The sequence below is a fragment of the Azospirillum largimobile genome (assembly GCF_977007025.2).
Window position 1 is genome coordinate 1,137,033 of sequence record NZ_CDRMUA020000001.1, and the last position, 54,816, is coordinate 1,191,848.

The following is a 54,816-nucleotide window of genomic DNA, read 5'->3' on the forward strand; positions in this document are numbered from 1 at the left end:
CGCCGAGAACGACAAGTTCTCCAGCCCCGACAAGCGCGATGCCCTGCTGGCCGGGGTGAAGGATAACAAGTGGGTGACCGCCAAGGTCTATCCCGGCATGGACCACGCCTTCGCCCGGCCGGGCGGCGAGCATTACGACCCGGACGCGGCCGACGAGGCGAACCGGCTGACGGTGGAGTTCTTCCGGACGCATCTGGGGTGAGGCTTCCTCCCCTCTCCCCCTGGGGAGAGGGTCAGGGTGAGGGGGATGCGTGGCGAGGATTCCCGTGAAGGCACGCGGTGCATCCCCCTCACCCTCCCCACGCCTTCGGCGCGGGTCCCCTCCCTCTCCCCGGGGGAGAGAGGGCGATCACTGCGATTGACCATCCCCCCATTTAATGGGATGCAAAGGCCCACGGGCGCCCTCTCGTCCGTTTTCGTTTTGGAGCACTCCGATGACCACGCCGCGCGCCGTCCAGGTCGGCGACCTGACCATTGCCAACGACCGCCCCTTCGTCCTGATCGCCGGCCCCTGCCAGATGGAAAGCCGCGACCATGCGCTGGAGACCGCGTCCGCGCTGGTGGAGATGACCAAGGCGTTGGGCATGGGGCTGATCTACAAGTCCAGCTTCGACAAGGCCAACCGAACCTCCATCACCACCGCGCGCGGCCTGGGCATGGACAAGGCGCTGCCGATCTTCGCGGAAATCCGCGAGCGCTTCGGCTGCCCGGTCATCACCGACGTGCACGAATCCACCCAGTGCGCCCCCGTCGCCGAGGCGGTGGACGTGCTGCAGATCCCGGCCTTCCTCTGCCGGCAGACCGACCTGCTGATCGCCGCCGCGGAGACCGGCCGGGCGGTGAACGTCAAGAAGGGCCAGTTCCTGGCGCCGTGGGACATGAAGAACGTCGCCGCCAAGCTGGTCGCCTCGGGCAACGAGCGCGTGCTGCTGTGCGAGCGCGGCGCCAGCTTCGGCTACAACACGCTGGTGTCGGACATGCGGTCCCTGCCGATCATGGCGGAGACCGGCTTCCCGGTGGTGTTCGACGCCACCCACTCCGTCCAGCAGCCTGGCGGGCAGGGCACCACCTCCGGCGGGCAGCGGGAATTCGTGCCGGTGTTGGCGCGTGCGGCCATCGCGGTCGGCGTCGCCGCCGTCTTCATGGAGACGCATGAGAACCCGGACTGCGCCCCCAGCGACGGCCCCAACATGGTCCCGCTGAAGGACATGCCGGCCCTGCTGGCGAAGCTGCAGGCCTTCGACCGTCTGGCGAAGTCCTAAAAACGCTTAATTTGGCAGGGAGGGGGCGCCGTGGTTGACTGGCGCCTCTTCCGCTTCAGCCGTTCGGGGGCGAGCATGATGTTCGGTCGGGGGGTTCGGGGTGCCGTCATGGCGCTTCTGCTGCTGGTGGTCGCCTTTCCGGCGGTGGCGCTGGAGAGCTTCCAGAAGTCCAAGCTGACCGTGGAAACGGCGGGCGGCGGCAAGTTCCGCTTCAACGTCGAATTGGCCCTGACCCCGGGCCAGCAGGCGCAGGGCCTGATGTACCGCCAGTCGATGCCGGCCGACGCCGGAATGCTGTTCGTCTACGACCGGGTGCAGCCGGCCAGCTTCTGGATGAAGAACACGCTGATCCCGCTGGACATGCTGTTCATCGCCGCCGACGGCCGCATCGTGAACATCCACGAGCGCGCGGTGCCGGAATCGCTGGACTCCGTCAGTTCCGACGGGCCGGTCAAGGCGATCCTGGAGTTGAACGGCGGCATGGCGGCGCGGCTGGGCATCCGCCCCGGCGACCGCGTGGTGTCGCCCGACATCACGAAGCCGTAAGCGGAAAGACGATCCCCCGCCCATGACTTTCGCTTAAACTCCCCCAGATTGATCGCGCGGGGTACGGCGCGGAGGGCAGGCATGGCGAGGGGAGCAGGCAGGCGGGCGGCGATCATGATCGGGGTGGCGCTCAGCGCCGCGGCCGGACTGTCCGCCTATGTCGTGCTGGCACGCGCCGAGCCGGGACCGTCCTACCGGCTGGCGAGGATCGAGCAGGGGGCCCTGGTCAGCGCGATCACCGCCACCGGAACCATGAGCGCCCTGGTGACGGTCGAGGTCAGCTCCCAACTCTCCGGCCAGATCGCAGAGCTCTATGCCGATTTCAACAGCCGCGTCACCAGCGGCCAGATCCTCGCCCGCCTGAACGGCGACCAGTTGGCCGCAAGGCTGGCCCAGGCCGGCGCCGACGTCGATTCCGCCAAGGCGGCACTGATCCAGCAGCAGGCCTTGCACGACAAGGCGCGCGCCGATCTCGCCAGCGCCAAGGCCAACGTCGCCAATGCCGACGCCCAGATCCTGCGTGCCGACCTTGCCCAGCGCGATGCGGAGCGGGACCTGCGACGCCGACGCGACCTGCAGGGCCGCGGGGTGGTGGCCGCCGCAGACCTGGAGAAGGCGGAGACGGCGGCCCACAGCGCCCAGGCGCAGCTGGTCGCCGCCCGCGCCCAGAAACGGCAGGCGGAAGCGGCTGAGGCGTCGGCCCAGGCCTCGCTCGCCGTCGCCGCCGCGCAGGTGGAGGTCGCCCGCGCCCAGGTGGCGCAGCGCGAGGCCGCCCTGCAGTTGGTCCGCGTCGACCTGAACCGCTCCGTCATCCGCTCCCCCATCGACGGGGTGGTGGTGAACCGCGCGGTCAGCACCGGCCAGACGGTGGCGGCCAGCCTGTCCGCTCCCACCCTGTTCACCATCGCCCAGGATCTGCGGCAGATGGAGGTGCTGGCCAACATCGACGAGGCAGACATCGGCCGGGTGCGCGAAGGCATGCCGGTGCGTTTCACCGTGAATGCCTTCCCCGGCGACAGCTTCACCGGCCGGGTGGCCCAAGTGCGGCTGGCGCCGAAGGAGGACCTGACCGTCGTCACCTACATCGTCGTCATCACGGTCGAGAATCCCGACCTCCGCCTGCTGCCGGGCATGACCGCCAACCTGCGCATCACGGTGGACGAGCGTCCGTCGGCGGTGAAGCTGCCAAACGCCGCCCTGCGGTTCCGCCCACCGGGGGTCGAGTTGGCGGGCGATGCGCCGGCCCCCACCACCGGCGGTCCGAACGGAGGCCGCGGCGCTGCGGCGCTGGAGGCCGCAGCCAAGCGGGTGATGGACGGGCTGAAGCTGGACGAGGGCAAGCGCCGCGACATCGCCGCCCTGGTCGACGAGGCGCGCGAACGCTTCACCGCGCTGGACGCCGAAGGCGGTGATCCGGAGCGCCGCCGGATCGAGGCCAACACCATCCGCACAGCGACCCTGGAAAGGATGGCCGCTCTGTTGGAGCCTGCGCAGCGCGACCGCTTCGAGGCGCTGGTGGAGCCCGGCCGGGCGGCTGAGGCCGCGCGCACCGTCTGGGTTCCCGGACCCGCCAACGGCAGCCCCGTCGGCGTGCCGGTCCGGCTCGGCATCGGCGACGGCAGCTTTACCGAAGTGGTGTCCGGCGATCTGCGCGCCGGGCAGGAGGTCATCACCGGCATCCTGTCCCCCGACCGCGACACCCGCCGGGGTCCGCGCCTTGGCTTCTGATCTTCCCCCGCCGCTGATCGCCGTCGACCGCCTGACCCGCCACTACCGGATGGGACCGCAGACCGTCCATGCGCTGGACGACGTCACCGTCGCCATCGACCGGGGAGAATTCGTGGCGGTCATGGGGCCGTCCGGATCCGGCAAATCCACCTTCATGAACCTGCTGGGCTGTCTGGACCGTCCCGATGCCGGCCATTACCGCCTGGACGGCCGGGAGGTCGCCGGGCTCTCCTCCGACGCGCTGGCGGCGGTGCGGAACCGCAGCATCGGCTTCGTCTTCCAGTCCTTCAACCTGCTGCCGCGGCAGACAGCGCTCGCCAACGTGATGCTGCCGATGGTCTATGCCGGAATCGGCCACGCCGAGCGGGTGGAACGGGCGCTGGCCGCACTCGACGCAGTGGGCTTGCGGGAGCGGGCAGGGCACCGGCCGACCCAGCTCTCCGGCGGTCAGCAGCAGCGGGTCGCCATCGCCCGCGCTTTGGTCAACGACCCGCTCCTGCTTCTGGCCGACGAGCCGACGGGGGCACTCGACACCGCCACCAGCCTGGAGATCATCGCCCTGTTCCAGCGGCTGAACCGCCGCGGCATCACCGTAGTGCTGGTCACCCACGAGCCGGAGGTGGCACGCTTCGCCGCCCGCGTCCTGCAGTTCCGCGACGGCCGGCTGATCGACGACTTGCGCCAGGATGCGGAGGTGGCGGCATGACGGCGTGGGATGCCCTGCGCGCGGCACTCGATTCGCTTCGGGCCAATCCGCTGCGCAGCGCGCTGACCATGCTCGGCATCGTCATCGGCGTCGCCGCGGTGATCGCCATGGTCGCGGTCGGGGCAGGTGCGCGGGATCAGGTGCTGCGCCAGATTGCCAGCCTCGGCACCAACCTGATCATGGTGGGGCAGGGCAGCATCGTCCGCAGCGGGGTGAAGCTGGGCGCCGGCACGGCATCGACCCTGACGGAGGACGACGCGCTGGCGGTGCTTGCCGAGATCCCCGGCGTGGTGGTGACGGCGCCCTCGGTGCGCTGGGGGCTGCAGATCGTCGCCGGAAACCAGAATTGGGGCACGGTGCTGTTCGGCATCACCCCCGACTACATGGACGCCCGCGACTGGACCGTGGCGACCGGCCGGGGATTGTCGGACGAGGATGTGGCCCAGGCCAACAAGGTGGTCGTGCTGGGCCAGACGGTCGTGCGCAACCTGTTCGGCGGCGGCGATCCCATCGGCGAGCCGGTACGCGTCTTTTCCACGCCCCTGACCGTCGTCGGCGTGCTGGCGGAGAAGGGCCAGAACACCCAGGGACAGGACCAGGACGACGTCATCTTCGTTCCGCTGTCGACCGCCAAGCGCAACATTCCAGGCATGGCGAAGAGCAACCCGCGCTTCATCCACACCATGGTGGTGAAGATGCGGGACGGCGCCGACATGGCGGAGGCGCAGGCCCAGATCCGCGATCTGCTGCGCCAGCGCCACCGGCTGATCCCCGGCCAGGACGACGATTTCTGGATGCGCGACCTGTCGGAGGTGTCGGCGACCCGCGATGCCTCGTCGCGCGCGCTGTCCTTCCTGCTGGCGGCGGTGGCGGCCGTGTCGCTGCTGGTCGGTGGCATCGGGATCATGAACATCATGCTGGTGTCGGTAACCGAGCGCACGCGGGAGATCGGGCTGCGGCTTGCCATCGGAGCACGGCGGCGCGACATCCTGGTGCAGTTCCTGATCGAATCGACCACCCTGTCCTTGATCGGCACCGCGGTGGGGGTGGCTCTCGGCATCGCGACCGCCATGGGGGTGGCCACCCTTGCCGGCTGGCCGACGCTGATCCGGATCGATTCGGTGGTGCTGGCCGTGGTGGTCAGCGGGCTGATCGGCGTCTTCTTCGGCCTCTACCCGGCGCGGCGAGCGGCGCTGCTCAACCCCATCGAGGCGCTGCGGCACGAATAGCCGCGATGTCGGCCTCAGCATCGCCGGCCAGGGCCACCATCCGCGCATCGCTGCGCGCCAGCCACAGCGCCGCGCGGGCTATCCAGGCCGCCTCCTTTGGCGCGGCGAGCAGCCCGTGCTGCCGTTCCGCCACCACCCGTGCCAGCGCCAGGACCGAGGTCGCGGCATGCCGCTTGGCAAGGTCGATCTGGCCGATGGCGGGATCGAGGGCCGCGCGCAAGGGACCGCCGCCCATCGGCGCCACGACATCCACCGCCGCGCCGATGCACAGCAGGCGGTTGGCGAGGTCGACCGCCGCGCGCCGGTCCGGCCTGTCGCCCAGATCGGGCAGGAAGAGGGCGACGACGAGCGGGACAAGGGTGAGCGACGGCAACGAACGGACCCAATAATCTGTTGAAGGGATGGAGTTTAGCGACCGAACGCCGCACCGGATGCCCTGTGTGGCAGGCGGAATGGAGAAAGACCGTGAAAGCGATGCGCCGTCCGCTTGCCGTGGGCGTGGCGTTCGTGTATCTCACATCGCGGCGACGGGGCGTAGCGCAGTCTGGTCAGCGCGCCAGTTTTGGGTACTGGAGGCCCCCGGTTCGAATCCGGGCGCCCCGACCATCGCCGAAGGACAAAACCGCGTCCAAGCCATGTGCGCCAGGACGCTACTGCAGCATTTGGGGAGACGAGCAAGCCATGAACGTCCGGATCTATCAGCCGAGCAAGACGGCCATGCAGTCCGGCCGGGCCAAGACTCACCGTTGGATGCTGGATTACGAGATCGAGACTCCGCGCCGTCCGGAGCCGCTGATGGGCTGGACCAGCTCCGGCGACACGCTGAACCAGGTGCGCCTGTCCTTCGAGACGAAGGAAGAGGCGATTGCGTTCGCGGAGCGCGAGGGCTGGAACTACACCGTTCAGGAAGCGCCGGTCCGCCGCGTCCGTCCGCGCAACTACGCCGACAATTTCCGCACCGACCGCCCGCGCTTCTGATCGCGGCAGAGACTCGTATCCGGGACAAGGCCCCATAGCTCAGTTGGATAGAGCAGCCGCCTTCTAAGCGGCAGGTCGCTGGTTCGAATCCAGCTGGGGTCGCCATCTCGGAAAGCAAAACCAGAACAGGAAAAAGCCCCGCTCCGGCGGGGCTTTTTCTTTGCATGCATCGGCAAGGGATGGGGGCGTCGCCACCCCCGGTCCTGTCAGGCAGCCTTGATGTCGCTCAGGAAGGTTTCGACGTCTTCGCGCATCAGTTCGGCTTGACGCGACAGCTCTCCGGCAGCGGTCAGAACCTGGCCGGCGGCGTTGCCGGCTTCGCCTGCGGCCTGGGTGACCTGGAAGATGCTGCCCGTGACTTCCTGCGTGCCGGCGGCGGCCTGCAGGACATTGCGGGAGATCTCGTTGGTCGCGGCACTCTGCTCTTCGATCGCGGCGGCGATGGCCGTCGTGATGTCGTTGATGCTGCCGATGGTGCCGCCGATGCCGGCGATTGCCATCACCACGCCCTGCGTCGTCTGCTGAATGGCACCGATCTGGCTGGCAATCTCCTCCGTCGCCTTGGCGGTCTGGCCGGCTAGGCTCTTCACCTCGCTGGCGACGACTGCGAAGCCCTTGCCGGCCTCCCCGGCGCGTGCCGCCTCGATGGTGGCGTTCAGAGCCAGCAGGTTGGTCTGGCTGGCGATGTCGGTGATCAGGCCGACCACCTCGCCGATCTTCTGCGCGGCATCGGCAAGGCTGCGGACCGCTTCGCTGGTCTGGGTCGCCTCATTCACCGCCTTGCCGGCGATGTCGGCGGAGCGGGAAATCTGCGACCCGATCTCGCGGATGGAGCTGGCCATCTCCTCGGTCGCCGTGGCGACGGTCTGGACGTTGGCGCTGGTCTGCTCGGCGGCCGACGCGACCACGGTCGCCTGGGTGCTGGTCTGCTGGGCCATCGCCGACATGCTGTGGGCGGTGGCATCCAACTCCGACGCGGCGGCGGCCACGGTGCGCAAGGCGGCGCTGGAGGACCCTTCGAAAGCCGTCAGCAGACGTTCGATGGCGGCGGTGCGGCGGGCCTTGGCCTGCTGCTCGGCGGCTTCGACGGCGGCAAGGCGTTCGGCCTCGATCAGCCCATCCTTGAAGACCTGCACCGCACGCGCCATGGCGCCCAACTCGTCCTTGCGCTCCGTGCCGTCCACCGCGACGGTCAGTTCCCGATTGGCGAGCCGCCCCATGATCCCGGTCAGACCGTGGACCGGCTGAACCACGGCCCCCAGGATCAGCAGTGCGGCGCCGGCACCGACCATCATCGCCACCAGGATGCAGGCGATGATCCAGTTTCGGGATACGATGTAGATCTCGGCGCCACGGTTGGCAGCCGTCACGCCCTCGGACCGGTTGTACTGTACCAGTTCTTCCAGGAGAGCTTTGGCAGTCTGGAATTCCTGGCGCGAATCGCCGACAAACAGGTCGGAGAGGGCCACCGTTTCGTTCTTGCGAGCCAGAGGACGCAGTTTGTCGCGGCTGAGGGCGATATAGCGGCTGTAGGAGTCGACGAACTTCCTATAGGTCTCCGTTTCCCATCCCGGCATCAGCATGGGCTCGTAGGTTGCACGCCGTTCGTCGATCGTGCGGATGGTACGGTCGAGGCTCTCCTCTTCCTTGCGGATCCGCGCCTCGTCCTGTACGGCGATCAGCGCCCCTTCATAGGTCCGGTAGGAGTAGAAGGCGGCATAGAGTTCCGAGGCGGCAACGACGGAAGGCAGCCAATTGTCGCGGATTTCCGCGGCCTCGTCATTGACCGACGAAATGCGATTGATCGCAAACAGGCCCAGCACCGTGGTGCCGACCATAAGCACGGCAAACGCCGCGATCACCTTCGTTCGAACAGACGCGTTCCTCAACCAATCCATAGCCATCCCCCAGTCTCAACTGGTTCAGACTCTTAATAGGATCGGCACGACATAAAATTGGGGGTGACCCCTATCGGCTGAGGCTTAGCGACCATTGTGATCGATATGCCGCGACGAACTCTAAAAGGGGATGTTTGAAAAGATGGTGATCCGGGTGGGATTCGAACCCACGGCCACATGATTAAAAGTCACGTGCTCTACCGACTGAGCTACCGGATCATCCAGCGCGGCGGTGGGAAACTGGCCCCCGCCGGAAGTGGGCGCACCATAGAAAGACGCGCCCGAAAGGTCAACCATGGGCTTGATGGCGAATGCAGGATTTTGCCATCAAGCCCGCCCATTAAGCCCATGGTTTCGGGATCAGGTCTGGTTGGCCGTCGGGGTGGTGCCGTTGCCGGCCTCCAGCGCGAAGCGTTCGGCCAGCCGTTCGGCGACGCGCGGCGAGACGAAGTGGCGGATGTCGCCGCCCAGGCGCCCGATCTCCTTCACGAAGCGGGAGGAGATGAACTGGTGCTTCTCCGACGACATCAGGAAGATCGTCTCGACCTTCGGGTTCAGCCGCGCGTTCATGCCCGCCATCTGGAACTCGTATTCGAAGTCCGAGACGGCGCGCAGACCGCGGATGATGACCCTGGCGTTCATCTCGATGGCGAAATGCATCAGCAGATTGTCGAACGCCCGCACCTCGATGCTGGCCCCGCCGGCATTCAGCGCGGCCACGTCCTCGCGAACCATGGCGACCCGCTCGTCCGTGGAGTAGAGCGGCCCCTTGCCGGCATTCCGGGCGACGCCGATGATCAGGTGGTCGACCTGACGAGCGGCGCGCTGGATGATGTCCATGTGACCGTTGGTGATCGGATCGAAGGTGCCGGGATAGACACCGATTCGACGACCCTGGCTGGTCTCGGTCTGGCTGGTCGCCATGGAAGTTCCCCTTTACGCCCTTCCGTTATTCGTTCGGTGCGGCGGTGTCGCCGGCATCGCCGACCGACCCGACCGAACCGTTGGCGTCACCGCCAGTCTCAACGCCCGTGTCGACGCCAGTCTCCCCGGCGCCGTTCTCGCCCACACCATTCTCGCCGTCTTCCTCGGCGATGGTGGCGACGGAGACCACGCGCTCTTCCGCCCCCACGCGGAACAGCGTGACACCCAGCGTCTTCCGGCCGGCCACCCGCACGTCGTGCAGGGGCATGCGGATCACCTGGCCGCCGTTGGTCACCATCATCACCTGATGGTTCGATTCGACCGGGAAGGCGGCGACGATGGACCCGTTGCGCTCGCCCATCTCCATGTTCCAGATGCCCTGGCCCCCGCGGCCGGCGATGCGATACTCGTAGGACGAGCTGCGCTTCCCGTAACCGCGGTCGGAGACGGTCAGAATATACTGTTCCTTCTGTTTCAGTTCTTCGTACCGCTCCTGCGTCAGGGTGACGCTGTCCGCCGGCACGTCGTCGGCTTCCGGCGCGGCCTCACCCTCCATCTCCAGCCCTTCGTCGCGCTTCATCTTGAAGAAGGCGGCGCGTTCCTCGGGCGTGGCGTCGACATGGGTCAGGATCGACAGCGACACCACCTCGTCCCCGTCGGCCAGCTTGATGCCGCGAACGCCGGTGGAGGTGCGGCCGGCGAAGACGCGCACGTCGTCCACGGGGAAGCGGATGCACTTGCCGCCGCGGGTCGCCAGCAGGACGTCGTCCAGGGCCTCCGTGCAGGTATGGACGCCGATCAGCCGCTCGCCTTCCTCCTCTAGCTTCATGGCGATCAGGCCGTTGGAGCGGATGTTGGCGAAGTCGGACATGCGGTTGCGGCGCACGTTGCCCTTCGACGTGGCGAAGACGACGTGCAGATCGGCCCAGGCGGCCTCGTCCTCCGGCAGCGGCAGGACGGTGGTGATGGTCTCCCCGTCGATCAGCGGCAGCAGGTTGACGAAGGCCTTGCCGCGCGCCTGCGGGTTGCCCAGCGGCAGGCGGTAGACCTTCAGCTTGTAGACCATGCCGCGGTTCGAGAAGAGCAGCAGCGGCGTGTGGGTGTTGGCGACGAACAGGTCGCTGACCGCGTCCTCCGCCTTCATCGACATGCCGGCGCGGCCCTTGCCGCCGCGCTTCTGCGCCCGGTAGGTGGACAGCGGCACCCGCTTCACATAGCCGGACTGGCTGACGGTGACGACCATGTCCTCGCGCTGGATCAGGTCCTCGATGTCGGCCTCGAACTCCAGATCCTGGATTTCGGTGCGGCGCGGGTTGCCGAACCGCTCCTTCATCTCCACCAGCTCGTCGCGCAGGATCCCCATCAGCTTCGGCCGATTGGCGAGCGTGGCGAGGAAGTCGGCGATCTGGTCGGTGACGTCGGTCAGCTCGGCGCCGATCTTGTCGCGCTCCAGCCCGGTCAGGCGATGCAGACGCAGGTCGAGGATGGCGCGGGCCTGGACTTCCGACAGGCGATAGGTGTTCTGCGGGCTGACGCCGCGGCCCGGTTCGTCGATCAGCTCGATCAGCGGGCCGACGTCATGGACCGGCCACTCCCGGTTCATGATCTCCTCGCGCGCCCAGACGGGATCCGGAGCGCTGCGGATCAGCTCGATCATCGCATCCAGGTTGGCGACGGCGACCGCCAGACCGACCAAGGTGTGCGCCCGCTCGCGGGCCTTGCCCAGCAGGAACTCGGTCCGGCGGGTGATGACCTGCTCGCGGAAGCGGATGAAGGCGGCGATGATCTGCTGGAGATGCATCAGCTCCGGACGGCCGCCGTTCAGCGCCAGCATGTTGACGCCGAAGGAGGTCTGGAGCTGCGTGTGGCGGAACAGCTGGGCCAGCACGACGTCGGGAACCGCGTCGCGCTTCAGCTCGATCACCACGCGCACGCCGTCGCGGTCCGATTCGTCGCGCAGGTCGGAGATGCCCTCGATGATCTTGTCGTTCACGACCTCGCCGATGCGTTCCATCAGCTTGGCCTTGTTGACCTGATAGGGGATCTCGGTCGCGACGATGGCGGTGCGGTCCTTGCGCACCTCCTCGAAGTGGGTCTTGGCGCGCAGGATGATCGAGCCGCGCCCGGTCTGCAGCGCCGCCCGGCTGCCCGACCGGCCGAGGATCAGGCCGCCCGTCGGGAAATCGGGGCCGGGCACATGCTCCATCAGCTCTTCGAGCGTGATGTCGGGGTTGTCGATGTAGGCGCAGCAGGCGTCGATCACCTCGCCCAGATTGTGGGTCGGGATGTTGGTCGCCATGCCGACGGCGATGCCGCCGGCGCCGTTCACCAGCAGGTTGGGGAAGCGCGCCGGAACGACGGTGGGCTCGCGGCCCGAATCGTCGTAGCTGGCCTGGAAATCGATCGTGTCCTTGTCGATGTCGTCCAGCAGCGCTTCCGCCGCCTTGGCCAGACGCGCCTCGGTGTAGCGCATGGCCGCGGGCGGATCGCCGTCCATCGAACCGAAATTGCCCTGGCCGTCGATCAGCGGCAGGCGCATGGAGAAGTCCTGCGCCATGCGGACCATGGCGTCGTAGATCGCGCTGTCGCCGTGCGGGTGGTATTTACCCATCACGTCGCCGACGATGCGCGCCGACTTCTTATAGGGCTTGGTCGAGTCGTACCCGCCCTCCTTCATCGCGTAGAGGATGCGCCGGTGCACCGGCTTCAGCCCGTCGCGGACGTCGGGCAGGGCACGGCTCACGATCACGCTCATCGCGTAGTCGAGATACGATTTCCGCATCTCGTCTTCGATGTTGATCGGCGCGATGTCGGAGGCGGGAGGAAGGGGCGTATTGCTCAAGCAGGACACTCATTCTTCGAATGCGCCGCCGCTTTAGGAATCCGCGGCAGTCACTGGCCTTGCGGGCCGAAGGTTTTGCCCAGGAAATATAGCAACTCTCGCAATTGCACACAACGATTCGGGGCCGAAAAGCCCCGTCAATGTCGGTTCAGCGCCGGCTCAAACGTGCGAATCGCAGCGACAGGATCGTCACCGATACCAGGCTGGCGATCAGGATTCCCTCGAAGAGCCCATGGGCGCCGTGGCCGAGACCGAAAACGAGGAAGGCCGACACCGGAATCATCACGACTGCGTAGGAGAAGAAATGCAGCGCGGTCGGGACCCAGGCGTCGTGACGGCCGCGCAGCGCGTTCGCCATCACCGTCTGCCCGCCGTCGGCGATCAGGATCCAGGCGGCGAAGGCGATCAGCGGCACCACCGCCTCCAGCAGTTCGGGGTCGTTGGTGTAGATGGCGCCCAGCGCCTCGGGCAGGCTGCGGTAGAGAATGCCGACACAGGCCAGGATGGCGCTGGTGACGCCGAGCCCGGTCCAGCCCGCCAGCACCATGTCCCTGCGGTCGCCGCGGCCATAGGCCACGCCCACCCGCACCGCCGTCGCCGACGCCAGCCCGACAGCCGCCATGAAGGGCAGGGCGGTCAGGTTCAGACCCACCGTGTAGGCGGCCAGCGCGAGCGGGGAGATCATGCCGGCGAACAGGCCGAGTGCGGCGAAGGCGCCGCTCTCCACCCCGATGCTGAGCCCGGCGGCATAGCCGAGATGGCGCTGGCGCGCCGCGCCGCTCCACCAGTCGGACACCGGCAGCCGGACCTGCCAGCGGTCATGGTCGCGCATCCACCAGACATAGGCTACCAGCCCCAGCCCCATGCCCCAGCGCACGATGGTGGTCGCCCAGGCGGAACCGACGGCGCCCAAAGGCTCCAACCCGACATGCCCCCAGACCAGCGCCCAGGCGAGGGCGGCGTTGACGATGTTGCCGATCACCATGGCGACCATGCCAGGCAGCGGCCGCTTGACGCCCTCCAGGAAAAAGCCGGTGGTGATGTACAGCATCATGCCGGGCGCACCGAGCCCCAGAACCGCCAGCACATGGGCACCGCCCGCCGCCATGTCCGGAGTCTGGCCACCCGCCTGGAAGAGCGGATCGCCCAGCAGGGAGACCAGCGCGAACAGCACGCCCAGCAGCAGCGCGTAGGGAACGGACCGGCGCCATGCCCGCCCGCACTCCGCATCGTTGCCGGCGCCGAAGGCGTGGGCAGTGATCATCACCGTGCCCATCAGCAGGCCGACGCCGGTGCCGACCATGATGTTGCCCGGCAGATGGGCCAGCCCGTAATAGGCCAGCTCCTGCGCCGAATAGCGGCCGACGATGGCCGTGTCGACCGCCATCATCACCATCAGCCCGGCACGGGAGACGATGACCGGCGCCGCCAGCCGCAGCAGCTCGCCGATGTGGGCGGCGAGGCGCGCGCGCAACGGCTCGGGCGTGGGCAGGGTGGCGGTGCTCATGACGGGACCTGTGTCGGCATCGGGGAAGCGGCCTTGGCCGCGCCGCCGGACCGTACTGGCTGGCCGGAAAGCGGGCAGGCTGCGCAAAAGCCAGTCATCTTGCCCGGTGGGCGTACCGCGTCAAGGCTTTCGGGCGCCTCGAAAGGACCGTTGCATTCCCTGCATGGCCGGAAGGGCTCCCGCGGAACCAAGCCGCCGCCGCCCCGTTGTCAGAAACAGAGACGAACGACGCCCGGACAGCCACCCATCCCCCCTTCACACCGGAGAGACGCCATGCACCACGCCAAGAACCGCCGGCAGCGCGCCACCGCCCGCGCCATCCCGTTCCCCGCGCGTGAATTGGTGATCCTGACCTTCCTGATGGTGTTGGCAGCCATGCTGACCGGCTGCAACACGGTGGAAGGCGCCGGACAGGACGTGCAGGCCGGCGGCCGGGCGATTGAACGGACCGTCGATTGAGGCGTTATCCCAGGGACATCCCCCTGGGACATCTCCCAAGGGCCATCCCCGACCCAGGAGTTTTCCGAATGAGCGACCAGCAGAAGCCGTCGACACCCGGCGAGATTCCGCCCCCCTCCAACCCGAATCCGCCGCAGCCCGACCGGCCGACCACGCCCGATCCCTATCCGGTGCCCGACAACCCCGACGTGCTGCCGGAAATCCCGCCGCCCGCCGACGAGCCGATGCCGGGCATGCCGAACCCGACGACGGCGTGAAGGACGTGAGGGGGCGCACTCGCCCCCTCAGCCCACCTCCGCCGTCACCGTCGCCGAGACCCATTGCTCGACACGCTCGGCGACCGATTGCCAGTCCTGTTCCAGCATCATCGCGTGCCCCATTCCCGGCATGAAGACCGGCTGAGTGCATAGCGTCATGGCGGTGGCGATCACCTCCGCGCGCGGGAACAGCAGATCCTCCTCCGCGCCCATCACCATCACCGGCGTGTCGCGCGGCGGCAGCACGGGGAAGGGGATCCAGCCGCCGATGTCCAGCAGGACCCGGCGCGACTCCTCCTGCAGATAGGCCTCGTACTTGGCGGCCTCGGCGCGCGGCATCTTGTCGGAGAACATGGCCCGGCGGATTGCGTCCGGGTCGATGGCCTTCTCGCCGAAGGTGGTCAGCATCGCCATCTGCTGGAACACATAAGGCGACCGCCAGGCCAGCCCCATGGTGGAGGACCACAGGCCGTAGGGCGGGGCCGATGCCATCAGCACGCCGCCGGCGAAACGGCGCTTGGCCAGCGCGCGCTGGACCACCATGCCGCCCATGGAATGGCCGATCAGCACCGGCGGCGCCGACAGCCCGTCCGCGGCCTGCAGAACGTCCTCCACATAATCGGCGATGCCGAATTCATGCAGATGGTCGCGCCCCTCGCTGTTGCCATGGCCGCGCAGGGAGACTGCATGCGCCTCCCACCCGCGGGCGGCGAACCAGGGCAGGAACTTGGCATCCCAGATCCAGGCGCCGCTGAAGGCACCGTGGACGAACAGAAGCGGCGGCGCCTTCGGCGTGCCGGCGGGGCAGCGGCTGATGATTTCCAGATTGGGCATCGGATCGCAAGTTGTGATTTCGCGTTGCGGTAAGCATGGTGGTCGTGGAGGCGGCTGTCCAGCCGTGGCCCCTTCAACCCTGGCCCGCAACCCTGTTCCGCAACCCTGTTCCGGAAGGGGACTTGCGCCGTTTGACGCAGCCCACCCGGTTTGCGACAGTCCGGTCCCGCAAAGCCAAACCGGAGACCGCCCGTGCCGAAACCGCCGGTCATCGATCCAGCCGCCCTGTCCGCCGAAACCGGCGCCACCGACTATCCGCAGCCCTTCCGGGCGCAGGTGGCCGGACGGCATCGGGTTGCGCTCGGCGATCCGCTGGGGCTCACCAATTTCGGCGTCAACCTGACCCGGCTGGCCCCAGGCGCGTCATCGTCTCTGCGCCATTGGCACAGCCGGCAGGACGAGTTCGTCTATGTGGTGGAGGGCGAGCTGACCCTGGTCACCGACGCGGGCGAGACGCTGCTGACCGCCGGTATGTGCGCCGGCTTCCCGCACGGTGTCGCCGATGGTCACCGCCTGATCAACCGCAGCAGCCGGCCGGCCAGCTACCTGGAGGTCGGCGACCGCAGTGGCGGCGACGAGATCGATTATTCCGACGAGGACATGGTCTGGCGCGACGGCGCCTATCACCACCGCGACGGGACGCCCTGGAAATGAAGGCTGGGGACATGACGGCTGACCTGACGCTGGTGCTGGGCGGCGCCCGCTCCGGCAAGAGCCGCTATGCCGAGGGGCTGGTGACGGCGCTGGGCGGGCCGCGCGTCTACATCGCCACCTCGCAAATCTGGGACGCGGAGATGGCGGAGCGGGTGGCCAAGCATCGCGACGACCGCGGCCCCGATTGGACGACGGTGGAGGAGCCACGGGACCTGACAGGCGCGTTGCGCCGCCATGCCGCCGCCGGCACCGGCGTGCTGGTCGATTGCCTGACCCTGTGGCTGACCAATCTGATGATGGCGGAGGCCGACATCGCGGCAGAGACCGGCGCGCTGGTGGAACTGCTGCCGACGCTGCCGGGCCGGGTGGTCCTGGTTTCCAACGAGGTCGGGCTCGGCATCGTGCCCGACAATGCGCTGGCGCGCCGCTTCCGCGACCATGCCGGCCGCCTGCACCAATCCATCGCGGCCCTGGCGCCGCGCGTCGTGCTGACCGTCGCCGGTCTGCCGATGTTCGTGAAGGGAATTCCCGCATGACCGACAGCACGGCTGATGCCGAGGAACTCAACCGCCGCCATGCGGAGAAGATGAAGCGGCGCAAGGCGCTGCAGGAGCGGGCGCTCGCGTCCAAGACGGTGGAGAAGGGCCTGCTGATGGTCCACACCGGCAAGGGCAAGGGCAAGTCTACCGCCGCCTTCGGCCTGATGATGCGGGCCGTCGGCCATGGCATGCGCGTGGGCATGGTGCAGTTCGTCAAGGGCGCCTGGTCCACCGGCGAGACGGTGGCGCTGGAGCGTTTCGAGGATCTGGTCGATTTCCACACGATGGGCGAGGGCTTCACCTGGGACACCCAGGACCGCGCCCGCGATATCGCCGCCGCCGAGGCCGCCTGGGCCAAGGCGAAGGAACTGATGGCCGACTCGCGCTATCGCCTGATCGTTCTGGACGAGTTGAACATCGTGCTGCGCATGGACTACTTGGCCCTGGACGAGGTGCTGGCGACGCTGGCCGCCCGCCGGCCGGACCTGCATGTCTGCATCACCGGCCGCAACGCCAAGCCGGAACTGATCGCCGCCGCCGACCTCGTCACCGAGATGACGCTGGTGAAGCACCCGTTCGAGGCCGGGGTGAAGGCCCAGGCCGGCATCGAGTTCTGAACCATGCCGTCACGCGCGATCATGCTGCAGGGCACCGGCTCCGACGTCGGCAAGTCGCTGCTGGTGGCAGGGCTGTGCCGGGCGCTGGTGCGGCGCGGGCTGACCGTCCGGCCGTTCAAGCCGCAGAACATGTCCAACAACGCCGCGGTGACGGCGGACGGCGGCGAGATCGGCCGCGCCCAGGCGCTGCAGGCACGGGCCTGCGGCGTGGCGCCCAGCGTTCATATGAACCCGGTTCTGCTGAAGCCGCAGTCGGACATCGGCAGTCAGGTGGTGGTGCGCGGCGTGGTGGTCGGCACCGCACGCGCCGCCGACTATCAGGCGCGCAAGCGCGAACTGCTGGGCACCGTGCTGGACAGCTTCGAGCGGCTGCGGGCCGAAGCCGACATCGTGGTGGTGGAGGGCGCCGGCAGCCCGGCCGAGGTCAATCTGCGGGCCGGCGACATCGCCAACATGGGCTTCGCCACCGCCGCCGACGTGCCGGTCCTGCTGGTCGGCGACATCGACCGCGGCGGCGTGATCGCCAGTCTGGTGGGCACCCACGCACTTCTACCAAAATCTGAACAGGATCGGATCAAGGGCTTTCTCATCAACAAGTTCCGCGGCGATGTTCGCCTGTTCGATGAAGGCCTGCGGATCATCGAGAGTCACACCGGCTGGCGCGGATTCGGCGTGGTACCCTGGCTGCCGGAGGCGGCGACCCTGCCGGCGGAGGATGCCGTGGCGCTTGACCGGCCGCGTGCGGCGGGTGGCGGGGCGCTGCGCGTGGCCGTGCCGATGCTGTCTCGCATTGCCAATTTCGACGACTTCGATCCGCTTGCGCAGGAGCCCGGCGTCGCCCTGACCATGGTGCGTCCGGGCCAGCCGCTGCCGGGCGATGCCGATCTGGTGATCCTGCCCGGCACCAAGGCGACCATCGCCGACCTCGCATTCCTGCGGGCGCAGGGCTGGGACATCGACCTGATGGCCCACTGGCGGCGCGGCGGCCGCGTGCTCGGGATCTGCGGGGGCTATCAGATGCTGGGACGGCGGATCGCCGATCCCGACGGCATAGAAGGCCCGCCGGGCGAGGCCGCGGGGCTTGGCCTGCTGGATGTCGAGACGGTGCTGAAAGGCCCGAAAGTCCTGGAGGAAGCGCAGGGGCGTGAGCGTCGCACCGGCGCGGCGGTGGCGGGTTACGAGATGCACATGGGCCGGACCGATGGACCGGACCGGGCACGGCCGATGCTGGAGCTTGCGGGCGGGATGACGGACGGCGCGGAGTCGGCGGATGGACGGGTCGCCGGCTGCTACCTGCACGGGCTGTTCGCTGCGGACGGCTTCCGGGCGGCCTATCTGCGCGGGATGGGAGGCGGGTCGGAGTTGAGCTACGGGGTGGCCGTGGAGCGGGCGCTGGATGCGGTCGCCGATCGGCTGGAGAGCGTGGTGGATGTGGACGGGCTGTTGGCGGTGGCGGAGGGGGCTTGAGGGGATAGTTACGGGCGCCCCCTCCCTAACCCTCCCCCGCCTGCGGCGGGAGAGGGAACTCCGCCGTTCTCGCGCTTAACTCCCTCTCCCGCGAAGCGGGGGAGGGATGGGGAGGGGGCAACGGCCAAAATGGTACCTCTCCCTCAAACCGTCTCCCGCTCCACCGATAACGCGCGCGGCAGTTTGAAGACGATGTTCTCGGTCGCCGTACGCAGCTCTTCCACCGTCACGTCGAATCGTGCGCGGGCGGCCTCGATGACCTCCTCCACCAGCACTTCCGGGGCCGACGCGCCGGCGGTGATGCCGAGCCGGGCGACGCCGGCCAGTGCGCTCCAATCGATCTCGGCGGCGCGCTGGACCAGCTGGGCGGCTGGGCAGCCGTGGATCTTCGCCACCTCCACCAGACGCTTGGAGTTCGACGAGTTCGGCGCACCGAGAACCAGCAGCGCGTCCACCTTCGGCGCGATGGCCTTCACCGCCGCCTGACGGTTGGTGGTGGCATAGCAGATGTCCTCCTTCTTCGGTCCGGCGATGGCGGGGAAACGGGCCTGGAGCGCGGTCAGAATCTCCGTCGTCTCGTCGACCGACAGCGTGGTCTGGGTGGCATAGGCGAGGTTCTCCGGATCCTGGACCTCCAGCGTGGCGACATCGGCCACGCTCTCCACCAGCACGACGGCTCCCTCCGGCAACTGGCCCATGGTGCCGATCACCTCCGGATGCCCGGCATGGCCGATCAGGACGATCTGACGGCCGTCCTCGAAATGGCGTTCGGCCTCGCGGTGGACCTTGCTGACCAGCGGGCAGGTGGCGTCGAGGTAGAACAGCCCGCGTGCCTCCGCCGCCTGCGGCACCGATTTCGGCACGCCATGGGCGGAGAACACCACCGGGCGGCCGTCCGGCACCTCGGTCAGTTCGTCGACGAAGATGGCGCCTTTGGCTTCCAGGCTTTCGACCACGAATCGGTTGTGGACGATCTCGTGCCGGACATAGACCGGCGCCCCGAAGCGGTCCAATGCCGTCTCGACGATCTGGATCGCCCGGTCCACGCCGGCGCAAAAGCCGCGGGGAGCCGCCAGCAGGATCGTCAAGGGCTGGATGGTCGGGGAATTGGTGGTGGTCATATGTGCTGTTCCGCCCTTGCGTAGAAGACGTGCCCTAAGGTGGTCCTGTGCCGAACCGTCGCAAGGGATAGAACCGCCGCGCGGTCTTGTGCCGGTCAAGCTGGGACACTAAAGTCGCGGTCCAACAACCCGTTAACCGATCAGGCCGAACCGATGGACCGCCGCGACCGTAAACTAGGAACCCCCGCCCGGAAAAGCCCGCTGGCGTCCCTGATGCGTAAGAGCCGCCCTGCGCTGCTCGCCGCCGGGACTATCGCGGTGCTGTCCGGCTGTTCCGGCCTGGGACCGAACGACCCGGCGGACGCGGCGCTGGCCTGCCCCAAGGTCAACATCGTCCGCGACCTGCAGGAGGTGACGGTCTTCCGCCCCGGCGGCAAGGATCTGACCGATCTGGAGTCGCGCGCCGCCCTGGTCGATTACACCGGCAACTGCGAATACACCAGTGCCGGCGTCACGGTGAACGTGAACGTCTTCCTGGTGGCCGAACGCGGCCCGGCGCTGCCGGGCAACACCGCCAAATATCAGTATTTCGTGGCGCTGGCCCAGCCGGACGACACGCTGGTGTCCAAGGCCTATTTCGATACCGACGTGACCTTCGTCACCGGCCAGCCGCGCGCCGGCACGCGGGAGGAGCTGGCTCCGCGGATCCCGCTGCCCAAGGATGCCAACGCCAAGGACTGGAAGATCTATCTCGGCTTCCAGCTGACGCCGGAGCAGCTGGAGTTCAACCGGACGCAGATGAAGAAGTAAGGCGGATCGTTAGCACGCATCGTTGGCCGTCATTCCCATGAAGGCGGGAATCCATTAGTATCAAGGACTTGGTCCGAAAGTCTGGATCCCCGCCTTCGCGGGGATGACGGTCCGCAAATGTCCGGCAATCTCGCCGGATCCGTCGATTGACAAACTTGTCTATTCGCGACAGTGTGCCGCCATCACGCCGATGATCCCTCGCGGGAGAGATCGCCCGTCGAACCGCCGGAAACGGACAGGTTTGCGGGCGGCGCCGAAGGAGCAACCGCCCCCGGAAACTCTCAGGCAAAAGGACCGCAAGGGGATAAGGCAACTCTGGAAAGCAGCCTCGGCGCTCACCCGCCGCGACTCACCGAAGGAGTAAACCGGGTGTCCGGCTCGACCGGACGGCGGTGAATCTCTCAGGTCCAAGACAGAGGGGGCAGCTTCCTGCATCGATCCCGGTGCGGGCGCTGAAACCTTGTCGGAGGACCCGCGTGACCGAGGCCGGAACCGCTCTCAAGACCACCCCGCTGCACGCGCTCCATGTCGAGCTTGGCGCCCGCATGGTGCCCTTTGCCGGCTATGACATGCCGGTGCAGTATCCGCTGGGCATCCTGAAGGAGCACCAGCACACCCGCGAGAAGGCCGGGCTGTTCGACGTGTCCCACATGGGGCAGGTCCGCCTGACCGGCGACGATCCCGCCGCCGCCCTGGAAACGCTGGTTCCCGGCGACATCAAGGGGCTGGCGCAGGGCCGCATGCGCTACACGCTGTTCCTGAACGAGCAGGGCGGCATCCTCGACGACCTGATGGTGACCAATGCCGGCGACCACCTGTTCCTAGTGGTGAATGCCGCCTGCAAGGAGCAGGACGTCGCCCACCTGCGCGAGAAGCTGGCCGGCAAGGCCGAGGTCGAGCTGCTGGACGATCTGGCGCTGATGGCGCTCCAGGGTCCGATGGCGGCCGAAGTGATGGCCCGCTTCGTGCCCGAAGCCGCCACCATGAAGTTCATGAGCTACCTGTCCGCCACCTTCAAGGGCGTGCCGGTGATCCTGACCCGCTCCGGCTACACCGGCGAGGACGGCTACGAGATCTCCTGCGACAAGGCCGATGCGGAGATGATCGCCCGCGCGCTGCTCTCCGAATCGGAGGTCGAGGCGATCGGGCTCGGCGCCCGCGATTCGCTGCGGCTGGAGGCCGGGCTCTGCCTGTACGGCCACGACATCGACACCACCACGACGCCGGTCGAAGGCGCGCTGGAATGGACGCTTCCGAAGCGCCGCCGGGCCGAGGGCGGTTTCCCCGGCTACGACATCATTCATCGGCAACTGACCGAGGGCGCCACGCGCCGCCGTGTCGGCATCCAGCCGGAAGGCCGCCAGCCGGCCCGCGAGCACACGGAAATCCAGGACGCCAACGGCACCCTTATCGGCGAGATCACCAGCGGCGGCTTCGGTCCGACCGCAGGCGCGCCGGTCGCAATGGGCTATGTCGACATCGCGAACTCCGCTGTTGGCACGCCGCTGACGCTGGTCGTGCGTGGCAAGCCGCTGCCGGCCCGCGTCGCCGCAACGCCCTTCGTGCCGCAACGCTATTACCGGGGCTGACGCCTCGGCATTCCCAACCACAAGCAACCGTATTGGACAGGGGCTCCTTCAGATGACCAAGAAATTCACCAAGGACCACGAGTGGGTTCTCGTCGAGGGCGACGTCGCCACCGTCGGCGTCTCCGACTTCGCGCAGAGCCAGCTGGGTGACGTGGTGTTCGTCGAACTGCCCGAGGCCGGCCGCGAGCTGGAGCAGGGCAAGGAAGCCGCCGTCGTCGAATCGGTGAAGGCCGCCAGCGACGTGTACGCCCCGGTGTCGGGCACCGTCATCGAGGCCAACCAAGCCCTGGTGGACGACCCGTCGATGGTCAACAGCGCCGCCGAGACCGACGGCTGGTTCTTCAAGATCCGGTTGAAGAGCTCCTCCGAACTGGACGCCCTGATGGACGAAGCGGCCTACAAGGCCTTCCTGGAGGAATCCCACTAACATGCGCTATCTGCCCCTGACCGAGGCCGACCGGCAGTCGATGCTGGAGGCCATCCGCGCAACATCGGTCGAAGACCTGTTCCGCGACGTTCCAAAGGCGGCCCGTCTGGCCGGCCCGATCGGGGGCTTGCCCAACCACATGGGCGAGCTTGAGGTCGAGCGGCTGCTGGGTTCCATGGCGGCCAAGAATGTGCCGGCCGGGTCGGTGCCCAGCTTCCTCGGCGCCGGCGCCTACCGCCACCACGTTCCCGCCACCGTCGACCATCTGGTCCAGCGCGGCGAGTTCCTGACCGCCTACACGCCGTACCAGCCGGAGGTGAGCCAGGGCACGCTGCAGGTCCTGTTCGAATTCCAGACGCAGGTCGCCCTGCTGACCGGCATGGACGTGGCCAACGCCTCGATGTATGACGGCGCCACCTCCTGCGCCGAGGCGGTGATGATGGCCAACCGCGTCACCCGGCGGAAGAAGGCGATCCTGTCCGGCGGCCTGCACCCGCATTATCGCGACGTGACCACCACCGACGCCCGCTTCATCGGGTTCGAAGCGGTGGCTCTGCCGGCCGCCCCGACCGGCGGCGAGGATCTGCTGGCGCTGGTCGACGACAAGACTGCCTGCGTCGTCGTGCAGAACCCCGACGTGTTCGGCCATGTCCGCGACTACACCGATCTGGCCGCCGCCTGCCAAGCCAAGGGCGCGCTGCTGATCGTCGTGGTGACGGAGGCTCTGTCGCTCGGCCTGCTGACCCCGCCGGGCGACATGGGCGCCGACATCGTTGCGGCGGAAGGCCAATCCTTCGGCAACGCCCTGAATTTCGGCGGCCCCTATGTCGGGCTGTTCGCGGTGAAGGACAAATATGTCCGCCAGATGCCGGGCCGCCTGTGCGGTGAGACGGTGGATGCCGATGGCCGCCGCGGCTTCGTGCTGACGCTCTCCACCCGCGAGCAGCACATCCGCCGCGAGAAGGCGACCTCGAACATCTGCACCAATTCCGGCCTGTGCGCGCTGGCCTTCTCGATCCATGTCAGCCTGCTGGGCGAGGCCGGCATCACGCAGCTGGCCCAGCTGAACCACGCCAAGGCGGTTCAGGTGGCCGACAAGCTGGCCGCGGTTCCGGGTGTCCAGGTGCTGAACGACGGCTTCTTCAACGAGTTCACCGTCAAGCTGCCGAAGCCGGCCGCCGCGGTGGTCGAGGAGCTGGCCAAGCGCCGCATCCTGGGCGGCGTGCCGCTGTCGCGCCTCTATCCGGGCGAGATGGCCCAGGGAATGGAGAATCTGCTGCTGGTCGCCGTCACCGAGACCAACACCGACGCCGACATGGACGCCTTCGTGGCTGCCTTGACCGAGGTACTGGCATGAGCATGAACAACCAGGGCCGTCCCTCGGCCATTCCCGCGAACTCCGGTGCATTCGATGGCGTGACCGGCACCGTCACCGGCAACCGCGGCCTGCAGATCGAAGAGCCGCTGATCTTCGAACAGGACAGCGCGGGCCGCACCGGCGTCGACCTGCCGGACGTGCCGAAGGTTGCCTCCCGCCTGGGTGCGGTGAAGCCGCGCGCCAAGGTGGGGCTGCCCGGCCTTGCCGAGCCGCAGGTGGTTCGCCACTACACCCGCCTGTCGCAGAAGAACTACGCCATCGACAGCGGGTTCTATCCGCTGGGCTCCTGCACGATGAAGCACAACCCGCGCCTGAACGAGAAGATGGCGCGGCTTCCGGGCTTCTCGGACGTGCATCCGATGCAGCCGGTCAGCACGGTGCAGGGTGCGCTGGAGCTGATGGACCAGCTGGCTTATTGGCTCAAGACGCTGACCGGCATGGCCGCCGTGACGCTGGCGCCCGCCGCCGGTGCCCATGGCGAGATGTGCGGCATCATGGCGATCCGCGCCGCGCATGAGGCGAACGGCGACAGCGGCCGCACCAAGATCCTGGTGCCGGAAAGCGCCCACGGCACCAACCCGGCGACCGCCGCCGCCTGCGGCTACAGCGTCGACGCCATTCCGGCGACCGCCGATGGGCGCGTCGATCTGGAGGCGCTGAAGGCCAAGCTCGGTCCCGACGTGGCCGGCCTGATGCTGACCAACCCCAACACCTGCGGCCTGTTCGAACGCGACATCATCGCCATCGCCGACGCGGTGCACGAGGCGGGCGGCTATTTCTACTGCGACGGCGCCAACTTCAACGCCATCGTCGGGCGGGTGCGTCCGGCCGACCTCGGCATCGACGTCATGCACATCAACCTGCACAAGACCTTCTCCACCCCGCATGGCGGCGGCGGTCCGGGGTCGGGGCCGGTGGTGTTCGCGGAGTCGCTGGCGCCCTACATCCCGGTGCCTTACGTGACGCACGGAGCGGATGGCTTCGCGCTGGTGGAGAATGCCGGCGACGGCCCGGCCTTCGGCCGCATGAAGGCCTTCCACGGCCAGATGGGCATGTTCGTCCGCGCCCTGTCCTACATGCTCAGCCACGGTGCCGACGGGTTGTGGCAGGCGTCGGGCGACGCGGTGCTGAACGCCAACTACGTCATGGCGCGGCTGGAGGACGTGATGACGGCCTCCTTCGACGGGCCGTGCATGCACGAGTGCCTGTTCGACGACCGCTTCCTGAAGGGGGCGGGTGTCACCACGCTCGACATGGCGAAGGCGCTGATCGACGAGGGCTTCCACCCGATGACCATGTATTTCCCGCTGGTCGTCCACGGCGCCCTGCTGATCGAGCCAACCGAGACGGAAAGCAAGGCCAGCCTGGACCAGTTCGTCGACGCGCTCCGTGCGCTGGCCGAGCGGGCGAAGTCGGGCGACGTGGCTTATTTCCAGGCTGCTCCGCGTCTGACGCCGCGCCGTCGCCTGGACGAGACCGCGGCTGCCCGCAAGCCGGTGCTGCGCTGGACCCCGCCGGTCGTGGCGGAGGCCCTGGCGGCGGAGTAAGCGGTTGCGGCGGTTGCCCCCTCCCTAACCCTCCCCCACCTGCGGTGGGAGAGGGGACTGCCGCCGCTTCGGCACTTTAGTCACGCAGGCAAAGCTCCTACCCCCTCTCCCGCGGAACGCGGGGGAGGGATGGGGAGGGGGCAAAACCTCACTTGTCGGTCTTGTCCACGTACTTGTCGGCCTGCTTCTGCTCCTCGGCGGCCTCGCGGGCCATTTCCTCGCCGATCTTGGGGTCGATGCTCTTGGCCTCCTCGATCAGGTCGCGCGCCTTGCGGGCGTCGCCGTCGGCGGCCTTGTCCAGGGCCTGCTCGGCAAGATCATGGGCCTTCTTGTGTTCGGGGCTGTCTTCGTGGCGGGTTGCCATGGGGATTTCTCCTGAACTGGGCTGTGTCTATACGGGACGTTGTCCAACAGGTGCCGTCCGGCCAAGTTCCGGTTGCCGCAGCGCACAAAATTTTTTCGAAGAGCATGGAATAGGGAAGTCGGTCAGCCCGTTTGTGCGGATGTCCGGTGGCGAACGGCCACCCTGCAACAGGGCATCGCGAACTCCCCATGAGCAACCCGAAGAACCCGATCCGGCGCGCAGCCATCGCCGCCGCTCTGCTGGCCGTGACCGCCGGCCACGCGTCCTTCTGGTCCTGGCGCAATGCGCCGACGCCGGTGGAGGCGGAGCCCGGTCGTATCGAATCCGTGTCCTACTCGCCTTCGGGCCGCAGCTACGATCCCAACGACCAGCCGGTGGTGCCGCGCAAGGAGATCGAGAAGGACATGGCCGCCATCGTCGGATTCGCCGATGGCGTCCGTACCTACTCCACGCTGGGTTCGCAGGGCGAAGTCCCGGAGATCGCGGTGTCCAAGGGCCTGGACGTGACGCTCGGCATCTGGCTGAGCAAGGACAAGTCCCGGAACGAGCGCGAGATCCTGCACGGCATCGCTCTCGCCAAGGAATTCCGTGGCATCAAGCGCATCGTCGTCGGCAACGAGACGCTGCTGCGCGCCGAACTGACCGATGCCGAACTGGCCGCCTACATCAAGCGCGTGCGCGCCGCCGTCCCCGCCAACATCAAGGTCGGCACCGCCGACGTGTGGTCGGAGATGGTCAAGGCCAACGCCACGGTGAAGGCTTCCGATTTCATGGGCGTCCACGTGCTGCCCTATTGGGAAGGCGTGCCGGTTTCCGATGCGCTGACCTGGATCCGCGACCGGCTCGACACCGTGCGCAAGTCGCACCCCGGCAAGCCGCTGTTCGTGGGTGAGGTCGGCTGGCCGTCGGGCGGCGAGAACTTCCACGATGCCTACCCGACGCCGGAGGCGCAGGCCGCCGTCGTCCGCGGCTTTGCGGCGGAAGCCAATGCGCTGGGCCTGCACTACAACGTCGTCGAGGCCTTCGACGGCATCTGGAAGTCGACCATCGAAGGCTCGCCCGGCCCGACCTGGGGCGTGCTGGATGCCGACCGTCAGCCGAAATGGTCGATGACCGGTGCGGTCGCCGCCCCCTATGGCGAGCGGGTCGGTGCGGGCGTCGCCCTGGCCGTCGGTCTCGCGCTGTCCGCCTTCGCCGTGTTCCGCCGCCGGACCAATGCCGGCTTCGCACTGGCCGCCTCGATGGGCGCCAACATCATCGGTTTCGCCATCGGCTCGGCGGTCGCCGGTGCCTTCGCCGAGTATCTGACCTTCGGTGCGGTCACCACCTGGGGCTCCGCCTTCGCGCTGGGCACCCTGATGATGAGCGTCGCCTTCGCCGATCTGGTGGACGTCGCCCGCCGGCTGCTGACCGGCCGCGCCCCGGCCCTGCTGCCGCACGCCGTGCCTGCCGTCGATCACAAGCCGATGGTGTCCATCCATGTCGCCGCCTGCCGCGAACAGCCGGACGTGCTGAACGCCACGCTGGCTTCGCTGTCGCGGCTGGATTACCCGAACTACGAGGTCGTCGTCCTGATCAACAACACCGAGGAGGAGCATCTGGTCCGCCCGGTGGAGGAGATGTGCCAGGCGCTGGGGCGCAAGTTCAAGTTCCACTGGTACAAGAAGATCTCCGGCTTCAAGGCCGGCGCCCTGAACGCCGCGCTGAGGCATACCGATCCGGCAGCCGAGATCGTCGCCGTGCTGGACGCCGACTATACCGTGTCGCCCGACTGGCTGTCGAAGCTGGCTCCGACCTTCGCCGATCCGTCGGTCGGCATCGTCCAGGCCCCGCAGGAACACCGCGACGGCCACGAGACGGCGCTGAAGGCCGCCATGACCGCCGAGTATCGTCCCTTCTTCGACGTCGGCATGCAGGAGGGCGTGTCGTCCCAAGCCTTCATCTGCCACGGCACGATGATCATGCTGCGCCGGTCGGCGATGGATCAGGTCGGCGGCTGGTCGGAAGCCGGTATCTGCGAGGACACCGAACTGGGCCTGCGCATCCTGTCGGCCGGCTACCGCGCTGCCTACACCGACGAGCGGTTGGGCGCCGGTCTGGCTCCGGACAACTTCATGCAGTTCCGCAAGCAGCGTGACCGCTGGGTGTTCGGCTCGACCCAGATCGTCCGCGCGCATTGGAAGAAGTTCCTGCCGGGTGCGGCCGAGCTGAGCGCGCGACAGAAGCTCGGCTACGTCACCAACTGGATCCGCTGGTGGTCCGACGCCGTCGGCCTGTTCGCCGCCGCCGCCGCCGTGGTCTGGACCTTCGCCTCGCTGGTTCTGCCGCTGCACCTGCCGCCGGTTGCCGCCACTGCCGCCGTGCTGGGAGCCTTGGTCCTGCGTGCCGGTTCCAGCCTGCTGGCCTCGCGCTACGCCTCCGGCAACAGCTGGAAGGAGAGCCTGGGTGCCTGCGCCGTCGGCATGGCGCTGTCCACCACCGTCGCACTGGCCGTCGTCCGTGGCTTGGTCCGCAAGCAGGACGCGTTCCGGGTGACCGCCAAGGGCGGCAAGCGCACCGCCGGCCGCTTCTGCGCCAAGCCCGAGGCCTGGCTGTCCGCCGCCCTGGTCGCGGCTTCCGCCACCGCAGTGCTGGCCAACCCGCTGGGCACCCTGTCGCTGGAACTCTGGTCGATGCTGCTCGCCGCCATGGCCGTGCCGAACCTGATGGCGGTCGCCTTCGGCATCGGCGACATGCTGCCGGTCCGCGAAACCAAGCCGGCGCCGGTCCCCGCCACTCAGCAAGCCGTTCCGGCCGGCCAGGAGCAAGGGACGAACCAGCCGATCGCGGCGTAAGCCCTCTCCACCTTATGCAACAACGGCCCCTTTCCCGCCCGCCCGGCGGGGGAGGGGCCGACTTTTTTGGGGGTGGAACCGCTTTTCTCACCAAGGTGAAACTTGTCGGCAACACCGCTTCGTGCCTACCATCGGCCGCTGAAATCGACAAGGAGGCGCGAGCCAGCGCGCCTGGCAATCCTCGGAGGGAGAACGCCATGCATGTCGTTACCGCGTCCGACCAATCCCCGTCTTCGCTTCTGTCCGATGACAACCGTGTCCGTCTGGAACGCTGGCTGGCTACGCAGGCCGGCGCATCCCGCGTCACGGTGACGGAAGATGGACGGCTCGGCGGTGGTGCGATCTCGCTGAACCTCGCGGTGACTCTGGACTTCGACGGTGGGCCGCTGGCCGGGCGCCATGCCTGCGTGCTGCGGGCCGAAGGCGGTGGGCGCATCTCCGCCAGCATCGGCAAGCTGCGGGAGTTCGTGGTGATGCGCGCCGCCTCTGCGGCTGGAGTGCTGGCGCCGGAACCGCTCTTTGCCTGCGATGACCCCGCTATAGTGGGCCACGACTTCTACATCATGCGCCGGGCCGAAGGGCTGGGCGCCGGCCATGCGGTGACGCGGTCGGAGGCGGCGCAGCCGGAACTGGCGCGCGAGCTTGGCCGGCAGCTTGGACTTCTGCACCGGATCACGCCGGAAACCGAAGGGCTGGAGAGGTTGGGCGAGGCGCCGGACTGCCCGGCGCAGGAATCGCTGGCGCAATTCCGCCGCTGGTTCGGCGACCTGGGGCGCCGCGATCCGGTGATCGCCTGGGGGCTGCGCTGGATGGAGGTCAACGCGCCGCTGCCGGGTGCGGTGGTGCTGTGCCATCGCGATTTCCGCACCGGCAACTATCTGGTCAAGGACGGCGCATTGACCGCGATTCTGGATTGGGAATTCGCCGGATTCAGCGACCCCATGGAGGACCTTGGCTGGTTCTGCGCCCGGTCCTGGCGCTTCCGTCGGCCCGACCGCGAAGCCGGAGGCATCGCCGACCGGGCGGATTTCTACGCCGGATACGAAGAGACTTCCGGTCGCCGCGTCGATCCGGCGCGCGTCGCCTATTGGGAGACGGCGGCCTACCTTCGCTGGGCTGCCATCGCGGTGGAGCAAGGGCTTCGCCACAGTTCCGGCGCCGAGCCTTCGCTGGAGTTGGCGTTGACCGGGCGGATGTTGCCGGAGATCGAGATGGACATGCTGCGCCATATCCGCTCCATCGGCGGAACAGCGTCGGGCTTTGTGGAGAGGGTGGCCTGATGCGCGCCAATCCCGACGCCCGCGGCCTGCTGCAGATCGCCGCCTCCACCTTCCGGGCCGACGTGCTTCCCCATGTCGCCCCCGAAGCGCGTTACGCAGCGCTGATGGTCGCAAATGCACTGGAGATTGCCGAGCGCGAGTTGAAGGGGCTGGATACCGCCGGCCATTCGATGCTGGGAGCACTCGCCCTGCTTTATGGAGAGGATGCCGACGACGCGTTGTCCGGCGAGGACCTGCGCAAGCGGGTGGAAGCGCTGCAGCATCGCCTGTGCATCGAGATCGCCGCCGGCGACTTCGATCATGACGGCCAGGAGGTGCTGATGGACTCGCTGGAAGCCATCGTCCAGGCGCGGCTGGGAATTTCCAACCCGAAGGCGCTGGGGTAGGGGGTAGGTTCAGCGCTCAACCACCGTCACGTGGGCAGGTCGACCGGGCGGCTTCGGGCGCACGCTGATCTCCACGTCGCGGTCTAGCGCCAACAGGCCGCGAACCAGCCGCTCTATCGAGAAGCCTGAGAGTTTGCCGCGGGTGAGTGCGGATATCTTAGGCTGATCGAGGCCCATCCTCTCGGCTGCCTGCTTCTGCGTTAGGCCAAGCTCCTGAATGGCGAGAGCGATTTGACCAGCAAGCCTTGCCTTGGCCATTTCCTGTTCTGCGTCGGGCAGACCAAGGTCGGCGAAGACATTTCCGCTGCTCTCGGTAAGTGTCAGTTCGGTGTTGTCCTGGCGGCTTTCCATCGCGCATACAACTCCTCGGCCAGCTTGAGACGTTTGCGAATCAAGTCGATTTCGTGGGCTGGGGTAGCAATCCCCCGTTTGGACTTTTTCTGAAATGCATGCAGAACAATGACGGCGTCTTCGAAGCGGACGGTATAGACGGCGCGGTAAGTGTCGCCCCGGCGGTCTTCCACAACCTCAAGAACCGATGCGCCGGCAAAGCCCGTCAAAGGCTTCGCTGCCTCATGTTTGAGACCGATCTGCGCAAGATGAAGGGCATAGCCAACGGCTTGCTTCACCGGAATGGGAAAAGAGATCAGATCATCCTTGGCGCTTGATATCCATAATATGACCCGCTCATTCTCCTTTGGCACCGGTATACTCCGTAGCTGTGGAGTTAAATTTTTTGGTTATGTGGTTTGCGGAAACAGCCGGCGCTGAACAGTATTGGATACTTTTGCAAAACATGTGCTGAGGAGTTTATATGCTATTTTTGGCATTAGATCAATCGCTTCGCGTAACTCCTCTGGAACAGATGCCATTTCGCGCCATATAATCGGTTCCCGTTCCGTACCCCCTCCCTGATCCGGATCGCCGCCCCATGGCAAGTCCCGTCCTGTCCGCCATTCCCGCCAAGCCGCTCGCGAAGCTGGAAGCCGGAAAGCAGTTCGTCATCGTGTCGGACTATACGCCTGCGGGCGACCAGCCGAACGCCATCGAGGAGCTGACCGGCGGCCTGCGGCAGGGCGAGAAGGATCAGGTGCTGCTGGGCGTCACCGGGTCGGGCAAGACCTTCACCATCGCGCATGTCATCCAGACGGTGCAGCGCCCGACGCTGATCCTGGCGCCGAACAAGACGCTGGCGGCGCAGCTGTATGGGGAGATGAAGTCCTTCTTCCCGAACAACGCGGTGGAATACTTCGTCTCTTACTACGACTATTACCAGCCGGAAGCCTACGTTCCCCGCACCGACACCTATATCGAGAAGGAATCCTCGATCAACGAGCAGATCGACCGCATGCGCCACTCGGCGACGCGGGCTTTGCTGGAACGGGACGACGTCATCATCGTCGCGTCGGTCTCCTGCATCTACGGTATCGGTTCGGTCGAAACCTATTCGGAGATGACGGTCGATCTGCGCAAGGGCGAGGTGATCGCCCAGCCCGAACTGCTGCGCAAACTGACCGAGCTTCAGTACAAGCGCAACGATGCCGCCTTCGGCCGCGGCCTGTTCCGCGTGCGCGGCGATACGGTGGAGCTGTTCCCGGCCCACATGGAAGACCGGGCGTGGCGCATCTCGCTGTTCGGCGACGAGATCGAGGGAATCCACGAGATCGACCCGCTGACCGGCGAGAAGCTGGCGGCGCTGGAAGCCGTCCGCGTCTATCCGAACAGCCACTACGTGACGCCGAAGCCGACGCTGAACCAGGCGATCAACCAGATCAAGAAGGACCTGAAGGACCGGCTGGAGGAGTTCGCCGCCGAGAGCAAGCTGCTGGAAGCGCAGCGGCTGGAGCAGCGCACCACCTTCGACATCGAGATGATGGCGGCCACCGGCTCCTGCGCCGGCATCGAGAACTATTCCCGCTACCTGACCGGCCGTGCGCCCGGCGAGCCGCCGCCGACACTGTTCGAATATCTGCCCGGCGACGCCCTGCTGATCGTCGACGAAAGCCACGTCATGGTGCCGCAGATCGGCGGCATGTACCGCGGCGACTTGGTGCGTAAATCGACGCTGTCCGATTACGGTTTCCGCCTGCCCAGCGCCAAGGACAACCGCCCGCTGAAGTTCGAGGAATGGGAGGGCATGCGGCCGCAGACCGTCTTCGTCTCGGCCACCCCCGGCCCGTGGGAACTGGAACGCACCGGCGGTGTATTCACCGAACAGCTGGTCCGCCCGACCGGCCTGATCGATCCGCCGGTGATCGTCCGCCCGACCGAGACCCAGGTCGACGACCTGATCGGCGAGTGCAAGGAGGTCGTCGCCAAGGGATACCGCGTGCTCGTCACCACCCTGACCAAGAAGATGGCGGAGGCGTTGACCGAGTACATGCACGAGGCAGGCCTGCGCGTGCGCTACATTCATTCCGACGTGGAAACGCTGGAGCGCATCGAGATCATCCGCGACCTGCGGCTGGGCGCGTATGACGTGCTTGTTGGCATCAACCTGCTGCGCGAGGGTTTGGACATCCCGGAATGCGCATTGGTGGCGATCCTGGACGCCGACAAGGAAGGCTACCTGCGCAGCAAGACCTCGCTGATCCAGACCATCGGCCGCGCGGCGCGCAACGTCGATGGGCGGGCGATCCTCTACGCCGACAAGATCACCGACAGCATGAAGTACGCCATCGACGAGACGGCACGCCGCCGCGAAAAGCAGATGGCCTACAATCTCGAACACGGCATCACGCCGGAATCCGTCAAGAAGGCGATCGGCGACATCCTGGAAAGCGTGTTCGAGCGCGGCGACCACGTGACGGTGAAGACCGGCCTGAACTCCAACGAGCTGGTCGGGCACAACCTGAAGAGCGTCATCGCCGACCTGGAAAAGCGCATGCGCGCCGCCGCGGCCGACCTGGAGTTCGAGGAGGCCGCCCGTCTGCGCGACGAACTGCGCCGGCTGGAAGCGATGGACCTTGGCCTGGAAACTCCCGGCAGCATCGGCATCAGCAGTGCCCGCCAGGGCCGCGGCATTCCCGAAGGCGCACCGAAGAAGCAGGGTCGTCGCCGTCGCGGGCCCTGATTTGACCAGTTGCGACCCGAACAAGGAGTTTTGGGCTGCCCTTGTCCCAAACAGGTTGCATCACCATACTCCCGCTTCCCGTATGATGACGCGGGTTCGCAGGAGGGTTTGGGTTTGCCGTTTCGTCGTGTCGTGATGGTCCCGCTGATGGCACTGGCGCTGTCTGGCGCCGGATTGGCATCGGTACCCATGGCCGCCGCGGCGGATGCCAAATCCTCGGGAAAGCCGGCGTCGGTCGCCGAATTGCCACCGCCGTTGCTCAAGACGAAATCCGGTGATTGCGAACTGGCTGAGCAGGGCGACGCCGATGCCGCGTTCCGGCTGGCCCGCCGCTACCTGTTCGGCAAGGGCGTGCGCAAGGACCGGCGGCTCGGCACCGCCTGGCTGCGCGCGGCAGCCTCGCGCGGGCATTCGGAAGCGCGCCGGCTGGTCAACTATGTTCCCGGCCGGATGGGGCGCATCCGCCCCTGGTGCCGCCCAGGTGCCGGCCCCGTGCGCGAAGTCGGACCGCCCCCGGCGGAGGTCGTGGCGCTGGTGAACTCCATCGCACCGAAATACGGCGTCGATCCGGCGCTGGTGCTGGCGGTCATCCAGGCCGAGAGCGCCTTCCGGACCGACGCGGTATCGCCGAAGGACGCTGCCGGGCTGATGCAGCTGATTCCGGACACCGCAGACCGGTTCGGCGTCGGCAACGTCTTCGATCCCAAGGAGAACATCACCGGCGGCGTGAAGTACCTGCGCTGGCTGCTGGCCTATTTCCAGGGTGACGTGACGCTGGCGCTGGCCGGCTACAATGCCGGCGAAGGTGCGGTGGACCGCTACAAGGGCGTCCCGCCCTATGAGGAAACGCGCAACTACGTTCGCATCATCCGGCGAAGTTACGACGCCATTCGCCACCCATTCGACGCTTCGGTGGCGTCGTCGTCGTCCGCACTCCCCGCCATCCGCGATGCAGCCGTGCGCGAGGTCGAGGTGGAGTTGCCACGCAGCGTCAAATCGCCGAAAAAGGGATAAGCCCCCTCACCGCTGAACAGGAGTGCTCGCCCGTGCCGATGTCCGAACGCAATGTCCTCGGCCTCAGCGCCGCTGGCTTCCACAAGGTCGCCTATACGCAGTGGGGGCGTGACGATGCCGCGCGGACTGCGATCTGCGTCCATGGGCTGACGCGCAATGGCCGCGATTTCGACCGGCTGGCGCTGGCATTGGCGGACAGGTGGCGGGTCGCCTGTCCGGATGTGGTCGGACGCGGGCGCAGCGACTGGCTGCCGGTGCCGGCGCTCTACGGCTATCCGCAATATTGCTCCGACATGGTGGCGCTGATCGCCCGCATGGGGGTGGAGACGGTCGACTGGGTCGGCACCTCGATGGGCGGGCTGATTGGCATGACGCTGGCGGCCCAAGCCAACAGCCCGATCCGCCGCATGGTCATCAACGATGTCGGCCCCTTCATCGCCCAAGCCGGCCTTCAGCGGATCGCCGACTATGTCGGCAAGGACCCTGTGTTCGAGGATCTGCAGGCGCTCGAATCCTACCTGCGCTTCGTCCTAATGGGGTTCGGCACCATCGGCGACGAATGCTGGCGCCATATGGCGGAGCACAGCGCTCGCCCGCTGCCCGACGGCCGCTTCCGCCTCGCCTACGATCCTGGTATCGGCGAAGCCTTCAAGACCGCGCCGGTCGGCGATGTCGATCTGTGGGCGCTGTGGGAGCGTGTGCGCTGTCCGGTGCTGGTCCTGCGCGGTGCGGACTCCGACCTGTTGAGCGCCGAGACGGCGGAACGGATGGCGGAGCGTGGTCCGGGGGCGGCAGGACTGGTGAGGGTGGTGGAAATCCCGAACACCGGCCATGCTCCGTCCCTGATGACGGACGACCAGATTGCGATCGTCCGCAATTTCCTGGCCCAGGACTGAGCGTTCAGGAGGGCAAGGGAGACGGCGTCAGTTCACCCGGCGAAGCACCGTGTCCAGCCGGCCGCGGCCGTCCTTGTCCAGCCAGGTGGCGGAGACCCGGCCGTCCGGCCGCAGGCGATAGCGCAGCATGTTGCGGCCCTTCTCGTCGAAGACCAGTTCGCCATTCTCGATCCGGCCCTTGCGGCGCACCCGCTCGAAAGGCTGGTCGGCCTCCATGCCCGCACCCAGCAGATAGTCGGCATAGACAGCGTCGCCTTCGGCCTTCTCGACCGACAGAGCGACCTCGCGGCCATTGATGTAGCTGCCGTACCACATGCCCATGAAGGGGCGCAGGGCGGCTGTGGTATCGACGTCGCTCTTGGCAGAGCCGGAGGCATTGGCGGGCAGGGCGGCCTGCAGGAGCTCGGCGCTCGGGCTGCGGCCCCAGGATTCGTCGCAGGGTGGATCGTTCGGGGCCGGCGGCGCCTCGGCGAAGCGGACGATGCAGGCGCCGAATCGGCGGACGAACAAACCGGTATTGGCGGCGCCATGGCCGGGCAGCAGCGACGGCTGGTCGACGATCAGGCTGCTCAGACCACGCTGTGCCAGGATGTTGCGCGCCGGCTCCGCGCGTCCGCCCGGATCGAAATCGTCGCCGTGGAAGAAGAACATCATCACCCGAGCCCGGCGGACCTCTCGCAGGATCGGCCAGAGTTGGGCGGCGTTCTCGCGGTAACTGTCATAGGCTTCGGTGAAGTTGCCGAAGGCAGCCGGCGCGGTGGCGATGACGGAGTCGATCGCGTTGGTCTGGCCCGCCGCGATCAGCGAGATGAAAGCGCCGAAAGACTGCCCGGTCAGCGCGACGCGGCGATAGCCCTTGGTCTTCAACATGTCCGAATAGCCGGCTAGCGCACGGGCGCTGTTGGGCAGAGTATCGCTGACGCGCATGCGGTCAAGCCGGAAGACGTCCCACCCGGCGTCGCGCAGCGTCTTCATATAGAGCGGGGTAGGGGCCTCGGAGTCCTCCGAATCCACAGACCGGCCATGGCTCCACACCACTGCACCGCGTGCCCTGGCCGGCCCGGACAGCGAGTCCTCGCCATAGGCGGGCTTCAGAACGATCTGGGCCGCCGCCGGGCGGACCTCCGTCAGGCCCCCCACGATGCCCAATCCGACCATCGCGATCAGTCCGAGAACAGCCCCCCGAATCGTCCGCATCATCCCCACCGATCCCTCTTACTGCGAGTCGGTCTAGGATTGGCCCCGGTGGTTAACGCGTCCTTTCCGGCATTCCGTACGCCCACCGGAAGCCACATTTTGTCACAGCCCGATCCTGCAACTAAGAATGACTCGCAGTTTTCTGCGTGTGGCGCTAGGATGCGCACGCAACCGAACGAAGGAGCATCGGCATGTGCGGGACTGTGGAAGAGGGGCGGCCGTCGCCCTGGACGGTGACGGACCTGACGACGGCCGAACGGGCGCTGTTGACCGGCGTGCGGCAGTGGTTCCGTGCCGGAACCGCAGGTGCGATGGCGTCGATGCGCATCGGTCTGAACGTCGCCGGCGTGCCGAACACGGCGCTGCTGCCGCTGTTCGCGCTGCTCGGCACCTTTGCCGTATCGGGCGCCCGCAAGCCCGAGATCCGTTGCCCGGCCTGCAGCCGCATCAGTGCGGACGAGGCTGCATTGCTCGACTCCCTGGCCGCGGTGCAGAACGGCGACGCAGAGGTCGCGGCGCAGTATCTCGACCGTTGGCTTCCGCTGGTCGCGCTGTGCATGGCAACCGACGCCATGCGCGAGTTGGGTGCCATCCTGGACGGCGCCCGCATCTATCTGCCGCGACGGCGGTCGGCCCGGCTGGTGCCCCTTCCGTCCGGCGTGGCGCTGGCCGCGGAGTAATGGCGGATTTCCTAATCGGTGGCCAGCCGCAGGCCGCGGCCACCCTCCGGCTTCGCGGCTTCCGCCATGCGCTTCTGCAAAAGCCATTGGTCGATGGCAACGCGGACCAACCGGCCTTCCGGCGTGTGGTAAAGGAACTGTCCGCGTTCCCGGCCGCAATGTTCATATCCCAGCCGCTCGTAGAAGGGCAGAACACCCGCATTGTCGCGGTCGACGCCCAGCTCTGCGAAAGGCACGCCACGCTGGACCACCAGCCGTTCCGCCGCCCGCACCAGCCGGACACCGAGCCCTAGCCGCCGGAATGGCTGGAACACACGCAATGCCCACAGCGTGGCCCGGCCGCTCGGCCGCTTGCGCAGGAAATCGATGCAGATCTGACCGACGGGAAAACCGTTGACGTCCGCCAGCAGCATCGCGCCGTCGCCCCGCTCCTGAAGCCGGAAGGCTCCGGCGATGATCTCGCGGTGGGGCGAGTGCAGGCCATACCATTCCAGGGTCGGCAGATCGTCCTGCTTTGCCGGCCGGATGGTCACCGGTAGGGCGAGCGTCGCATGGCCGTCCTCCTCCCCCGCTTCCGTCCCGAGCCGCCCGTTGGCGCCCGTGCCGCTCGTTCCGGTGCGGCGGTGTGCTGTTGCCATGTGCCGATGCCTCGCAGGTGCTTTCCCACCTTCGGTCGCCGCTTGGATCGCGGCCCTCGGTGACAACCTACACGGCGTGCCGTCGTTCCGACGCTGTGCGGTCGGGATAAGGCTTTCGGCCATGCCGGTGGAGAAGGTGCCGAATGGCCAAAATCAAATAAACATCAAATTTGACGCAAAACCGGTTCCTGTAGTTTCTGCGAGGCTTGTGGATGGTAACGGTACTTTCAGGCGAAGCATGGACTATGAAGGCAGCAAGGGGTTGAATGACTGAAGTCTTATTGACGCAGAGCGATGCGCTTTGATAACTGTTGAAGACCACAAGGATCTCCGTTCAAAAAATGAACTGGGTGGATTTTCTCTAAAATACCGGCGATTGAGCGGGGGATAAGACGATGATGAGAATTGTGAATCTGGGACGGACCGGCATTTTCGTCGCGATGCGCGGCGGCGTTCTCACCAGCCTCGGCGGGCGCAGCCATTGGCGCAGCGCCGAAGAGGTTCGGCACGCCGCCCAGGCGGAAAACATCGCGGTCAGCGATTTCGTGGTCCGCACGCTGCCCTGATCGGCAGTTCACCGCACTCTGTCGCCTTGAGTGATAGAGTGCAGATACGGAAAAGGGCGCGTTCGGCGGAACGCGCCCTTCTTCTTTTGGGCAATCAGGAGAATTTGGTGTCGATCAGCCCGCGCGGACACGGGCTAGGAAGCGGTCGACCTCCGTCCGCAGGGTGGTGGACTGACGCGACAATTCGTTGGTCGCCTCCAGAACCTGCCTGGCCTCCTCGCCGGCGTTGTTGGCGGAGGCGTTGACGGCGACGATCGTCTCGCTGACCTCGCGGGTGCCGATGGAGGCCTGCTGAACGTTGCGAGCGATTTCCGTCGTGGCCGCGCCCTGTTCCTCCATCGCGGTGGCGATGGAGGTGGAGATCTCGTTGATGCGCGCGATGGTGCCGGATATGGACCGGATGGCGCCAACCGCCTCCTGCGTGGCGCCCTGGACGGCGCCGATCTGGGAGTTGATCTCCTCTGTTGCCTTGGCGGTTTGGTTGGCGAGGCTCTTGACCTCGCTCGCCACCACGGCGAAGCCCTTGCCGGCCTCGCCGGCGCGCGCCGCCTCGATCGTGGCGTTCAAGGCAAGCAGGTTCGTCTGGCTGGCGATGTCGTGAATCAGCTTCACCACCTGACCGATGCGGCTGGCCGCGTCGGCAAGCCCCTGCACCGTGGCGTTGGTCCGCTCGGCCTCCGTCATCGCGGCGTTCGCGATGGCGGCGGACTGGGTCACCTGATGACTGATCTCGCCGATGGAGGCGGTCAGTTCCTCGGCCGCGGCCGCAACGGTCTGGATATTGACGGACGCCTCTTCCGCGGCGGCGGCCACCTGGGTCGATTGCTCGCTGGTGGTTTCCGCGGTGCGGCTCATCGTCTGGGCGGTGCCCTGAAGCTGCTGTGCCGCACTCGCCACCGCCTGGACGACGCCCTTCACCTCCCGTTCGAAGCTGTCGGCGGTGCTGCCCAACTCCCGCGCGATGATGGCAGCGGTGTTCAGGTCGATATAGACCGAAGTGGCGAGATCCATGTCCAGGAACACCGCCTTGTTGATGGCCTGGAGCAGCTGCGACAGCTTTTCCGGCTTCTTGCGATGGATCTGGGCAGCCAGTTCGATCAGCTTGTTCAGGGTGAAGCAATAGGCACCGGTGTACCAGCGCGGCTCCAGCCCGATGCGCTGGTGCGTCTGGCCGATCTTCAGGACCTGATTGACGTAGGCCTCGTCGAAGGTGCCGGTGAAGACGTTGCGCAGCCAATGCTGCTTCTGAAGGTCCCGCGCACGACCGGTCACCGCCGGGTTCACCAGCATGGGGGCGACCTGCGGGACCGTGCGGAGATAGCCGTAGAACTCCTCCAGAATCTGATCGATCCGTTGCGCCAGATAGGGCTGGAATTCGCGAAGCGTTGCCTTCGTCGCCTCGTCGATGCGCAGGAAGGTGATGCGGTCAATGATCGACTGAGTCTGGGCAGCGTTCGACATGGAGCCCCTCTCCCATTTGAGATATGACGAGCGTACTAAGAATTGCCAAAATTGCAAACTTTCCCGCGAGCGGCACATCATGCGCAGGCACTCGCATCTTTGAACCAGTCACTTTGTCGCAGAACCTCTTGCGCGGGTAATCAAGCGTCGTGCCGGTCCCCATGGATGGCGGATCATTGCTCGGCATCGGAAAGAAAAAGCCGGCGGAGCCCAAGGGCGCCGCCGGCTTGCAGGTTGACAGGTCTGGAGGCAACAGGCGGGCCACAGCCCGCGGTAACGATGCGGCGGAGTCCGTCCGGATGGCCGGTGCCGCATGAGGCCCGTCCGGAGCGGAGCCCGCGCCGGACGGGAAACCGGGTGGGTTCAGGCCAGGATCATGCCACCATCGGGGTGGCCGGCCGGCGCAGAGCCTGGGCGGCGCTGAGCACGGCCTTCTGAAGCTTCTCGAAGGCCCGCACCTCGATCTGACGAACGCGTTCGCGCGACACCGAGAATTGCTGGCTCAGCGCTTCGAGGGTCGACGGATCGTCCTTCAGGCGGCGCTCGAACAGGATGCGGCGTTCACGCGCGTCCAGCCGGTCCAGGGCTTGGCCGACAAGCCGGCGGCGCAACGCCAGTTCGTCCGCTTCCGCCAGCATGGTGTCCTGCGTGGGGCGGTCGTCCGCCAGCAGTTCAAGCCAGTTGGTCTCGCCGTCGGTCGACAGGGTGGCGTCGAGCGAGCTGTCGTTGGCGGCGAGGCGGCGGTTCATCTCCACCACTTCGGTTTCCGGCACGTCCAGTTCGGCGGCGATGGTGGCCACCGTCTCCGGCGACAGGTCGCCCTGCTCCAGCTCTGCCATCTGGCTCTTCAGCCGGCGGAGGTTGAAGAACAGCTTCTTCTGTGCGGCGGTGGTGCCCATCTTCACCAGCGACCAGCTGTGCAGGATGTATTCCTGGATAGCGGCGCGGATCCACCAGGTGGCATAAGTGGCGAAGCGGAAGCCGCGCTGCGGATCGAATTTCTGGGCGGCCTGCATCAGGCCGACATTCCCCTCGGCCACCAGATCGACCAGCGGCAGGCCGTAGCCACCGAAGCCGCGGGCGATCTTGATCACCAGGCGGAGATGGCTGCCCACGAGCTGCTCGAGCGCCTGGGGGCTGCCGCGCTCCCGCCAGGCGATGGCGAGGTCGCGCTCCACGTCCGGCGCCAGGATAGGAAAGCGCTTGGATTCCTCGATGTAGCGGGTCAGGCTGGCGTTTTCACCGGTCAGCAGTTTCTTCAGCACGCGAATGCCTCCTCTCCAACGCTTCACGGGGCAGCCCGCAATCGGGGCCGGCCCCTGTCGGGACCCATGGCAGGGATCGCCTTTGAGGCGATGAACCAACGGCGGACTGTGGCGCGAACGTAGGAATAACGTCCGTCGATCCGACCTTAGCTGTTGTGGGGTTTGTATTTTGCCCGGTGTCGCAAGGAACTGCGTCCTTTTGACAATGTTAATGTGGCCGCGGATTTGCGGCGGATCAAGCCAGGAAAGGGCATGTTCCGGGTGTTTTTCGGCGTATACCCAGGCTCTTCTTCCACCCGCACCGGCAGTCTGGGAGAGGAGGCAATCCTATGACCCCTGACGTTCAGCCGGGTGACGTTCGGGTGGTCGCTCCTCTTCCGATCGGCCGGCACATGTCCGGGCGGACTGCCGTCGATACGCCGCACCCGCGAAATAGATCGGCTGCAGGTCAGCCGGCGGTGCGGAAGGCAACTATGCCTCTGCGGTGAGGATGGTGATAGGACCGCCCGTGGTCTCTCAACCATACCGGAACCCTAGATGGGAAGGCCGATCCGCTTCGCCACCCGAACATTCGTCATAGGCCGTCGGGGCCGATCGGAGGTAAGCCGGGGGAGGGCATGCAGACGGTTGGAAGCTTGTGGTTCACGTGCACCCCCGACATCGGCCCTGACGGGCGCATACGAATAAGGCGCGCCCGGTTGGGCGCGCCTTAGTCAAAGCTCATGCGGATGAAGACCGGTTATTCGGCCGCCGCACGCTTGCGGCCGAGGCCGAGCTTGGTCGCCATTTCCGAACGGGCCTTGGCATAGTTCGGCGCGACCATGGGATATTCGGCCGGCAGCCCCCACTTGGCGCGGTACTCGTCCGGCGTCATGTCGTAGACGGTCTTCAGATGCCGCTTCAGCATCTTCAGCTTCTTCCCGTCTTCCAGGCAGACGATGTATTCCGGCGTGACCGATTTCTTGATCGCGACCGCCGGAACCAACTCGGCCTTCGCCTGGGTCGGCTTGTCCTCGCCCAGATTGCGGAAAGCCACTTGGACGCTGTTGATCAGCGTGGGCAGGTCGTGGACCGGCACCGAGTTGTTGCCGACATAGGCGGCAACGACCTTGGCGGTCAGCGATTGCAGTTCGGTTTGATCGATGGTCATGGCTGCGCTCCCCCAGGGACGTGGTTGCGTGCGTATCAGCCGTTCACCAGATCGCGCAGCTGCTTGGCCGGCTTGAACTTCGGAGCCTTGGAAGCGGCGATCGCCACGACTTCGCCGGTGCGGGGGTTGCGGCCTTCACGGGCGGCGCGCTCGGCCACCTCGAAAATGCCGAAACCGGCCAGGCGCACATCCTCGCCGCGGCCCAGCGCGCCGGAGATGCCCTCGAACACCGCCTGAACGACCTTGGCCGCGTCGGCCTTCTTGATGCCGGCGTTGGTGGCGACGGTTTCGATCAGCTCGGCCTGGTTCATGCAAAACTCCATTTGGTCGGTTTGGTTTCGGTTTTTCGGAGTTATTGGCAGAACGGCACCATCCGCACAAGAGCGAACACAGATTGGGCAACCGTTGGTGTTTTTCTAGCACGATATTCGTTCCCGATCTGTGGCGGCATTGCATCAAGCGCCGAGTCCCGGAGCCGCCAAAGCCACTGCAGCCGCCGTTTTCCGCATCCGCGCCCCTGTGCAGCGCCCGTAGGCGCGTCATGGTCGCCGCGACTCGCCGAAGGTTGGCATCCGTTGAATTTCAATGACGTCAAAGAGCGCCCGGTCCGGCTTTGCTTAAAATGCAAAAACCCAGTCTTCCACCATCTTGACCGCGGCAACGACGACACCATCTGCCAGAAAGTTCGGGTCCGGGTCCCTCTGGCGACCGAGGCGTCGGTCGTGATGTCGGAACCGCTTGATTTCACCGCTGACGCAGCGTCATCAAGTGGGTCTTGCTATGGATGGTATGCTTGCGATGGTTTTCCTCGAATTTTTGGGAAAACCAATCTGGATTTGGCTTATTTTCATCGGCGTCGTGCTGACGCTTCTGGTTCTTGATCTGGGTGTTCTCAACCGCCGCGACCATGTCATCGGCGTAGGCGAAAGCCTGAAGCTGTCGGCTTTCTACATCGCGGTCGCGATGCTGTTCGGCGGCTGGGTTTGGTACTCGATGGGCTCGGAGGCAGGCCTTCAGTACTACACGGGCTTCTTTGTCGAGAAGAGCCTGTCATTGGACAACGTCTTCGTCATATCGCTGATCTTCAGCTACTTCGCCGTACCGCGCGAACTGCAGCATCGCGTGCTGTTCTGGGGTATCCTGGGCGTCATCGTGTTGCGCGGCCTGATGATCGGCGCCGGTGCCGCCCTGGTTTCGGAATTCCACTGGGTCCTCTATCTCTTCGGCGCCTTCCTGGTGCTGACCGGCATCAAGATGCTGTTCGCGAAGGACGAGGAGACCAACCTCGGCGAGAATGCCGCCCTCCGCTTTCTGAAGAGCCACATCCGGGTGACTGACCGCTTCCATGGCCATCACTTCATCGTGAAGGAGCCGAGCGGTCCGGGCGGTGCGATGCGTTGGGCTGCGACCCCGCTTCTGCTGGCGCTGATCATGGTGGAACTGGCCGACCTCGTCTTCGCGGTCGACAGCGTGCCGGCGATCTTCGCCATCACCACCGATCCGTATCTGGTCTATACCAGCAACATCTTCGCCATCCTCGGCCTGCGTGCTTTGTATTTCGCCCTGGCGGCGATGGTTCATCGCTTCCGTTACCTGAAATACGCGCTGGCTCTGGTGTTGGTGTTCATCGGCGGCAAGATCTTCTACACGCAGTTCTTCGGCAAGCCCGATCCGCTGATCGCGCTGAGCGTCACTTTCGCCCTGATCGGCGGCGGCGTGCTGGTGTCGCTGTGGAAGACCAGCCGCGAGACCAGGACCGCGGCGGCCGAGTGAACTCACGGGATGACGGGGCGGCACGCAGGTGCCGCCCCATTTTCTTTTTCAGAACCCCAGCTTGACCAGGTCCGCGATGCTGTCTGCCGCATTGCGGTGGAGGATGAAACGGCCTCCGGCCGCTTCCCAAGGATCGCGGGCCTTCTCGCGGTCATCGACGAGGACGGCGCCGGGGTTGGCATAGCGGGCCTTGTCGCGGGCCATGCAGGTGATGACGGGCACGTCGGCCCCAAGCATGCGTGCGACCCAGCGCTTCTTCTGTTCGGGCGCCCAACTGCCCAACGGCAGGCCTGTGAGGATGGTCGGCCGGTGGGGAGCGCAGAACTGCCAGAGCTCCTGCGCGTCATGCATGAACTCCAGCGTTCCGAAGAAGTCGGAGTGGCGGGATAAAACCCGCCACATCTCCTTCATCGGCAGCTGTTCCGGGCGCTTGCCGGTGACCGCGACGACGCCGCGGTCGAAATCGGCAAGCACGCCGTCGAGGTCGAGGAACAGCTTCGCCGCCACGTCACGCCCCGCTCAGTTCCGAGCGCTCGCGGAATTCGTCGAGAGCCTGCGGATTGGACAGCGCTTCCGTGTTCTTGATCGGGCGGCCATGGACGGCGTCGCGCACCGCCAGTTCGGTGATCTTGCCGGACCTGGTGCGGGGAATGTCGGTAACCTGCACGATCTTCGCCGGCACATGGCGGGGGGAGCAATTGTCCTTGATCCGCTTGCGGATGGTGGCCGCCAGCGTCTCGTCCAGCATCATGCCTTCGCGCAGGACGACGAACAGAACGACGCGCACGTCGCCTTCCCATTCCTGGCCGATGCAGACCGCCTCCATGATCTCCGGCAGCTGTTCGACCTGGCGGTAGATCTCCGCCGTGCCGATGCGCACGCCGCCGGGGTTCAGCACGGCATCCGACCGGCCGTAGATCACCCAACCGCCATGTTCGGTCTGCTCGATGAAGTCGCCATGGACCCAGATGTTGGGGAAGCGGTCGAAATAGGCCGAGCGATACTTGGACCCGTCGGGATCGGCCCAGAAGCCGATGGGCATGCTGGGGAAGGGGCGGGTGCAGACCAGTTCGCCCTTCTCGCCGCGAACGGCGACGCCATTGTCGTCGAACGCCTCCACCGCCATGCCGAGGCCGCGCGTCTGGATCTCGCCCTTCCAGACCGGGGCGATCGGGTTGCCCAGCACGAAGCAGGACATGATGTCGGTGCCGCCGCTGATCGAGGCGAGATGGATGTCCTGCTTGATGGAGCGATAGACGAACTCGAAATTCTCCGGCATCAGCGGCGAGCCGGTGGAGGTCAGAGCGCGGACACTGGCCAGCGAGTGGGTCTTCGCCGGCTCCAGCCCGGACTTCTCCAGCGACTGGATGAATTTGGCCGAGGTGCCGAACAGCGTCACCTGCTCCGCATCCGCATAGTCGAACAGGATGTTGCCGCTGGGGGCGAAGGGCGAACCGTCATAGAGGACCAGCGTCGTGCCGCTGGCCAGGCCGGTCACCAGCCAGTTCCACATCATCCAGCCGCAGGTGGTGAAATAGAACAGCCGGTCGCCGCGCTTCAGGTCGCAGTGCAGCCGATGTTCCTTCACATGCTGCAGGATGGTGCCGCCGGTCCCATGGACGATGCATTTCGGCTTTCCGGTGGTGCCGGAGGAATAGAGGATGAACAGCGGATGGTCGAAGGCGACCCGTTCGAAGGTCGGCTCGGCCGCCGGATAGGGCGCCATGAAATCCTGAAGGCCGACGGCACCGGGGATACCCGAGACGTCCGGCGCCTTGTCTACATAGGGCACGATCACCGTGGCGACGACGGTCGGCAGGTCCTTCAGGACTTCGGCCACCTTGGCGCGGACGTCGTGGCTCTTGCCGTTGTACCAATAGGCGTCGGGGGCGAAGACCACCTTCGGCTCGATCTGGCCGAAGCGGTCGGTGATGCCCTGGATGCCGAAATCGGGCGAGCAGGAGGACCAGACCGCCCCCAAACTGGTCGTGGCGATCATCGCCGCCAGCGTTTCGGGCATGTTGGGCATGATGGCGGCGACCCGGTCGCCCTTGCCGACACCCTTCGCCTTCAGCGCCTGCTGCAGGCGGGAAACGGTGGCCTTCAGCTCCGCCCCGCTCCAGCGGTACTTCACCTTGTCCTCGCCCCAGAAGACGACGGCGTTCTCGTCGAGCGCACCAGCCAGCAGATTCTCGGCATAGCTGAGGCTTGCTTCCGGGAACCAGCGGGCGCCGGGCATCTTGTCGCCGTCCAGCAGATCGACACTGCCGAGCTCGCCGGTCAGCCCAGCCCACTCCCACAGGAAGCGCCAGAACCGCTCCTTCTCCGCGATCGACCAGTTGTAGAGCGCGTCGTAATCGTCCAGCCGCAGTCCGAAGCGCGCATTCGCCGCCTCGCGGAAGGCGGTCAGGTTGGCCTGCGCGATGCGCTCCTCACTCGGGCTCCACAGCGGAGTGTCCATTCTCGGTTCCCTCAGCGTCTCGTTATCCACCGGCGTCAGCGGCCGGCTCGCTTGCCGGGTTGTTGGTTCGTGTCCCGGATTGCCGTGCAGCATAACGCATGGCCGCACCGGTTGTCTTTCCCCCGGTGGGCGAAATGGGGCAGGGGCTGGCAGACGGCAAGCGGAACAAAATCAAGGAGCTACAAACGGAAACGGCGGGGAGTTTCCTCCCCGCCGTCTGCGCCGCCCGATGTCGTAACCCGGTGCGCGATCACGCCGCGCGGATCGTGGCCACGAAGGTCTGGACTTCCCGGCGCAGCTTTTCCGCGTCACGGGCAAGATCGCCTGCCGCATGCAGAACCTGTCCGGCCGCCGTGCCGGTTTCCGACGCCGCCTGATTTACCCCCAGGATGTTGGAAGACACGTCACCGGTGCCGCGGGCGGCCTGCGCCACATTGTTGGCGATGTCGCCGGTCGCGGCATTCTGTTCCTCGATTGCGGCGGCAATGCCGGTGGAGATGTCGCTGATCTGGTCGATCGTGCTTGCGATGCCTGTGATGGCGGTCTGCGCGCCGGCGGTGGCGGACTGGATTTCCTTCACCTTGGCCTGGATGTCCTCGGTGGCGCGGGCAGTCTGGTTGGCGAGTTGCTTCACCTCGCTGGCGACGACGGCGAAGCCCTTTCCGGCCTCACCGGCCCTGGCCGCCTCGATGGTGGCGTTCAGTGCCAATAGGTTGGTCTGGCCGGCGATGGAGTTGATGAGGACCACCACCTGCTCGATCTGCTGGGCCGCCTGCACCAGACCTTCGATGGCCTGACCGGTGCGCCGAGCATCCTCTACCGCCTGGGCGGCGACGCGGGTAGACGCGGTCACCTGCCGGCCGATCTCGGCAATGGAGGCGGAAAGCTCCTCCGTCGCCGCAGCGACGGTCTGCACGTTGGCGGAAGCCTGTTCGGCCGCTGCGGCGACGTTGGTAGCCTGGGCGCTGGTCTGGTCGGCGGTGGCGGACATGGCGCCGGCCGTGCCCTGCATCTCCGTCGCGGCGGAAGCCACTGTCTCGACGATGCCCTGCACATTGCCTTCGAAGCTGTCGGCCAGCTGGAGCATCGCGGCGCGACGGTCGGCCGCTGCACGGGTTTCCGTTTCCTTCGCTTCCTCTTCCATACGCCGGGTCTGGCTCATGGTATCGCGGAAGACCTGCACGGCCGACGCCATGGCGCCGATTTCGTCACGGCGGCCGGCGGCAGGAATATCGACGGTCAGTTCCCCCTTCGCCAGCCGGCCCATCGCCGCGGTCATTGCCACCACCGGGTTGGCGACGCTGCGGCCGATCAGCCAAGCCAGCAGGATGGCAAGCACCGCCGCCGCCGGCGTCAGGATCATGCTCAGGTTTTCAGCATCGTCCGCGGTCTCGATCGCCCCCTTGCGCAACGCCGCCTGACCCGCGGACACCGGTTCGCGGATCTCCTGGAGCTGCTTGGCGATGGCAGTACCGATCGGGCTGAGCCGGGTGTTGATGATTTCGTCCATCCCCGCCAGATGACCTTCGATCGACTTCAGACCGGTGGCGAGCTTTTCAAGCAAACTGCGTGCGGAAGCGATTCGTGGCTGCTGCCCCTCGGCAAGCGGCATGCCCTCCAACTCCTTCAAGGCGCTGGATGCCTCGCCGAGCCGCATGGCGACCCTGTCGAAATCATATTCCTTGTCGCCGGCCAACAGGCGGAAGGCCAGGATGCGGGTGGTCCATACGCCTTCGCTCAATTTGTTCAGGGTGGCGACCGTCGCGAAGTGATTTGCGTTCTCTTCGGCCGTGCGCATCTCCACCAGCTGCGCACGCAGGGCGGAGCCGGCGTCGTAGACCACCTCCTTGGTGAGCCGCTCGAGTTCGCTGCGACGAGCCTGATAATCGCGGACTGCCGCGATGTAGGCCTGCAGCTTGGCAGCCTCCTCGTCGAGCGGGCGGCGGGACGCATCGTCGGGCATCATCGGCTTCGTCGCCGCCAACTCCCGTTCTGCATTCGCCATCTCTGCGTAGATCGCCTGGGTATTCTCCACTTTGCCCGTCGCCATATAGCGCAGGAAGGCCATTCGGGCGCGCAGAACGGCCAAATCGACCCGCTGGAGTTGCTCGACGATCAGGCCCTGGTCGGCGAAGCTGTTCAGGCTGTCGTTCGAATGCTGGGCGGAGCGCCAGGAAACCACCCCAAGCAACACCAGCAGAAGAACAACCATGCCGAAGCCGGCGTTCACCCGCGTCCGAATTTTCAACGCACCCAACATCGATAAGCCCCCGCATGATTTCCACGCGCTCAGCCATCTCCAGAACGAGCGTCGGGAGCGCAAAGCCTCATACGCAGGTATGCGCCGGGAAAATTAAACGAGAGCTAAACGACAAAAAGGCCGCAACCCCAATTGACTTATCGGTAATCGTCAGAAATTGACTGAATTTTGCCACAAAACGCTTCAGGAAAAACCCCGATCTTTTACAGCGCTTGAAGATACTGCTTAATGAAAATAGTCTTTTCAAATAATGGTAAAAATTTCTGATGAAAAACAAAGCAACTCCGAACCTCTCCCTTAGGAATTTTAGAGTCTAAACATGAGATGGAAAGCGGCTTCTCCACTCCGACGACGGAAAGAGAAGCCGTCCGTTCATGCCGCCTTCTTTTTGCCCGCGCCGATCTTCGGCTCCTCGCCCTTCAGCAGGCGGCGGATGTTCGCTTCGTGGCGGATGAAGACCAGGATCGCGATGAACAGGCAGAGGCCGGCGACCAGCGGCCCGCCGAAATACCAGCCGGTAAGCGGGCTGATGCCCAGCGCCGTCAGGGCCGACAGCGACGAAATTCGGAACAGGGCCGCCATCACCAGCCAAGTCAGGCAGGCCAGCAGACCCACCGGCCAGGAAATCGCCAGCAGAACGCCGATCGCCGTCGCCACGCCCTTGCCGCCCTTGAAACCCAGCCAAACCGGAAAGCTGTGGCCCAGCATGGCGCCGCCGGCGGCCAGCACCGCCGCTTCGGGACCGGCCCACCACAGCGCCAACAGTGCCGCGATGGCGCCCTTTCCGCTGTCAAGCAACAGGGTCGCCAGGGCCAGCGGCTTGTTGCCGGTGCGCAGCACATTGGTGGCGCCGATGTTGCCGGAGCCGATCTGGCGAATGTCGCCCAGCCCGGCCAGACGGGTCAGCACCAGACCGAAGGGGATTGAGCCCAGCAGGTAGCCCAGCAGTGCGGCAAGCACGAGAGTGAGCACCGGATCAGTCCTCCGCCTGCCAGACGGTGCGGCCATCCACGATGGTGCGCAGCGGCCGGCCCTGGACCGGGCGGTTCTCGAAGGGCGAGTTCTTCGACTTCGACTTGAAGCGGCCGACGTCGATCTGCCAGGGAACATCCAGGTCGAAGGCGACCAGATCGGCCGGCCCGCCCTTCACGATGCGGCCAACGGCCAGATCGAGAATCGCGGCCGGATTCGAGGTGACGCAGGCCAGCGCCTTCAACAGCGGCATCTTGCCCTTGTGCACCAGTTCCAGTACCAGCGGGAACAGCGTCTCCAGCCCGATCACGCCGGGCGCAGCCTGGGCGAAGGGGAGGCGCTTCTGGTCCTGGTCCTGCGGCACATGGTCGGAGGCGATGGCGTCGATGGTGCCGTCGGCCAGACCCTCGACGATGGCCCGGCGGTCCATTTCGCCACGCAGCGGCGGCGACACCTTGGCATAGGTGCGGTAGTCGCCGACGTCGGTCTCGGTCAGGGCGAAGTAATGCGGGGCGGTGTCGCAGGTCACCTTCAGCCCGCGCGCCTTGGCGCGGCGGATCAGGTCGACCGACTCAGACGTGGTGATGTGGGCGAAATGCAGGCGCCCACCGGTCAGCTCGGCCAGGCGCAGGTCGCGCTCGATCATGATGATCTCGGCTTCGCGCGGAATGCCGACGAGGCCGAGGCGCGTGGCGATCTCACCGGAGTTCATCATGCCGCCGGACGCCAGTGACGGCTCTTCCGGGTGCTGGACGATCAGCTTGCCGAAGGTCTTGGCGTAACTCAGCGCCCGGCGCATCGTCTTGGCGCTGACGATGGCCTTGGTGCCGTCGGTGAAGGCTACCGCGCCGGCATGGCTCAGCAGCCCCATCTCCGTGATCTCTTTGCCTTCGGTGCCGCGCGTGGCGGAGCCATAGGCGAAGACCTTGACCAGCTTCACCTCGCGGGCGCGCCGCGCGATGAACTCCAGCCCGGCGACCTCGTCCAGCACCGGGTCGGTGTTGGGCAGCAGCGCCATGGCGGTGATGCCGCCGGCCGCCGCGGCGCGGGATGCGCTCTTGATCGTGTCCTTCTCTTCCTCGCCCGGTTCGCCGATCAGCACGCGCATGTCGACGAGGCCGGGGGCGAGGCACTGGCCGGCGAGATCGACGACCTCCGCCCCATCGGGCGTGGAATTGTTGAACAGGCCGGGACCGAAATCGGCGATGGTCTCACCGTCGATCAGCAGGTCGGCGCGCTGGTCCAGCCCCGTCGCCGGGTCCAGCAGGCGGGCGTTGCGGTAGACGACACGGGCATTCATCGGCGCACTCATCGGGCGACTCCCGCAAGGTCGGACTGGCGGCGTTCGCGGGTCAACAGGTCGAGCACGGCCATGCGCACGGCCACGCCCAGTTCCACCTGATCGAGGATCATGGAGCGCTTGAGGTCGTCGGCGACCTCCGAATCGATCTCCACGCCGCGGTTCATCGGGCCCGGGTGCATGATGACCGCGTCGGGCTTCGCCACCTCCAGCTTCTCGTAATCGAGGCCGTAGAAGTAGAAATACTCGCGGGTGGACGGGACATACTGGCCGCTCATCCGCTCGGTCTGCAGGCGCAGCATCATCACCACGTCGGCATCGCGGAGGCCGGTCTTCATCGAGTGATGAACCTCGACGCCCAGCCGCTCGATCTGCGAGGGCAGCAGTGTCGGCGGCGCCACGCAGCGCACGCGCGCGCCCATGGCGTTCAACAGGTGGATGTTGGAGCGCGCGACGCGGCTGTGCAGGATGTCGCCACAGATCGCCACGATCAGCCCATCCAACCGGCCGAGGCGGCGGCGGATCGCCAGCGCGTCCAGCAGGGCTTGGGTCGGGTGTTCGTGATGACCGTCGCCGGCATTGATGACGGAGCAGTTGACCTTGTCGGCCAGCAGCTTCACCGCGCCCGAATCGGCGTGGCGAACCACCAGTGCATCAAGGTGCATGGCGTTCAGCGTCATCGCCGTGTCGATCAGGGTCTCGCCCTTCTTCACCGAACTGCTGTCGGTCGACATGTTGATCACGTCGGCGCCCAGCCGCTTGCCGGCCAGCTCGAAGCTTGTGCGGGTGCGGGTGGAGTTCTCGAAGAACAGGTTTACCTGCGTGCGGCCGTCCAACAGGTTGGACTTCTTCACGGGGCGGCGGTTCTGCTCGACATAGCCGTCGGCGAGGTCGAGAATCTGGGTGATCTCGCCGGCCCGCAGTCCCTCGATACCGAGGAGATGGCGGTGCGGGAAGACCGTGTCGGGGGACGGGTTCGCGCTCATGGGCGCGGACTATAGGAGCGGTCCGGCACGCCCGCAAGCCGTTCAAGACGACGACTTGATGCAGGATTTTTGCCGCGACTTTCAGCCCGTCCCGGCCTCTTCGAACAGCCAGTCGCGGAAGGCCTTTACCTTGGGCCGGGAAAAGTAATGCGGCGGCGCCACCACGTAATAGGCGAGACTTCCCGGCAGCCGCACCTCGAACAGGCGGACCAGCCGTCCGGCGGCGATGTCGTCCGCCACCAGCACCCCGCGGGCAAGCGCGATGCCGTGGCCGTTGATCGCCGCCTGAAGCGTGAAGGACGAATCGTCGAATCGCAGGCCGCGCTCGGTGTCCACGCCATCGATTCCGGCCGCCCGGCACCACACCGCCCAGGAGATGTTGTAGTCGTCGTGCAGGAGCGTGTGGTGTCGCAAATCCTCCGGATTGACCAGCGGGCGGTCGCCGGCCAGCAGCGACGGATGGCCGACCGGGAAGATATCCTCCGTCAGCAGCCGCTCCACCCGCAGGTCGGGCCACAGCCCGTTGCCGAAACGGATCGCCAGATCGACGTCATGGCGGGCGAAATCCACCACCTGTGCCGTGCTGTGCACCCTCACATCCATTTCCGGATGGCGTTTCTGGAAGCGCATCAGCCGCGGCACCAGCCATTTCGACGCGAAGCTGGGCATGGTGGAGATGGTCAGCGTGCCGCTGCTGTCGGCGCGGATCAGCCGGTCGGTCGCCTGGGACAGGGTGTCCATCGCCTCGCGCACCGGCGGAAGGTAGCTCTGCCCGGCTTCGGTCAAGGCCAGCGCCCGGTTCATTCGGCGAAACAGCGGTAATCCGAGCCATTCCTCCAGCGCCTTGATCTGGTGGCTGACGGCGGCCTGCGTCACATGCAGCTCATCCGCGGCTTTTGTGAAGGAAAGATGGCGCGCGGCGGCTTCGAAGGCGCGCAGCGCATTCAGCGGGGGCAAGCGGCGGGACATGCGGGGAGGGACCGGAGAGTGGCTTCGGATTAGATCAGCTAATCGATTCTATGAGAAACCGTCGTTTGTCGGCAAGCGGCCTCTGCCCCATCCTGAACTCCACAAGCAAGACACACGAACCGGAGCGGTGAGGCGGATGCCCCGCTCCCTTCCCCCGGAGGAGACCGGATCATGGCAAAGGCTACGCAGTCGTTCCTCTCCAGCACCGACCTGTCCCAGCGCGCGCCGGCTCAAGAGGGCAAGGGCGCCGGTCAATGGATGATCACCCTGTTCGACCGCTTCGCGACCTGGAGCGAGCGGCGGCGCCAGCGTCGGGCGCTGGAGGCTCTGCCCGACCATCTGCTGTCCGACATCGGCATCTCCCGCGTCGATGCGGAGCAGGAAGCCCACAAGCCCTTCTGGCGGGGCTGACCGATGGCCGGCGGTTCGGACGGCATGATGGCGCAGGGCAGGGGGGAGGATCGGGTCTGGACCGGCGGCTGCCTGTGCGGCGGCGTGCGCTACGCCATCGATGTCCGTCCGGAACCGATCTCCTTCTGCCATTGCGCCCAGTGCCGCCGCCAGCACAGCCATGTCGGGGCCTATACCGGCGCGCCGCGTGCGGCGTTGCGTCTGCTCAACGACGCGACGCTGACGTGGTACGCCTCTTCCAGCCGGGCACGTCGCGGCTTTTGTGCGTGTTGCGGTGCAGGGCTGTTCTGGGAGGCGCTGGACCAGGACCCTGCGGACGGCGAACCGCGCATCACGGTGACTGCGGGAAGCCTGGACGATGCGGCCGGCCTGCGGGTGGAGCGGCATATCTTCGTCGACCACAAGGGCACCTATTACGACATCGGCGACGACGGCGTCGAACGCCGGACCAGCACGGGAGAGGTCGTGGCATGAGCGGCAATGGGAACGGGCGGGAAGGTAGCGGAGATCAGGGGCAGGCGCTGTCCGGCGGCTGCCTGTGCGGCGGCGTGCGCTTCCTGCTGGCCGAGCGGCCGGATGGGGTGGTCAACTGCCATTGCGGGCAGTGCCGCCGCTTCCACGGCCATATCGGCGCCTACATCACCGTTCCGCGCGACACCGTCATCTTCGACGCCGACGAAACATTGACATGGTACCGCTCGTCGGACTTCGCGGAGCGGGGCTTCTGCGGCCGCTGCGGATCCTCCCTGTTCTGGAAGGGCGACGGCAAGTCCGAGATCGAGATCGCCGCCGGCAGCCTGGACCAGCCGACCGGGCTCAAGACACTGCGCCATGGCTATGTCGAGGGCAAGGCCGATTACTACGAGATCACCGACGGGCTGGAGCAGTTTCCCGGCTCGTCCGAAGTCGAATAACGATACGTCGTCACGGGTGATCCGGTGAAGGGCATGGGCGGCCGCATCCACGATGGATGCGCGTTTCCGTCGCAGGTGCGTTGCAGCATCCGCGGGAGCCTTTTGTTTGACCCTCGGTGGGTGGGGTGAGAATGATTTTCACAAGCAATGCCCCTTCCAGCCCCGAGGTCTTCCGCGAATGCGCCGTCCATCGCTGCTTTCCGCCTGCGCCGCCCTTTGCGCAATCGTGCTGTCCGGCGCCGTCCTGATCCCGGCCGGCGCCGCCCACGCCGACGACATGGTCACCATCGTCATCAAGGACCACAAGTTCGAACCGGCGGAGGTCAAGATTCCCGCCAACAAGCGCGTGACCCTGCTGGTCGACAACCAGGACGCCACGTCGGAGGAGTTCGAAAGCAATGAGATGAAGGTCGAGAAGATCGTCGGCGGGCGCAAGCAGATCAAGGTGATGGTCGGCCCGCTGAAGCCCGGGCGCTATCCCTTCTTCGGCGAGTTCCACGAAGCGACGGCGCAGGGCGCCGTGATCGCCGAGTGACGCGGACCTGACCGCCTGCAAGTCCCGGAGACGACCATGCTCGCCAGTCTGATCATTGTATTTCGCGAGGTCCTGGAAGCGGGCCTCATCGTCGGCATCGTGCTGGCCGCGACCCAGGGAGTCGTCGGGCGCGGGCGCTGGATCGCGCTCGGCATCGTCAGCGGCATCGTCG

At 66.5% G+C, this 54,816-nt stretch carries 55 protein-coding genes, 3 tRNA genes and 1 riboswitch (2 of these 59 running past the window's edge); of the genes, 34 read left to right on the forward strand and 24 right to left on the reverse strand.

What is annotated here, in order from left to right:
* From ACWPKK_RS05265 to ACWPKK_RS05290, 6 genes are all read left to right on the forward strand, one after another.
* A protein-coding gene (locus tag ACWPKK_RS05265) for a dienelactone hydrolase family protein (RefSeq protein ID WP_452001519.1) crosses the window boundary here: on the forward strand, positions 1–202 show its 3' portion. The gene continues 506 nt to the left of window position 1, outside the view; 202 of the gene's 708 nt are visible here — the last part of the coding sequence; its start codon lies beyond the left edge, outside the window; its stop codon occupies positions 200–202.
* 232 nt (positions 203–434) lie between these two features.
* Complete coding sequence (kdsA, locus tag ACWPKK_RS05270; RefSeq protein WP_452001521.1) at positions 435–1,262, forward strand: 3-deoxy-8-phosphooctulonate synthase; 828 nt, start codon at positions 435–437, stop codon at positions 1,260–1,262.
* Positions 1,263–1,370: 108 nt separating this feature from the next.
* On the forward strand, positions 1,371–1,808 hold the full coding sequence (locus tag ACWPKK_RS05275) for a DUF192 domain-containing protein (RefSeq protein WP_324871411.1): 438 nt from the start codon (positions 1,371–1,373) through the stop codon (positions 1,806–1,808).
* 81 nt (positions 1,809–1,889) lie between these two features.
* Positions 1,890–3,536 carry an efflux RND transporter periplasmic adaptor subunit gene (locus tag ACWPKK_RS05280; protein ID WP_452001523.1) on the forward strand — a complete coding sequence of 549 codons (1,647 nt, stop codon included), beginning with the start codon at positions 1,890–1,892 and terminating at the stop codon, positions 3,534–3,536.
* Positions 3,526–4,242, forward strand: coding sequence for an ABC transporter ATP-binding protein (locus tag ACWPKK_RS05285; RefSeq protein ID WP_452001525.1), 717 nt, complete (start codon positions 3,526–3,528; stop codon positions 4,240–4,242). The genes ACWPKK_RS05280 and ACWPKK_RS05285 overlap by 11 nt, the downstream gene beginning before the upstream one ends.
* Entirely contained in the window at positions 4,239–5,471 is a 1,233-nt protein-coding gene (locus tag ACWPKK_RS05290; protein WP_452001527.1) for an ABC transporter permease, read from the forward strand. The genes ACWPKK_RS05285 and ACWPKK_RS05290 overlap by 4 nt, the downstream gene beginning before the upstream one ends.
* Here ACWPKK_RS05290 and ACWPKK_RS05295 read toward each other — a convergent pair.
* Entirely contained in the window at positions 5,440–5,844 is a 405-nt protein-coding gene (locus ACWPKK_RS05295) for a hypothetical protein (RefSeq protein WP_452001529.1), read from the reverse strand. The two genes, ACWPKK_RS05290 and ACWPKK_RS05295, sit on opposite strands and share 32 nt — an antisense overlap.
* Before the next feature lie 155 nt (positions 5,845–5,999).
* Between ACWPKK_RS05295 and ACWPKK_RS05300 the strand changes: the two genes are divergently transcribed.
* The 3 genes from ACWPKK_RS05300 (at position 6,000) to ACWPKK_RS05310 (ending at position 6,554) form a co-directional block, all read left to right on the forward strand.
* Positions 6,000–6,077, forward strand: a tRNA-Pro gene (locus tag ACWPKK_RS05300).
* Between the two features lie 75 nt (positions 6,078–6,152).
* Positions 6,153–6,449 (forward strand): ETC complex I subunit, encoded by a 297-nt coding sequence (locus ACWPKK_RS05305; protein ID WP_014247573.1) that lies wholly within the window; start codon positions 6,153–6,155, stop codon positions 6,447–6,449.
* 28 nt (positions 6,450–6,477) lie between these two features.
* Positions 6,478–6,554: transfer RNA gene (locus ACWPKK_RS05310), tRNA-Arg, on the forward strand.
* 101 nt (positions 6,555–6,655) lie between these two features.
* On the opposite strand, the gene ACWPKK_RS05315 is transcribed toward ACWPKK_RS05310, so the two are convergent.
* From ACWPKK_RS05315 to ACWPKK_RS05335, 5 genes are all read right to left on the reverse strand, one after another.
* The gene (locus ACWPKK_RS05315) at positions 6,656–8,353 is read right to left on the reverse strand and encodes a methyl-accepting chemotaxis protein (protein WP_452001530.1); all 1,698 of its coding nucleotides are present in this window, start codon (positions 8,351–8,353) and stop codon (positions 6,656–6,658) included.
* 137 nt (positions 8,354–8,490) lie between these two features.
* Positions 8,491–8,566 (reverse strand) — tRNA-Lys (locus ACWPKK_RS05320).
* 141 nt (positions 8,567–8,707) lie between these two features.
* Positions 8,708–9,271 carry a pantetheine-phosphate adenylyltransferase gene (coaD, locus tag ACWPKK_RS05325; protein ID WP_324871417.1) on the reverse strand — a complete coding sequence of 188 codons (564 nt, stop codon included), beginning with the start codon at positions 9,269–9,271 and terminating at the stop codon, positions 8,708–8,710.
* Positions 9,272–9,296: 25 nt separating this feature from the next.
* Positions 9,297–12,113 (reverse strand): DNA gyrase subunit A, encoded by a 2,817-nt coding sequence (gene gyrA, locus ACWPKK_RS05330; RefSeq protein WP_324871418.1) that lies wholly within the window; start codon positions 12,111–12,113, stop codon positions 9,297–9,299.
* Between the two features lie 148 nt (positions 12,114–12,261).
* A complete protein-coding gene (locus ACWPKK_RS05335; RefSeq protein ID WP_452001533.1) occupies positions 12,262–13,620 on the reverse strand; it encodes an MATE family efflux transporter in 1,359 nt (452 codons plus the stop codon).
* Between the two features lie 273 nt (positions 13,621–13,893).
* On the opposite strand from ACWPKK_RS05335, the gene ACWPKK_RS05340 reads away from it, so the two are divergent.
* The gene (locus ACWPKK_RS05340; RefSeq protein ID WP_149223525.1) at positions 13,894–14,079 is read left to right on the forward strand and encodes an entericidin A/B family lipoprotein; all 186 of its coding nucleotides are present in this window, start codon (positions 13,894–13,896) and stop codon (positions 14,077–14,079) included.
* A gap of 68 nt (positions 14,080–14,147) precedes the next feature.
* The gene (locus ACWPKK_RS05345) at positions 14,148–14,336 is read left to right on the forward strand and encodes a hypothetical protein (protein WP_149223526.1); all 189 of its coding nucleotides are present in this window, start codon (positions 14,148–14,150) and stop codon (positions 14,334–14,336) included.
* Between the two features lie 27 nt (positions 14,337–14,363).
* Here ACWPKK_RS05345 and ACWPKK_RS05350 read toward each other — a convergent pair whose 3' ends face one another.
* Entirely contained in the window at positions 14,364–15,170 is an 807-nt protein-coding gene (locus ACWPKK_RS05350; protein ID WP_452001535.1) for an alpha/beta hydrolase, read from the reverse strand.
* Positions 15,171–15,362: 192 nt separating this feature from the next.
* Here ACWPKK_RS05350 and ACWPKK_RS05355 point away from each other — a divergent pair, with 192 nt between their 5' ends.
* From ACWPKK_RS05355 to ACWPKK_RS05370, 4 genes are read left to right on the forward strand one after another with little or no spacing between them, the layout of a single operon-like run.
* A complete protein-coding gene (locus tag ACWPKK_RS05355) occupies positions 15,363–15,824 on the forward strand; it encodes a cupin domain-containing protein (protein ID WP_452001537.1) in 462 nt (153 codons plus the stop codon).
* 11 nt (positions 15,825–15,835) lie between these two features.
* Positions 15,836–16,360 (forward strand): bifunctional adenosylcobinamide kinase/adenosylcobinamide-phosphate guanylyltransferase, encoded by a 525-nt coding sequence (gene cobU / locus ACWPKK_RS05360; RefSeq protein ID WP_452001539.1) that lies wholly within the window; start codon positions 15,836–15,838, stop codon positions 16,358–16,360.
* Positions 16,357–16,980 (forward strand): cob(I)yrinic acid a,c-diamide adenosyltransferase, encoded by a 624-nt coding sequence (gene cobO / locus ACWPKK_RS05365; protein ID WP_452001540.1) that lies wholly within the window; start codon positions 16,357–16,359, stop codon positions 16,978–16,980. Before cobU ends, cobO begins: the two co-directional genes overlap by 4 nt.
* 3 nt (positions 16,981–16,983) lie before the next feature.
* Positions 16,984–18,447 carry a cobyric acid synthase gene (locus ACWPKK_RS05370; RefSeq protein WP_452001542.1) on the forward strand — a complete coding sequence of 488 codons (1,464 nt, stop codon included), beginning with the start codon at positions 16,984–16,986 and terminating at the stop codon, positions 18,445–18,447.
* 143 nt (positions 18,448–18,590) lie between these two features.
* On the opposite strand, the gene ispH is transcribed toward ACWPKK_RS05370, so the two are convergent.
* A complete protein-coding gene (gene ispH / locus ACWPKK_RS05375; protein WP_452001544.1) occupies positions 18,591–19,568 on the reverse strand; it encodes a 4-hydroxy-3-methylbut-2-enyl diphosphate reductase in 978 nt (325 codons plus the stop codon).
* Between the two features lie 213 nt (positions 19,569–19,781).
* On the opposite strand from ispH, the gene ACWPKK_RS05380 reads away from it, so the two are divergent.
* The 5 genes from ACWPKK_RS05380 to gcvPB all read left to right on the forward strand — a co-directional run bounded on the left by ACWPKK_RS05380 (position 19,782) and on the right by gcvPB (position 25,259).
* A complete protein-coding gene (locus tag ACWPKK_RS05380; protein ID WP_324871427.1) occupies positions 19,782–20,318 on the forward strand; it encodes a hypothetical protein in 537 nt (178 codons plus the stop codon).
* 191 nt (positions 20,319–20,509) lie between these two features.
* A riboswitch (glycine riboswitch) is annotated at positions 20,510–20,625 on the forward strand.
* A gap of 169 nt (positions 20,626–20,794) precedes the next feature.
* Positions 20,795–21,907, forward strand: a complete 1,113-nt coding sequence (gcvT, locus tag ACWPKK_RS05385; RefSeq protein ID WP_452001546.1) for a glycine cleavage system aminomethyltransferase GcvT — start codon at positions 20,795–20,797, stop codon at positions 21,905–21,907.
* Positions 21,908–21,959: 52 nt separating this feature from the next.
* Positions 21,960–22,334, forward strand: a complete 375-nt coding sequence (gene gcvH, locus ACWPKK_RS05390; protein ID WP_452001548.1) for a glycine cleavage system protein GcvH — start codon at positions 21,960–21,962, stop codon at positions 22,332–22,334.
* 1 nt (position 22,335) lies between these two features.
* Positions 22,336–23,691 carry an aminomethyl-transferring glycine dehydrogenase subunit GcvPA gene (gene gcvPA, locus ACWPKK_RS05395; RefSeq protein WP_452001550.1) on the forward strand — a complete coding sequence of 452 codons (1,356 nt, stop codon included), beginning with the start codon at positions 22,336–22,338 and terminating at the stop codon, positions 23,689–23,691.
* Complete coding sequence (gene gcvPB / locus ACWPKK_RS05400; RefSeq protein ID WP_452001552.1) at positions 23,688–25,259, forward strand: aminomethyl-transferring glycine dehydrogenase subunit GcvPB; 1,572 nt, start codon at positions 23,688–23,690, stop codon at positions 25,257–25,259. Before gcvPA ends, gcvPB begins: the two co-directional genes overlap by 4 nt.
* A gap of 148 nt (positions 25,260–25,407) precedes the next feature.
* Here gcvPB and ACWPKK_RS05405 read toward each other — a convergent pair whose 3' ends face one another.
* Positions 25,408–25,623, reverse strand: a complete 216-nt coding sequence (locus ACWPKK_RS05405; protein WP_452001554.1) for a hypothetical protein — start codon at positions 25,621–25,623, stop codon at positions 25,408–25,410.
* 188 nt (positions 25,624–25,811) lie between these two features.
* On the opposite strand from ACWPKK_RS05405, the gene ACWPKK_RS05410 reads away from it, so the two are divergent.
* The 3 genes from ACWPKK_RS05410 (at position 25,812) to ACWPKK_RS05420 (ending at position 30,123) form a co-directional block, all read left to right on the forward strand.
* Entirely contained in the window at positions 25,812–28,457 is a 2,646-nt protein-coding gene (locus tag ACWPKK_RS05410; RefSeq protein ID WP_452001556.1) for a glycosyltransferase, read from the forward strand.
* A 197-nt stretch (positions 28,458–28,654) separates the two neighbouring features.
* Positions 28,655–29,737 carry a phosphotransferase family protein gene (locus ACWPKK_RS05415; RefSeq protein ID WP_452001557.1) on the forward strand — a complete coding sequence of 361 codons (1,083 nt, stop codon included), beginning with the start codon at positions 28,655–28,657 and terminating at the stop codon, positions 29,735–29,737.
* On the forward strand, positions 29,737–30,123 hold the full coding sequence (locus ACWPKK_RS05420; RefSeq protein WP_324871435.1) for a DUF6285 domain-containing protein: 387 nt from the start codon (positions 29,737–29,739) through the stop codon (positions 30,121–30,123). The genes ACWPKK_RS05415 and ACWPKK_RS05420 overlap by 1 nt, the downstream gene beginning before the upstream one ends.
* A gap of 9 nt (positions 30,124–30,132) precedes the next feature.
* Here the strand turns inward: ACWPKK_RS05420 and ACWPKK_RS05425 are convergent, their stop codons facing one another.
* Together ACWPKK_RS05425 and ACWPKK_RS05430 are read right to left on the reverse strand one after the other, a co-directional pair.
* Complete coding sequence (locus ACWPKK_RS05425) at positions 30,133–30,474, reverse strand: helix-turn-helix domain-containing protein (RefSeq protein ID WP_452001558.1); 342 nt, start codon at positions 30,472–30,474, stop codon at positions 30,133–30,135.
* Complete coding sequence (locus tag ACWPKK_RS05430; RefSeq protein ID WP_452001560.1) at positions 30,444–30,827, reverse strand: type II toxin-antitoxin system RelE/ParE family toxin; 384 nt, start codon at positions 30,825–30,827, stop codon at positions 30,444–30,446. Before ACWPKK_RS05430 ends, ACWPKK_RS05425 begins: the two co-directional genes overlap by 31 nt.
* Positions 30,828–31,054: 227 nt before the next feature.
* Between ACWPKK_RS05430 and uvrB the strand changes: the two genes are divergently transcribed.
* The 3 genes from uvrB to ACWPKK_RS05445 all read left to right on the forward strand — a co-directional run bounded on the left by uvrB (position 31,055) and on the right by ACWPKK_RS05445 (position 35,106).
* Positions 31,055–33,196 carry an excinuclease ABC subunit UvrB gene (gene uvrB / locus ACWPKK_RS05435; RefSeq protein ID WP_452001562.1) on the forward strand — a complete coding sequence of 714 codons (2,142 nt, stop codon included), beginning with the start codon at positions 31,055–31,057 and terminating at the stop codon, positions 33,194–33,196.
* A gap of 114 nt (positions 33,197–33,310) precedes the next feature.
* Positions 33,311–34,210, forward strand: coding sequence for a lytic transglycosylase domain-containing protein (locus tag ACWPKK_RS05440; protein ID WP_452001563.1), 900 nt, complete (start codon positions 33,311–33,313; stop codon positions 34,208–34,210).
* 32 nt (positions 34,211–34,242) lie between these two features.
* Positions 34,243–35,106 (forward strand): alpha/beta fold hydrolase, encoded by an 864-nt coding sequence (locus ACWPKK_RS05445; RefSeq protein ID WP_452001565.1) that lies wholly within the window; start codon positions 34,243–34,245, stop codon positions 35,104–35,106.
* Positions 35,107–35,133: 27 nt separating this feature from the next.
* On the opposite strand, the gene ACWPKK_RS05450 is transcribed toward ACWPKK_RS05445, so the two are convergent.
* Positions 35,134–36,306 carry an alpha/beta hydrolase gene (locus ACWPKK_RS05450; RefSeq protein WP_452001567.1) on the reverse strand — a complete coding sequence of 391 codons (1,173 nt, stop codon included), beginning with the start codon at positions 36,304–36,306 and terminating at the stop codon, positions 35,134–35,136.
* A gap of 188 nt (positions 36,307–36,494) precedes the next feature.
* Here ACWPKK_RS05450 and ACWPKK_RS05455 point away from each other — a divergent pair, with 188 nt between their 5' ends.
* On the forward strand, positions 36,495–36,983 hold the full coding sequence (locus ACWPKK_RS05455; protein WP_452001569.1) for a hypothetical protein: 489 nt from the start codon (positions 36,495–36,497) through the stop codon (positions 36,981–36,983).
* An 11-nt stretch (positions 36,984–36,994) separates the two neighbouring features.
* Here ACWPKK_RS05455 and ACWPKK_RS05460 read toward each other — a convergent pair whose 3' ends face one another.
* On the reverse strand, positions 36,995–37,621 hold the full coding sequence (locus tag ACWPKK_RS05460) for an N-acetyltransferase family protein (protein WP_452001571.1): 627 nt from the start codon (positions 37,619–37,621) through the stop codon (positions 36,995–36,997).
* A 395-nt stretch (positions 37,622–38,016) separates the two neighbouring features.
* Between ACWPKK_RS05460 and ACWPKK_RS05465 the strand changes: the two genes are divergently transcribed.
* Positions 38,017–38,187 carry a hypothetical protein gene (locus tag ACWPKK_RS05465; RefSeq protein ID WP_188092216.1) on the forward strand — a complete coding sequence of 57 codons (171 nt, stop codon included), beginning with the start codon at positions 38,017–38,019 and terminating at the stop codon, positions 38,185–38,187.
* Between the two features lie 114 nt (positions 38,188–38,301).
* Here ACWPKK_RS05465 and ACWPKK_RS05470 read toward each other — a convergent pair whose 3' ends face one another.
* From ACWPKK_RS05470 to ACWPKK_RS05485, 4 genes are all read right to left on the reverse strand, one after another.
* Complete coding sequence (locus ACWPKK_RS05470; protein ID WP_324871443.1) at positions 38,302–39,648, reverse strand: globin-coupled sensor protein; 1,347 nt, start codon at positions 39,646–39,648, stop codon at positions 38,302–38,304.
* A gap of 374 nt (positions 39,649–40,022) precedes the next feature.
* Positions 40,023–40,913, reverse strand: a complete 891-nt coding sequence (gene rpoH, locus ACWPKK_RS05475; protein ID WP_324871444.1) for an RNA polymerase sigma factor RpoH — start codon at positions 40,911–40,913, stop codon at positions 40,023–40,025.
* A 739-nt stretch (positions 40,914–41,652) separates the two neighbouring features.
* Positions 41,653–42,063: a MucR family transcriptional regulator gene (locus ACWPKK_RS05480; RefSeq protein ID WP_149221700.1), complete on the reverse strand. Its 411-nt coding sequence runs from the start codon at positions 42,061–42,063 to the stop codon at positions 41,653–41,655.
* 35 nt (positions 42,064–42,098) lie between these two features.
* The gene (locus ACWPKK_RS05485; RefSeq protein ID WP_012974184.1) at positions 42,099–42,374 is read right to left on the reverse strand and encodes an HU family DNA-binding protein; all 276 of its coding nucleotides are present in this window, start codon (positions 42,372–42,374) and stop codon (positions 42,099–42,101) included.
* A gap of 469 nt (positions 42,375–42,843) precedes the next feature.
* Between ACWPKK_RS05485 and ACWPKK_RS05490 the strand changes: the two genes are divergently transcribed.
* A complete protein-coding gene (locus ACWPKK_RS05490; RefSeq protein WP_452004722.1) occupies positions 42,844–43,836 on the forward strand; it encodes a TerC family protein in 993 nt (330 codons plus the stop codon).
* Positions 43,837–43,884: 48 nt separating this feature from the next.
* Here the strand turns inward: ACWPKK_RS05490 and ACWPKK_RS05495 are convergent, their stop codons facing one another.
* From ACWPKK_RS05495 to ACWPKK_RS05525, 7 genes are all read right to left on the reverse strand, one after another.
* Positions 43,885–44,343, reverse strand: coding sequence for a hypothetical protein (locus ACWPKK_RS05495; RefSeq protein WP_452001572.1), 459 nt, complete (start codon positions 44,341–44,343; stop codon positions 43,885–43,887).
* A gap of 1 nt (position 44,344) precedes the next feature.
* Entirely contained in the window at positions 44,345–46,297 is a 1,953-nt protein-coding gene (locus tag ACWPKK_RS05500) for an acetoacetate--CoA ligase (RefSeq protein WP_452001573.1), read from the reverse strand.
* A 250-nt stretch (positions 46,298–46,547) separates the two neighbouring features.
* The gene (locus ACWPKK_RS05505) at positions 46,548–48,557 is read right to left on the reverse strand and encodes a methyl-accepting chemotaxis protein (RefSeq protein ID WP_452001575.1); all 2,010 of its coding nucleotides are present in this window, start codon (positions 48,555–48,557) and stop codon (positions 46,548–46,550) included.
* A 372-nt stretch (positions 48,558–48,929) separates the two neighbouring features.
* On the reverse strand, positions 48,930–49,565 hold the full coding sequence (gene plsY / locus ACWPKK_RS05510; protein WP_211110608.1) for a glycerol-3-phosphate 1-O-acyltransferase PlsY: 636 nt from the start codon (positions 49,563–49,565) through the stop codon (positions 48,930–48,932).
* Entirely contained in the window at positions 49,534–50,841 is a 1,308-nt protein-coding gene (locus tag ACWPKK_RS05515) for a dihydroorotase (RefSeq protein WP_452001577.1), read from the reverse strand. The genes plsY and ACWPKK_RS05515 overlap by 32 nt, the downstream gene beginning before the upstream one ends.
* The gene (locus ACWPKK_RS05520) at positions 50,838–51,815 is read right to left on the reverse strand and encodes an aspartate carbamoyltransferase catalytic subunit (protein WP_310113552.1); all 978 of its coding nucleotides are present in this window, start codon (positions 51,813–51,815) and stop codon (positions 50,838–50,840) included. The genes ACWPKK_RS05515 and ACWPKK_RS05520 overlap by 4 nt, the downstream gene beginning before the upstream one ends.
* Positions 51,816–51,896: 81 nt before the next feature.
* On the reverse strand, positions 51,897–52,784 hold the full coding sequence (locus ACWPKK_RS05525) for a transcriptional regulator GcvA (RefSeq protein ID WP_324871451.1): 888 nt from the start codon (positions 52,782–52,784) through the stop codon (positions 51,897–51,899).
* A 171-nt stretch (positions 52,785–52,955) separates the two neighbouring features.
* On the opposite strand from ACWPKK_RS05525, the gene ACWPKK_RS05530 reads away from it, so the two are divergent.
* From ACWPKK_RS05530 to ACWPKK_RS05550, 5 genes are all read left to right on the forward strand, one after another.
* Positions 52,956–53,195 (forward strand): DUF1127 domain-containing protein, encoded by a 240-nt coding sequence (locus tag ACWPKK_RS05530; RefSeq protein ID WP_452001578.1) that lies wholly within the window; start codon positions 52,956–52,958, stop codon positions 53,193–53,195.
* Between the two features lie 3 nt (positions 53,196–53,198).
* Positions 53,199–53,669, forward strand: a complete 471-nt coding sequence (locus ACWPKK_RS05535) for a GFA family protein (protein WP_452001580.1) — start codon at positions 53,199–53,201, stop codon at positions 53,667–53,669.
* The gene (locus tag ACWPKK_RS05540; RefSeq protein ID WP_452001582.1) at positions 53,666–54,109 is read left to right on the forward strand and encodes a GFA family protein; all 444 of its coding nucleotides are present in this window, start codon (positions 53,666–53,668) and stop codon (positions 54,107–54,109) included. Before ACWPKK_RS05535 ends, ACWPKK_RS05540 begins: the two co-directional genes overlap by 4 nt.
* Before the next feature lie 178 nt (positions 54,110–54,287).
* Positions 54,288–54,644: a cupredoxin domain-containing protein gene (locus ACWPKK_RS05545; protein ID WP_452001583.1), complete on the forward strand. Its 357-nt coding sequence runs from the start codon at positions 54,288–54,290 to the stop codon at positions 54,642–54,644.
* Positions 54,645–54,680: 36 nt separating this feature from the next.
* Positions 54,681–54,816 carry the beginning of an FTR1 family iron permease gene (locus tag ACWPKK_RS05550; RefSeq protein ID WP_452001585.1) on the forward strand. It continues 695 nt past the right edge of the window, so the window shows 136 of its 831 coding nt (coding positions 1–136); the start codon lies at positions 54,681–54,683; its stop codon lies off the right edge, out of view.

What these genes read in the sequence shown, in the direction of transcription:
- ACWPKK_RS05350 (WP_452001535.1), bottom strand. Translation starts at nt 15,170, where the DNA reads ATGCCCAATCTGGAAATCATCAGCCGCTGCCCCGCCGGCACGCCGAAG.
- kdsA (WP_452001521.1), top strand. Translation starts at nt 435, where the DNA reads ATGACCACGCCGCGCGCCGTCCAGGTCGGCGACCTGACCATTGCCAAC.
- ACWPKK_RS05480 (WP_149221700.1), bottom strand. Translation starts at nt 42,063, where the DNA reads ATGACCATCGATCAAACCGAACTGCAATCGCTGACCGCCAAGGTCGTT.
- ACWPKK_RS05520 (WP_310113552.1), bottom strand. Translation starts at nt 51,815, where the DNA reads ATGAGCGCGAACCCGTCCCCCGACACGGTCTTCCCGCACCGCCATCTC.
- ACWPKK_RS05490 (WP_452004722.1), top strand. Translation starts at nt 42,844, where the DNA reads ATGGATGGTATGCTTGCGATGGTTTTCCTCGAATTTTTGGGAAAACCA.
- ACWPKK_RS05515 (WP_452001577.1), bottom strand. Translation starts at nt 50,841, where the DNA reads ATGAGTGCGCCGATGAATGCCCGTGTCGTCTACCGCAACGCCCGCCTG.
- cobO (WP_452001540.1), top strand. Translation starts at nt 16,357, where the DNA reads ATGACCGACAGCACGGCTGATGCCGAGGAACTCAACCGCCGCCATGCG.
- ACWPKK_RS05420 (WP_324871435.1), top strand. Translation starts at nt 29,737, where the DNA reads ATGCGCGCCAATCCCGACGCCCGCGGCCTGCTGCAGATCGCCGCCTCC.
- ACWPKK_RS05335 (WP_452001533.1), bottom strand. Translation starts at nt 13,620, where the DNA reads ATGAGCACCGCCACCCTGCCCACGCCCGAGCCGTTGCGCGCGCGCCTC.
- uvrB (WP_452001562.1), top strand. Translation starts at nt 31,055, where the DNA reads ATGGCAAGTCCCGTCCTGTCCGCCATTCCCGCCAAGCCGCTCGCGAAG.
- ispH (WP_452001544.1), bottom strand. Translation starts at nt 19,568, where the DNA reads ATGACCACCACCAATTCCCCGACCATCCAGCCCTTGACGATCCTGCTG.
- ACWPKK_RS05315 (WP_452001530.1), bottom strand. Translation starts at nt 8,353, where the DNA reads ATGGCTATGGATTGGTTGAGGAACGCGTCTGTTCGAACGAAGGTGATC.
- cobU (WP_452001539.1), top strand. Translation starts at nt 15,836, where the DNA reads ATGACGGCTGACCTGACGCTGGTGCTGGGCGGCGCCCGCTCCGGCAAG.
- ACWPKK_RS05290 (WP_452001527.1), top strand. Translation starts at nt 4,239, where the DNA reads ATGACGGCGTGGGATGCCCTGCGCGCGGCACTCGATTCGCTTCGGGCC.
- gcvPA (WP_452001550.1), top strand. Translation starts at nt 22,336, where the DNA reads ATGCGCTATCTGCCCCTGACCGAGGCCGACCGGCAGTCGATGCTGGAG.
- ACWPKK_RS05275 (WP_324871411.1), top strand. Translation starts at nt 1,371, where the DNA reads ATGGCGCTTCTGCTGCTGGTGGTCGCCTTTCCGGCGGTGGCGCTGGAG.
- ACWPKK_RS05455 (WP_452001569.1), top strand. Translation starts at nt 36,495, where the DNA reads ATGTGCGGGACTGTGGAAGAGGGGCGGCCGTCGCCCTGGACGGTGACG.
- ACWPKK_RS05340 (WP_149223525.1), top strand. Translation starts at nt 13,894, where the DNA reads ATGCACCACGCCAAGAACCGCCGGCAGCGCGCCACCGCCCGCGCCATC.
- plsY (WP_211110608.1), bottom strand. Translation starts at nt 49,565, where the DNA reads ATGGCCGCACCGTCTGGCAGGCGGAGGACTGATCCGGTGCTCACTCTC.
- ACWPKK_RS05380 (WP_324871427.1), top strand. Translation starts at nt 19,782, where the DNA reads ATGCGTAAGAGCCGCCCTGCGCTGCTCGCCGCCGGGACTATCGCGGTG.
- ACWPKK_RS05370 (WP_452001542.1), top strand. Translation starts at nt 16,984, where the DNA reads ATGCCGTCACGCGCGATCATGCTGCAGGGCACCGGCTCCGACGTCGGC.
- ACWPKK_RS05465 (WP_188092216.1), top strand. Translation starts at nt 38,017, where the DNA reads ATGATGAGAATTGTGAATCTGGGACGGACCGGCATTTTCGTCGCGATG.
- ACWPKK_RS05425 (WP_452001558.1), bottom strand. Translation starts at nt 30,474, where the DNA reads ATGGAAAGCCGCCAGGACAACACCGAACTGACACTTACCGAGAGCAGC.
- ACWPKK_RS05415 (WP_452001557.1), top strand. Translation starts at nt 28,655, where the DNA reads ATGCATGTCGTTACCGCGTCCGACCAATCCCCGTCTTCGCTTCTGTCC.
- ACWPKK_RS05405 (WP_452001554.1), bottom strand. Translation starts at nt 25,623, where the DNA reads ATGGCAACCCGCCACGAAGACAGCCCCGAACACAAGAAGGCCCATGAT.
- ACWPKK_RS05410 (WP_452001556.1), top strand. Translation starts at nt 25,812, where the DNA reads ATGAGCAACCCGAAGAACCCGATCCGGCGCGCAGCCATCGCCGCCGCT.
- coaD (WP_324871417.1), bottom strand. Translation starts at nt 9,271, where the DNA reads ATGGCGACCAGCCAGACCGAGACCAGCCAGGGTCGTCGAATCGGTGTC.
- ACWPKK_RS05525 (WP_324871451.1), bottom strand. Translation starts at nt 52,784, where the DNA reads ATGTCCCGCCGCTTGCCCCCGCTGAATGCGCTGCGCGCCTTCGAAGCC.
- ACWPKK_RS05280 (WP_452001523.1), top strand. Translation starts at nt 1,890, where the DNA reads ATGGCGAGGGGAGCAGGCAGGCGGGCGGCGATCATGATCGGGGTGGCG.
- ACWPKK_RS05500 (WP_452001573.1), bottom strand. Translation starts at nt 46,297, where the DNA reads ATGGACACTCCGCTGTGGAGCCCGAGTGAGGAGCGCATCGCGCAGGCC.
- ACWPKK_RS05345 (WP_149223526.1), top strand. Translation starts at nt 14,148, where the DNA reads ATGAGCGACCAGCAGAAGCCGTCGACACCCGGCGAGATTCCGCCCCCC.
- ACWPKK_RS05540 (WP_452001582.1), top strand. Translation starts at nt 53,666, where the DNA reads ATGAGCGGCAATGGGAACGGGCGGGAAGGTAGCGGAGATCAGGGGCAG.
- ACWPKK_RS05505 (WP_452001575.1), bottom strand. Translation starts at nt 48,557, where the DNA reads ATGTTGGGTGCGTTGAAAATTCGGACGCGGGTGAACGCCGGCTTCGGC.
- gcvH (WP_452001548.1), top strand. Translation starts at nt 21,960, where the DNA reads ATGACCAAGAAATTCACCAAGGACCACGAGTGGGTTCTCGTCGAGGGC.
- ACWPKK_RS05305 (WP_014247573.1), top strand. Translation starts at nt 6,153, where the DNA reads ATGAACGTCCGGATCTATCAGCCGAGCAAGACGGCCATGCAGTCCGGC.
- ACWPKK_RS05530 (WP_452001578.1), top strand. Translation starts at nt 52,956, where the DNA reads ATGGCAAAGGCTACGCAGTCGTTCCTCTCCAGCACCGACCTGTCCCAG.
- ACWPKK_RS05485 (WP_012974184.1), bottom strand. Translation starts at nt 42,374, where the DNA reads ATGAACCAGGCCGAGCTGATCGAAACCGTCGCCACCAACGCCGGCATC.
- ACWPKK_RS05545 (WP_452001583.1), top strand. Translation starts at nt 54,288, where the DNA reads ATGCGCCGTCCATCGCTGCTTTCCGCCTGCGCCGCCCTTTGCGCAATC.
- ACWPKK_RS05470 (WP_324871443.1), bottom strand. Translation starts at nt 39,648, where the DNA reads ATGTCGAACGCTGCCCAGACTCAGTCGATCATTGACCGCATCACCTTC.
- ACWPKK_RS05535 (WP_452001580.1), top strand. Translation starts at nt 53,199, where the DNA reads ATGGCCGGCGGTTCGGACGGCATGATGGCGCAGGGCAGGGGGGAGGAT.
- gcvPB (WP_452001552.1), top strand. Translation starts at nt 23,688, where the DNA reads ATGAGCATGAACAACCAGGGCCGTCCCTCGGCCATTCCCGCGAACTCC.
- ACWPKK_RS05460 (WP_452001571.1), bottom strand. Translation starts at nt 37,621, where the DNA reads ATGGCAACAGCACACCGCCGCACCGGAACGAGCGGCACGGGCGCCAAC.
- ACWPKK_RS05450 (WP_452001567.1), bottom strand. Translation starts at nt 36,306, where the DNA reads ATGATGCGGACGATTCGGGGGGCTGTTCTCGGACTGATCGCGATGGTC.